This window comes from Hansschlegelia beijingensis (assembly GCF_045505405.1).
Lineage (GTDB): Bacteria > Pseudomonadota > Alphaproteobacteria > Rhizobiales > Methylopilaceae > Methylopila > Methylopila beijingensis_A.
On sequence record NZ_JBJKEX010000001.1, the window covers coordinates 1 to 56,048 of the forward strand.

At 64.2% G+C, this 56,048-nt stretch carries 46 protein-coding genes, 1 tRNA gene and 4 pseudogenes (1 of these 51 running past the window's edge); 29 read left to right on the plus strand and 22 right to left on the minus strand.

All coding sequences use genetic code 11. From position 1 onward, the window contains the following. A partial coding sequence (gene mobF / locus ACIKT0_RS00005; protein WP_407103383.1) for a MobF family relaxase occupies positions 1-811 on the minus strand: 811 nt, incomplete at its 3' end. 167 nt (positions 812-978) lie between these two features. Between mobF and ACIKT0_RS00010 the strand changes: the two genes are divergently transcribed. The 3 genes from ACIKT0_RS00010 to ACIKT0_RS00020 all read left to right on the plus strand — a co-directional run bounded on the left by ACIKT0_RS00010 (position 979) and on the right by ACIKT0_RS00020 (position 4,264). Next, complete coding sequence (locus tag ACIKT0_RS00010) at positions 979-1,848, plus strand: hypothetical protein (protein WP_407103384.1); 870 nt, start codon at positions 979-981, stop codon at positions 1,846-1,848. After that, a complete protein-coding gene (locus tag ACIKT0_RS00015; protein ID WP_407103385.1) occupies positions 1,848-2,441 on the plus strand; it encodes a hypothetical protein in 594 nt (197 codons plus the stop codon). The genes ACIKT0_RS00010 and ACIKT0_RS00015 overlap by 1 nt, the downstream gene beginning before the upstream one ends. A 74-nt stretch (positions 2,442-2,515) precedes the next feature. Further along, positions 2,516-4,264 (plus strand): type IV secretion system DNA-binding domain-containing protein, encoded by a 1,749-nt coding sequence (locus ACIKT0_RS00020; RefSeq protein ID WP_407103386.1) that lies wholly within the window; start codon positions 2,516-2,518, stop codon positions 4,262-4,264. Between the two features lie 508 nt (positions 4,265-4,772). Here ACIKT0_RS00020 and ACIKT0_RS00025 read toward each other — a convergent pair. The 6 genes from ACIKT0_RS00025 to ACIKT0_RS00050 all read right to left on the minus strand — a co-directional run bounded on the left by ACIKT0_RS00025 (position 4,773) and on the right by ACIKT0_RS00050 (position 12,578). Continuing rightward, on the minus strand, positions 4,773-5,096 hold the full coding sequence (locus ACIKT0_RS00025; protein WP_407103387.1) for a hypothetical protein: 324 nt from the start codon (positions 5,094-5,096) through the stop codon (positions 4,773-4,775). A 124-nt stretch (positions 5,097-5,220) separates the two neighbouring features. Continuing rightward, complete coding sequence (locus ACIKT0_RS00030; protein WP_407103388.1) at positions 5,221-6,675, minus strand: hypothetical protein; 1,455 nt, start codon at positions 6,673-6,675, stop codon at positions 5,221-5,223. 23 nt (positions 6,676-6,698) lie between these two features. Continuing rightward, the gene (locus ACIKT0_RS00035; RefSeq protein WP_407103389.1) at positions 6,699-7,169 is read right to left on the minus strand and encodes a hypothetical protein; all 471 of its coding nucleotides are present in this window, start codon (positions 7,167-7,169) and stop codon (positions 6,699-6,701) included. A 327-nt stretch (positions 7,170-7,496) separates the two neighbouring features. Next, positions 7,497-8,732 carry a 5'-methylthioadenosine/S-adenosylhomocysteine nucleosidase family protein gene (locus ACIKT0_RS00040; protein ID WP_407103390.1) on the minus strand — a complete coding sequence of 412 codons (1,236 nt, stop codon included), beginning with the start codon at positions 8,730-8,732 and terminating at the stop codon, positions 7,497-7,499. Further along, positions 8,729-9,196 (minus strand): response regulator, encoded by a 468-nt coding sequence (locus ACIKT0_RS00045; RefSeq protein WP_407103391.1) that lies wholly within the window; start codon positions 9,194-9,196, stop codon positions 8,729-8,731. Before ACIKT0_RS00045 ends, ACIKT0_RS00040 begins: the two co-directional genes overlap by 4 nt. After that, a complete protein-coding gene (locus tag ACIKT0_RS00050) occupies positions 9,177-12,578 on the minus strand; it encodes a hypothetical protein (RefSeq protein ID WP_407103392.1) in 3,402 nt (1,133 codons plus the stop codon). The genes ACIKT0_RS00045 and ACIKT0_RS00050 overlap by 20 nt, the downstream gene beginning before the upstream one ends. A 609-nt stretch (positions 12,579-13,187) precedes the next feature. Here ACIKT0_RS00050 and ACIKT0_RS00055 point away from each other — a divergent pair. After that, positions 13,188-13,358, plus strand: a pseudogene (locus ACIKT0_RS00055) (integrase core domain-containing protein); the annotation flags it as partial. A gap of 201 nt (positions 13,359-13,559) precedes the next feature. Next, positions 13,560-13,985, plus strand: coding sequence for a hypothetical protein (locus ACIKT0_RS00060; RefSeq protein ID WP_407103393.1), 426 nt, complete (start codon positions 13,560-13,562; stop codon positions 13,983-13,985). Positions 13,986-14,306: 321 nt separating this feature from the next. On the opposite strand, the gene ACIKT0_RS00065 is transcribed toward ACIKT0_RS00060, so the two are convergent. After that, positions 14,307-15,329, minus strand: a complete 1,023-nt coding sequence (locus ACIKT0_RS00065) for an HNH endonuclease (protein ID WP_407103394.1) — start codon at positions 15,327-15,329, stop codon at positions 14,307-14,309. A 641-nt stretch (positions 15,330-15,970) separates the two neighbouring features. Here ACIKT0_RS00065 and ACIKT0_RS00070 point away from each other — a divergent pair. Next, on the plus strand, positions 15,971-16,249 hold the full coding sequence (locus ACIKT0_RS00070) for a hypothetical protein (RefSeq protein ID WP_407103395.1): 279 nt from the start codon (positions 15,971-15,973) through the stop codon (positions 16,247-16,249). Positions 16,250-16,480: 231 nt separating this feature from the next. On the opposite strand, the gene ACIKT0_RS00075 is transcribed toward ACIKT0_RS00070, so the two are convergent. Then, a complete protein-coding gene (locus ACIKT0_RS00075; RefSeq protein WP_407103396.1) occupies positions 16,481-18,937 on the minus strand; it encodes a phospholipase D-like domain-containing protein in 2,457 nt (818 codons plus the stop codon). Continuing rightward, positions 18,934-20,502: a hypothetical protein gene (locus ACIKT0_RS00080; RefSeq protein ID WP_407103397.1), complete on the minus strand. Its 1,569-nt coding sequence runs from the start codon at positions 20,500-20,502 to the stop codon at positions 18,934-18,936. The genes ACIKT0_RS00075 and ACIKT0_RS00080 overlap by 4 nt, the downstream gene beginning before the upstream one ends. A gap of 288 nt (positions 20,503-20,790) precedes the next feature. Between ACIKT0_RS00080 and ACIKT0_RS00085 the strand changes: the two are divergent. After that, positions 20,791-21,046, plus strand: a pseudogene (locus ACIKT0_RS00085) (transposase); the annotation flags it as partial. 43 nt (positions 21,047-21,089) lie between these two features. Here the strand turns inward: ACIKT0_RS00085 and ACIKT0_RS00090 are convergent. After that, on the minus strand, positions 21,090-21,791 hold the full coding sequence (locus ACIKT0_RS00090; protein ID WP_407103398.1) for an HNH endonuclease: 702 nt from the start codon (positions 21,789-21,791) through the stop codon (positions 21,090-21,092). 460 nt (positions 21,792-22,251) lie between these two features. Between ACIKT0_RS00090 and ACIKT0_RS00095 the strand changes: the two genes are divergently transcribed. Further along, positions 22,252-22,512: a HigA family addiction module antitoxin gene (locus tag ACIKT0_RS00095; RefSeq protein ID WP_407103399.1), complete on the plus strand. Its 261-nt coding sequence runs from the start codon at positions 22,252-22,254 to the stop codon at positions 22,510-22,512. A 2,158-nt stretch (positions 22,513-24,670) separates the two neighbouring features. Here ACIKT0_RS00095 and ACIKT0_RS00100 read toward each other — a convergent pair. Then, on the minus strand, positions 24,671-25,588 hold the full coding sequence (locus tag ACIKT0_RS00100) for a LysR family transcriptional regulator (protein ID WP_407103400.1): 918 nt from the start codon (positions 25,586-25,588) through the stop codon (positions 24,671-24,673). A gap of 117 nt (positions 25,589-25,705) precedes the next feature. Here ACIKT0_RS00100 and ACIKT0_RS00105 point away from each other — a divergent pair, with 117 nt between their 5' ends. From ACIKT0_RS00105 to ACIKT0_RS00120, 4 genes are all read left to right on the plus strand, one after another. Next, positions 25,706-26,506, plus strand: coding sequence for a type 1 glutamine amidotransferase domain-containing protein (locus tag ACIKT0_RS00105; RefSeq protein WP_407103401.1), 801 nt, complete (start codon positions 25,706-25,708; stop codon positions 26,504-26,506). A gap of 8 nt (positions 26,507-26,514) precedes the next feature. Then, on the plus strand, positions 26,515-26,877 hold the full coding sequence (locus ACIKT0_RS00110) for a putative quinol monooxygenase (RefSeq protein WP_407103402.1): 363 nt from the start codon (positions 26,515-26,517) through the stop codon (positions 26,875-26,877). A gap of 61 nt (positions 26,878-26,938) precedes the next feature. Next, positions 26,939-27,661, plus strand: a complete 723-nt coding sequence (locus ACIKT0_RS00115; RefSeq protein ID WP_407103432.1) for an alpha/beta fold hydrolase — start codon at positions 26,939-26,941, stop codon at positions 27,659-27,661. 255 nt (positions 27,662-27,916) lie between these two features. Further along, positions 27,917-28,579, plus strand: coding sequence for an NAD(P)H-binding protein (locus ACIKT0_RS00120; RefSeq protein WP_407103403.1), 663 nt, complete (start codon positions 27,917-27,919; stop codon positions 28,577-28,579). 184 nt (positions 28,580-28,763) lie between these two features. Here ACIKT0_RS00120 and ACIKT0_RS00125 read toward each other — a convergent pair whose 3' ends face one another. Further along, a complete protein-coding gene (locus tag ACIKT0_RS00125; RefSeq protein ID WP_407103404.1) occupies positions 28,764-29,366 on the minus strand; it encodes a TetR/AcrR family transcriptional regulator in 603 nt (200 codons plus the stop codon). A 98-nt stretch (positions 29,367-29,464) separates the two neighbouring features. On the opposite strand from ACIKT0_RS00125, the gene ACIKT0_RS00130 reads away from it, so the two are divergent. From ACIKT0_RS00130 to ACIKT0_RS00170, 9 genes are all read left to right on the plus strand, one after another. Further along, positions 29,465-30,892: a coniferyl aldehyde dehydrogenase gene (locus tag ACIKT0_RS00130; protein ID WP_407103405.1), complete on the plus strand. Its 1,428-nt coding sequence runs from the start codon at positions 29,465-29,467 to the stop codon at positions 30,890-30,892. 427 nt (positions 30,893-31,319) lie between these two features. After that, positions 31,320-32,108, plus strand: a complete 789-nt coding sequence (locus tag ACIKT0_RS00135; RefSeq protein WP_407103406.1) for a GntR family transcriptional regulator — start codon at positions 31,320-31,322, stop codon at positions 32,106-32,108. 344 nt (positions 32,109-32,452) lie between these two features. Continuing rightward, the gene (locus ACIKT0_RS00140; RefSeq protein WP_407103407.1) at positions 32,453-33,328 is read left to right on the plus strand and encodes a transporter substrate-binding domain-containing protein; all 876 of its coding nucleotides are present in this window, start codon (positions 32,453-32,455) and stop codon (positions 33,326-33,328) included. Positions 33,329-33,410: 82 nt separating this feature from the next. Next, on the plus strand, positions 33,411-34,064 hold the full coding sequence (locus ACIKT0_RS00145; protein WP_407103408.1) for an amino acid ABC transporter permease: 654 nt from the start codon (positions 33,411-33,413) through the stop codon (positions 34,062-34,064). Between the two features lie 5 nt (positions 34,065-34,069). Then, the gene (locus ACIKT0_RS00150; RefSeq protein WP_407103409.1) at positions 34,070-34,891 is read left to right on the plus strand and encodes an amino acid ABC transporter ATP-binding protein; all 822 of its coding nucleotides are present in this window, start codon (positions 34,070-34,072) and stop codon (positions 34,889-34,891) included. Positions 34,892-34,895: 4 nt separating this feature from the next. Then, positions 34,896-36,245, plus strand: coding sequence for an amidohydrolase family protein (locus tag ACIKT0_RS00155; protein ID WP_407103410.1), 1,350 nt, complete (start codon positions 34,896-34,898; stop codon positions 36,243-36,245). Between the two features lie 3 nt (positions 36,246-36,248). Then, complete coding sequence (locus ACIKT0_RS00160) at positions 36,249-37,013, plus strand: aspartate/glutamate racemase family protein (protein WP_407103411.1); 765 nt, start codon at positions 36,249-36,251, stop codon at positions 37,011-37,013. Position 37,014: 1 nt separating this feature from the next. Continuing rightward, on the plus strand, positions 37,015-38,409 hold the full coding sequence (gene hydA / locus ACIKT0_RS00165) for a dihydropyrimidinase (RefSeq protein ID WP_407103412.1): 1,395 nt from the start codon (positions 37,015-37,017) through the stop codon (positions 38,407-38,409). Between the two features lie 43 nt (positions 38,410-38,452). Next, the gene (locus tag ACIKT0_RS00170) at positions 38,453-38,869 is read left to right on the plus strand and encodes a DUF3830 family protein (RefSeq protein ID WP_407103413.1); all 417 of its coding nucleotides are present in this window, start codon (positions 38,453-38,455) and stop codon (positions 38,867-38,869) included. A gap of 186 nt (positions 38,870-39,055) precedes the next feature. Here the strand turns inward: ACIKT0_RS00170 and ACIKT0_RS00175 are convergent, their stop codons facing one another. Beyond that, positions 39,056-39,421: a winged helix-turn-helix transcriptional regulator gene (locus ACIKT0_RS00175; RefSeq protein WP_407103414.1), complete on the minus strand. Its 366-nt coding sequence runs from the start codon at positions 39,419-39,421 to the stop codon at positions 39,056-39,058. Between the two features lie 50 nt (positions 39,422-39,471). On the opposite strand from ACIKT0_RS00175, the gene ACIKT0_RS00180 reads away from it, so the two are divergent. After that, the gene (locus tag ACIKT0_RS00180; protein WP_407103415.1) at positions 39,472-40,284 is read left to right on the plus strand and encodes an SDR family NAD(P)-dependent oxidoreductase; all 813 of its coding nucleotides are present in this window, start codon (positions 39,472-39,474) and stop codon (positions 40,282-40,284) included. 196 nt (positions 40,285-40,480) lie between these two features. Here ACIKT0_RS00180 and ACIKT0_RS00185 read toward each other — a convergent pair whose 3' ends face one another. The 3 genes from ACIKT0_RS00185 to ACIKT0_RS00195 form a co-directional block, all read right to left on the minus strand. Beyond that, positions 40,481-41,461 carry a methyltransferase gene (locus tag ACIKT0_RS00185; RefSeq protein WP_407103416.1) on the minus strand — a complete coding sequence of 327 codons (981 nt, stop codon included), beginning with the start codon at positions 41,459-41,461 and terminating at the stop codon, positions 40,481-40,483. A 466-nt stretch (positions 41,462-41,927) separates the two neighbouring features. Further along, on the minus strand, positions 41,928-42,434 hold the full coding sequence (locus ACIKT0_RS00190) for an Lrp/AsnC family transcriptional regulator (RefSeq protein WP_407103417.1): 507 nt from the start codon (positions 42,432-42,434) through the stop codon (positions 41,928-41,930). 168 nt (positions 42,435-42,602) lie between these two features. Further along, the gene (locus ACIKT0_RS00195; RefSeq protein ID WP_407103418.1) at positions 42,603-44,312 is read right to left on the minus strand and encodes a trimethylamine N-oxide permease; all 1,710 of its coding nucleotides are present in this window, start codon (positions 44,310-44,312) and stop codon (positions 42,603-42,605) included. Positions 44,313-44,581: 269 nt separating this feature from the next. Here ACIKT0_RS00195 and ACIKT0_RS00200 point away from each other — a divergent pair, with 269 nt between their 5' ends. The 3 genes from ACIKT0_RS00200 (at position 44,582) to ACIKT0_RS00210 (ending at position 47,474) form a co-directional block, all read left to right on the plus strand. Continuing rightward, positions 44,582-46,036 (plus strand): glutamine synthetase family protein, encoded by a 1,455-nt coding sequence (locus ACIKT0_RS00200; RefSeq protein ID WP_407103419.1) that lies wholly within the window; start codon positions 44,582-44,584, stop codon positions 46,034-46,036. Between the two features lie 89 nt (positions 46,037-46,125). After that, entirely contained in the window at positions 46,126-47,148 is a 1,023-nt protein-coding gene (locus ACIKT0_RS00205) for an alpha/beta fold hydrolase (protein ID WP_407103420.1), read from the plus strand. Positions 47,149-47,383: 235 nt separating this feature from the next. Beyond that, positions 47,384-47,474: transfer RNA gene (locus ACIKT0_RS00210), tRNA-Arg, on the plus strand. 168 nt (positions 47,475-47,642) lie between these two features. On the opposite strand, the pseudogene ACIKT0_RS00215 reads toward ACIKT0_RS00210, so the two are convergent. Both ACIKT0_RS00215 and ACIKT0_RS00220 read right to left on the minus strand, forming a co-directional pair. Continuing rightward, a pseudogene (locus ACIKT0_RS00215) lies at positions 47,643-48,016 on the minus strand (RidA family protein). A 63-nt stretch (positions 48,017-48,079) separates the two neighbouring features. Then, positions 48,080-48,256 (minus strand): hypothetical protein, encoded by a 177-nt coding sequence (locus tag ACIKT0_RS00220; protein ID WP_407103421.1) that lies wholly within the window; start codon positions 48,254-48,256, stop codon positions 48,080-48,082. On the opposite strand from ACIKT0_RS00220, the pseudogene ACIKT0_RS00225 reads away from it, so the two are divergent. Next, positions 48,254-48,816: pseudogene (locus ACIKT0_RS00225) on the plus strand (substrate binding domain-containing protein); the annotation flags it as partial. The gene ACIKT0_RS00220 and the pseudogene ACIKT0_RS00225 overlap by 3 nt on opposite strands. 112 nt (positions 48,817-48,928) lie before the next feature. Here ACIKT0_RS00225 and ACIKT0_RS00230 read toward each other — a convergent pair. Continuing rightward, a complete protein-coding gene (locus ACIKT0_RS00230) occupies positions 48,929-49,771 on the minus strand; it encodes an alpha/beta fold hydrolase (RefSeq protein WP_407103422.1) in 843 nt (280 codons plus the stop codon). A gap of 306 nt (positions 49,772-50,077) precedes the next feature. Between ACIKT0_RS00230 and ACIKT0_RS00235 the strand changes: the two genes are divergently transcribed. Further along, the gene (locus tag ACIKT0_RS00235) at positions 50,078-51,076 is read left to right on the plus strand and encodes a GlxA family transcriptional regulator (protein WP_407103423.1); all 999 of its coding nucleotides are present in this window, start codon (positions 50,078-50,080) and stop codon (positions 51,074-51,076) included. Positions 51,077-51,283: 207 nt separating this feature from the next. Here ACIKT0_RS00235 and ACIKT0_RS00240 read toward each other — a convergent pair whose 3' ends face one another. Beyond that, the gene (locus tag ACIKT0_RS00240) at positions 51,284-51,886 is read right to left on the minus strand and encodes a hypothetical protein (RefSeq protein ID WP_407103424.1); all 603 of its coding nucleotides are present in this window, start codon (positions 51,884-51,886) and stop codon (positions 51,284-51,286) included. A gap of 59 nt (positions 51,887-51,945) precedes the next feature. Here ACIKT0_RS00240 and ACIKT0_RS00245 point away from each other — a divergent pair, with 59 nt between their 5' ends. Continuing rightward, entirely contained in the window at positions 51,946-52,572 is a 627-nt protein-coding gene (locus ACIKT0_RS00245) for a hypothetical protein (RefSeq protein ID WP_407103425.1), read from the plus strand. A gap of 242 nt (positions 52,573-52,814) precedes the next feature. On the opposite strand, the gene ACIKT0_RS00250 is transcribed toward ACIKT0_RS00245, so the two are convergent. Next, positions 52,815-54,725 carry a sigma 54-interacting transcriptional regulator gene (locus ACIKT0_RS00250; protein WP_407103426.1) on the minus strand — a complete coding sequence of 637 codons (1,911 nt, stop codon included), beginning with the start codon at positions 54,723-54,725 and terminating at the stop codon, positions 52,815-52,817. 156 nt (positions 54,726-54,881) lie between these two features. Here ACIKT0_RS00250 and ACIKT0_RS00255 point away from each other — a divergent pair, with 156 nt between their 5' ends. Next, positions 54,882-56,048 carry the 5' portion of a CmpA/NrtA family ABC transporter substrate-binding protein gene (locus ACIKT0_RS00255; RefSeq protein WP_407103427.1) on the plus strand. Its footprint extends 192 nt past the window's final position, so only the first 1,167 of its 1,359 coding nucleotides appear in the window; its start codon is at positions 54,882-54,884; the stop codon falls past the right edge of the window.

Sequence of the window (56,048 nt, forward strand, 5' to 3'; positions counted from 1 at the left end):
CGGCCGCGAGCGCCGGCGCGTCGGCGGTCCGCTCGACGCCGAGCGCCGCGACGTCGTTCTCGATGGCGGCACGACGGGCTGAGAAGTATCCACGAAGTCCTTCGTCGACGCCTGCGACCTCAAACAACCCGTTGGAGCCGGCGGTCTCGACCGCGAACCCCAGTCCCTGAAGACCACGGGCGAGCTCGGCGTGATAGACGGCGCCGGCCGCCATTTTCCATGCGAACAGCGCACGTCCGTCCAAGGCGCCGAACGAGCCGTCCGCCCGCTGTGCGACCGCGAGAACGCAGCAATGATGATGCAGAACCGGGTCTGCGAAAATCGCGCCGTCTACGTGCTCGCAAGGTCTCGCTTCGCCATGCCGAAAACTGGCGACCGTCAGCCGCACCGTTTCGTGGATGCGGCCGCCCTTGCCACGCCGGCAAAACGCGGCGTTGCGGTCGAGCAACTCAGTGGCGGCCTTGACGGCTTGCTCTTGAGCTTTCTCGACGACCTGTCGGAGGGGCAGGTCTCCAAGGGCCCATATGAGCGAGACCGACTTGGGCGCAGAAAATGTGACGTCGTAACCGCCGACGCGTTCGATGCGCCCGCCGGTATTGGACAGCAGCGAGGAACCGTCGAGGGCGCGCGCGTCATGCAGGCGCTCGAAGCTCTCACGGTCGACGGGAGCGTCCGCCACGACGCCGAGGCCGCGCCCTGCGGTCAGCCACCTGCCGGCCGGCTCGCGCCCACCCAGATAATACTCGATCTGCGCCAGATAATACTGAGCAGTCGTTCCAGCGGCGACTGTCGCAACCACGGCTTCCTCCACACAGGAGGCATCCGTTTGGACGCAGACGGCCGCTTAGATTTGCATTGCAACGAAACGACGCGGTGAGAGCGTTCGTTTATTTGCAATGCAAATATCGAGGGTGCGTCTCGGTTCAGATCTGCTCAGCCGGAGGGATCGTCCTTTCGGCCTTGAGCAGTGAGCAGATCATGAAAACTCCTCCCTCGCGGCCGACGCGAAGCGTCGTCGACGCCGCGCCGAGCGCAACCTCCGGCCCCGAACTCGTCATTGTCGGATCGGGCAAAGGCGGCGTCGGCAAGTCGACGCTTGCGACGACCGTCGCCGATCTCTGGACGCTTGCGGGCCAGCCCTTCCGTCCGTTCCAGGTCGACGATCAGCAGCGGCTCGGAGCGATGCTGGGCTCGCGAGTGGCGACCATCCTCCCCGATCTCGAGGCGGTGATGCGCACTCCGCGCGCGCTCACTAACCCGTTCGCATCGCTCTACAATGCGTGCGCGGGGGCCGCGCAATCGAAGTCCTGCGTCTTGCTCGATGTGGGAGCCAATCGAACCGAACTCACCGCGATGTGGGCGCGGATGGCGGAACTCGACGAAGATCTCGCCGTCTGGCGTATCAGCGCGGTCGTGCTCGTCCCGGCGGTCATCGAAAGCGAGGCGCTTCGCCAGGCTGCGGACACCATCCGACTGTTCGGCGAGGCGCTGCCGGGCGCCCGGATCGCCTTCGTCGAGAACCAGCGCGACGGCCGCCTGACCGACCTTAAACCGCGCTCCGAGGCCGCCACCGTCTGGCGCGACGCGCTTCAGCCGATGCTCGAGGCGCCCGGTCGCAGCCATCTCGTCATGCAGCTGATCGGCGCGGACGCTTGGAGCAGCTACGAGAACCACTCGTTGCGGTTCATCAAGGCGATGAGCCTTCCTCCGATCGAGGCCGCGGCTCTGCTCGGCGAGGAGGTGTCCGAAGCAAAGATCATGCGCTCGGCCGTCACCGCATACATGCGCGCAATGCGCATCGAACTCGCGCGCGTCGTTCCCAGCGTGATCTCTCCGGAGTCCGTGTGATGTCGGAGGATGACGATCGAAGGAACGCGGATCGTTTGGCGGCGCGAGCTCGCGCGGAGGAAGCGATCCTGCGCGAAGGCGAAGCCGAGCGGCTCAAGCTCGCTCGAAGGTTGGCAAAAGCCGTGCTTACCGATCCGGCTGAACTGACCGCCCAACGCCTCCGCCGTATCGGTGAAGACGGCCTGAAGCTTCTGATCACCGAACTCCGGGAACCGATCTTTTTCCGTACGGACCACGACCTCGAATGGAAAGCCCCGGAACCCACGGCCGCTGCCCGTAAGGCAGTCGGCGCCAATCAGGCTAGGTCGAGGCCGGTCGCCGGCAAGGAGAAGCCGACGTCTTCGCAACTCCCGCGACCGACGCCATCAAGAAGAACCGGAACGCGGAACGAGCCTTCGCGCTCGGCGAACGCCAGCGCGGGCAAGGCTACCCGCAAGCCAGGTCCTGCGCCGACCGCCTCATTCAAGGGATGGTGGCGGGACGGGCGCGAGAACCCGCCGGCCTTCGAGAAAGAGGCTCGGCGCTGGGGTTACACGATCGGACTTTCACTGCTGATCGTCTTCCTACTCTTGCTCGGCCGCTTTCGAATCTAACCTGCTCAACAACTCGCGCTCGCGCAAAAGCAACGCGAGCCTCCGTCAACCTGATCTCATCCGGGAATTCAATCATGACCTTTCTCACCCCGATGCTTGGCTCCGCGCCGCGGCGCTCGAAATGGCCCGCGGTGTTCGCGGCGCTAGCGGCGGCGGCCGTGATCACCACCATCGCGTCGGTCCTTCTCATCTTCTGGACCTCGCCTTTTATCGAAGTCGACGGAACGCCGCGCCGTCTCCGACTAAATGAGTTTTGGTATTATGCCTTCGGTCATAGCCAAGTAGACGCGGGCCTTGCTCGCCGGTTGGGCCTGGCAGCCCTCTGCGGAGCAGCAGCCTCCCTGGTCGCCGCTATTATCGCTTGGCGTCGGACGCCGATGACCGACTGTGCGGTGACCATGCCTCACGACGGCGAACCGCGGCTGCATCACGGCGAATACGCCAGTCGTGAACTCAACAAGCGTCTTGCGACCCGGTACGGCCGCAAGAGCGAGCCCGGTCTGTGGCTTGTGCCCGGCGTCCGCCTGCCTCGCGAAGCTGAAACGAACTTCATCCTGATCGTAGGCGACAAAGGCTCCGGCAAGAGCACCATTATGCGGGCGCTCGCCAGCCAGGCGATCTCTCGCCGTGATCGCGTCCTTCTTCATTGCGTCAAAGGTGACGTGACGCAGTCGTTCGGTCCTGACGAAGCCGTCCTGATCGCGGCTCATCATGCCGAAGGTTGGGCATGGGATGCGGCCGCCGACCTCAAGGATGAGGCGGCGTTCATGGACCTCGCCGCCGCGGTGATCCCAACATCCGGATCGAGCGCCTTTTGGTCGCAAAGCGCCAGGGCCGTGTTCGTCGACATCCTGCGCGATCTCGTGAACGAATCGGGCCACTCGGGATGGACCTTCGCTGAACTGGCGGACCGGCTACTCACTGATCCTCAGATCATCCGAGAGCGCATCGACCGCCTCGATCTCAGCGCGAGCCCGTTGATCGAGGCTGGACCAGAAGGGCTTTCCACAACGACTTTCGGCGTCATGGCAACGCTTTGGTCCGCGGCTCTCAACGGCGTCAGACCACTCGCTCTCGCTTGGAAAGATACGCCGGCCGACCGCCGCTTCTCCGTCCGCCGTTGGCTGGCGGGGGGAGGCCAACGAACCGTCATCATCCAGACAGCGCCCGAGTACCAGGAACTGTCGACGCTGGTTTCGACCGCGCTGCTGACCCGGATCATCAACGGCGTGAGCGATCCGAGCCTGAAGACTGACTCAAGACGACGCGTAACCCTTGCTCTCGACGAATTTCATTCGCTCGGGCGGATCCCCCGGATCGAGGACGCCATGGCGGTCGGTCGTGAAAAAGGTCTTGTGGTGATCGCAGCGCTCCAGAATCTGGCTCAGCTTCAGGCGGTCTACGGCAACCGAAGCCAGGTCGTGCAGGATCTCTTCGGACTCCGCATCTTTCTGGCGCTGGCCGCAGGCGCCTCCGCCGATCTTGCATCCGCACTGATCGGACGCAGAACGCTGATCTGGCGGGAACGTAACCTTGATCCCAACGTCAAGTCCCCCTACAAATACGAACGCGCCGAACGCTTCGTCGTGTCACCGACGGAATTCCAACGCGATTTGGGCATCAGACAAATCGGCAAAAACGCTGCAGATCCGAGCCATAAGATCGCGCGAGCGATCATCAGCGGTCTGGGCGACGTCTACCAGCTTGATTGGCCGCTGACGATTTGGCGCAAGAAGCGTGATGGCTTCGTTCTCGCCAAGTGGATGACGCGCGCGCGAGTTCGCGCAGGACGTCCCGATCAACGCGCTTCGCCAAAAGGGTGACGGAATTCCAGTGATTGCTCTGGGCGGACTCACCTAGACTAGCGCCCAGAGCACAATCCAGAATGTGAGGCAGCAGCAGCCTGGTCGAGGCTCGATGGCAGACCGCGCGGCCTGCAACGCCGCGTCGGCCACCTCGATGGTCTTCGGCTTGGCGGACCCTTTTTGTGAATCCTTGAGCTCAAGAGTTAACTCTCGATAGCGCACGGCTATGCCGCCGGTCCAAGATCGCAGTGTAGCTCCGTTGAACATCTCAATGCGCGGAACCGGCTCCGGCGTCTTCTTCGAACGCTTTCTCAGTTCGACAAATCCTGATGCGCAACGTCAGGTTCGCGATTTCAACCGTCAACGCCGAGCCTGAGCGCGGGACAAGAGGCGCGTCATCATGACGATGGGCGCTTCCCGACTTGCAACAGAAAAAGCCGGCGGATGATCCGCCGGCCGATTCAGCTTAGATGTCCCTCGGCAGGAATGCGGTGTGAGCAAAATCAGGCGATAAGATTGCGGCCTTTCATTTTCTGCCGCGCGTATGACTGGCCAGTGTGGTCAGGACAGCTTTGATCGTTGCCACGCCGATTTTGGCCCGCTCGGCGACCGCCCGCGTTTCGTCATCGCTCAGTTTGTCCAGTCCGGCCCCGACAGGCTCAACGCCGAAAGCAGCTTTGAAAGCTGCGGTTCCGACGTCTTCCTGCGCACGGCCTGTAAGCTTGCCGAATTCACCCACGACCTCAATGAATTCAAGCCCAAGGATTTGAACCTCCTTGTGCGCGGCCAAGTCGTATTTACCAAACTGGCTGACCTGCTCGGTTCCCGTCATTTTCATCTCCGATCGCATGTTGGCCTCCGGTTGTCATCGACCGGACGTCCACGGCGGTTCTTCAGCCGAGGCGCATTGAGCTTCGGCCAAACTCACCGCGTCCACTTGCATTGCAAATCAGAAACTTTCCTGCCGTCGACAGTCAAGCCGCGTAGAGACCACGCTCAGTCAAACTGCGGGCTTGTTCGGTCCAGTAGTCGGCGACAGAAAGCGGTAGCATCAAGAATGGTCCTGTGATTTCCAATTGCCGACCCGTCGAGTTAAGTACGGAGATCGGTTCTTCGTCCGGTTCCATGTATTTATATCTGACGTTGACGCTCTCACATTTCCTGGTTCCCACGAGATAAATTGCCTCGCTCATGTCTTGCCATGCTTGTTGAGGCAACATCGCCGCGAGCAAATCGTTCACATCCATCCAGAATGGATCGTCGGCAAGATTGCCATCGACCAACGTTTGAAACGCTTGAGAAATCTCCAAGCCGATGATCGCGGCTCCGGATCGGCGTAGCAGTCCCAGCCACCGAGCAAGTTGTTCTGCGGAGTCGCAGACCGCGCTTCGGCCATTGCCGCGTGGAGGTAGTACGCCCCCAAAAAATGCCACAAGCATGCGACGTGTCAAATCCCATTTCTGTTGAGCGATTTGCGTATTTTTCGGCAGGCCGAGTTTATTCTTAAGCGCCTGGTTCGATTGAGAAATAAAGCGTACATGCTCGCCTTCTAGAAATCTTTCCTCCGACAACGATCGCCACATTTCTTCCGTCGCAATGCGCATGCCCATCACGATTTGACACAACCAAATCGTGGCGGCATGAGCATCGAATTCTTGACCGAAGTATTTGCCCGGCTCGCCAAGTTCCGCCTTCATGCGCTTATCAAGGGCCGGCCGAGAAAGTCGGAACCACGCGCTTATCCCTGAGCGGCCGCGCATGAGCGCGGTATTGGGCGTCATTGGCCACGCTGGGTAAACCATGTCGCCAGGCATGACGCTCTCGCATCCCACCAAGAGCTCGTCTTTCCGGATGAGCGGGATGATCGCTCCGGGATCGTCACAGCCGCGAATTCCAGATTGCCTTCCGCAAACCGGCGCGAGGAACTCCTGCGCCTGCATCCTCGACCATTGCGGTCTGGGTCTACCGCGACCAAGTCTCTCGGCGGCCAAGAAAGAAGCCTCTGCGACGCAAACCATCTTCTGCAGCGCATCGACGCTCTGCTCTATCGCGAGATGATATTCGCGCCTGCCTCGGGCTCGTTTAGCCGGTTTGTCCGGCCAGACACCGGGCATCAAGGTATCGAGGCCTTGGCTGTGACCAGCCATCATGTACGACTTCTCGTCTGCGCGATTACGAAAAGGAGACCAAAGCCGCAGGTCCGTTTCGGTCAATGCCTCGAACCGAATGGTGCGATATGGGGAGCGTGAGGAACTCAGCAATTCGCGAGCGATTGTCAGCGTGAGAGGATCTTCGCGCTCCGGATCGTAGTAAACGACACGTGATATGTTCGCTCGACGAGATCCGCTATTGTGCTGGTCAATATCGTCGTCGATGAAATCGGGCGCTTCATCAGCCAGGTAACGCCGTTGCAGATGAGCCAGTGACATCTTGAGACTCGAGGTTCGGGTGATTATCGCATCGACAGGCGTTTTCGAACGGCGTCGAGTTGTTCCGCAGAGAAATCTTCATCCGGTGGGTCGACGCTCCCGCTGTTGACCCCTTTTGCGAGAGGCGCATTGGGCCTGCGGCCCTCGTCGGGCGAGTTCGGCCGTACGGAGGAACCTGGAGGCTTGCCGGCGGGCTGCTTGTGGGCGCTTTCAGTGCGGGTTTCGACAACCGCGATGTTTACCGCTTCCCGTCGGCAAGAGCGCGAGTAGCTCGCCCGCAACTGGTCAGCGGAGAACACGCCTCCGTCCGGCCGGCGCGCGCCGCTTTCGGCGAGCAACCTAGATATGCTGCGCCAGCGCAAACCGGCCGCTCGCAGCTCGGTCAGAAACGACTCGTGGTCATCCACCACTCGATCGAACGAGATGGGTTCGTCAGCGATCGACAGACCGGCGACGAAGCTTGCGAAGCCGGAACGAAGGCGGTTCGGGTCCATGCGGTCTAGATACCGCCAACCGATTGAACTCGAATGAAACGGAGCGAAGCAATTTGAAGCGAAACAGAACGCTTCAGAAAGACTCAGTTTGTTTCACGCACACCTGTGCACCCTGGCGTGCGAAGTGGGGTGGCGCGACTTACTTCTCGCTTAAGCCGGGCGGCTTCCGCGGAATTTCCAAGGGCCTCTTACCCCAGACAGCCGCCCGGACAGTCAATGCGCTACGAGCCGATCTCCGCAACCTCGCCGAAGAGCTCAATCCAACCGAATGCGCAAACTGCTTCTCCGCCGCAAGGCATGATGCCCGACCGCCACACCCCGCATGGCTCAGCTACCAGCAAGGTTGCGCAGCTCCGGCATATATCGCTCGAAGAAGGCCTGCATCAGTTTCGCGCTCGTGAACGCCGCGTACCGCTGAGCGCTGTCTTCCTTCTTCGCGTCGGCGAAATCAGAGACGCTCTTCAGCGCGAACGCTGTAGGCTTAGGAGCCCCAGCGTTGTTCACCGCCGCATAAAGCCCGTATGCTTCCATCTCTACCGCGATCACCTTCCTATGCTGCTGATCTATGATCTTCGCGATTATCTCAGGATCCGCGATGACGGCTGAGCCGGTGGCCATCGGGCCCACTAGGAGTCGCAAGTCGTGGCCCGGATCATCGTCACGTGACCGCCTGATGGTCTCAAGTAGATCCTTGTCCAACGCCAGTTGCTTGAAGCGGCTTCTTACGAACTGTGAGATTGGGAGTTGATGAGGGTCCAGCTTGAACACATGAGACCCATCAGTCTCCTTGATACGCTTCCCACTTTGGTAATCCCAAGCCGGATCTGCGAGAATGGCATCGCCGAGTCGTGTCTCGGCCTCTAATCCAGCGCAGATCCCTACCATGACACAGTAACGTGGCCTAAGGTGGTTGATGGCCTTAGCTGCAAGTACGCCTGTAGACACCATGCCCATCCGCTCGGCGACCGCCGTCACGACACTGAATGTTTCCGCTCCGCTGCGGAAGCTGCCGCGCCGGATAAAGGTCGCATCGTCGAGTGGTTGCTCGGACTGCCACGCCCACGGGAGCCGATGGACGGCGGACATCTCGGGCTCTCTAAGAGCAGTCAAAACAAGAACATCGGTATGGTACGTGGGGGGACCGGCCTGTTGCGCGGCGAGATACAGGATGCTAGCGGCGATTGCCTCCATCCACCCGCTGCTGGTCTCGTCGTACTGCAAGACCGTCCATGTGTTCGCGGAAAACACCGGAGCCGCATCGGCGGCTGCCTGTGGGTCAGCAGAAAGCCCGACTACTTGTCGCGGCGCCAATAGCCCCGCTTCGCTAGTGATGCTGTCAAGCAGGTTCAGCGAGCCCTGAATGCTCGGGCCGCTCCCGGCCCGCCAGGGCAGGAGAATGTCCAAGATCAACAGGTCGTAACGATTAGTCCTCATTGCCTTACTGGCTGAATGGCCGTTCTCCTCGGCTGAGAGTTCTACGGAAGCCATGTCGGCCCGACCTGCCAGGAACGCCCTCAGCGCGGCGAATTTGCGGCCACCGTCATCAACCAGCAGAACCTTCATTTTGAAACCGCACTTTCAAGAGAGCCGACGAGAGCAAGAAGCTCGGGCTGCCATGTTCCCGTCAGCGTGTTATAATAAATAAGGCCCCGATAGTTTGAAGGTGCCTCTTTCTTAACCATGTCCTGAACGCCCGCCAGGTCGACCAGATTTCCATCTTTCGGGAAGGCGGGATGCTGCGTGACGACAATGATCGGAACACGCAAGCCATCTCGCTCCAGATAACGGACGACTTCTAGGCCACCAAAGCCCTGTGGCCGGCCACCGGGCTCGCCAGCCGCTATATCAAACGTAGGCAACGACATGTCCAGAAGCAGTAGGTCCGGCATAGGTCCAAGCCGAAACAGTTTCGTCGTACCCCTGACGGACCGCGTCTCGATAATGTCCAGCCCAGGCACGGAAGACAGCAAGAACGCCTTGATTTTATCGCGTTTGGAATCCTCGTCTTCAGCTAGAACCACGCGCATCGAGAGCCTCCTCAGAGATATGGGTGGCGGATCGAGAGCTCTTGAACGGGACGACAATCTCAACCTCGAAATCATGCGAGTCATTGAAGCCGAACCGGAGATCAGCGACGGGGAACTTCATTTTCAAGGCCCCCAGCTTCCGAAGGCCAGACCTCCTGTCCTTCCTGACCGCCGGCGTAGCAGCACTCGTGGCTATCTCCACTCGTATGCTGTCGACAAGTTTTAGATCCTGCTCGGTCCGTTTGGACTCGTGGACCGGGTTCCGAATGCTGAAACCAAGCTGGGATCCTTCGCCGCGTGTACGGACATCAATATGGACCTTCGCCCCGCCTTCGACCCCTGAATGCTCGCACGCGTTACTGAGCGTGACCAAAATAATCTCGGCTATGACGGAAAGATCTTCTGCCGGGACCCCCACGCCGTCCTCGCAGCTCAGGTCTATCTCGGGCTTATAACTCCGTAGCCGCGCACGTGCGGACTGAATTGCGATATTCACAGCTTTCTCAAGCCCGTAGATTCTCTTGGCGTGCTGGACCTCGGACCTAGCGAACCAGGTTTGAACATCCTCGAGGGCGGCCTGCAGGTCATTCTGAGCCGACGTGATCGCGCCGTTTAGCTCAGTCAGTCCTCGACGATACGGAGGGACCCCAGTCGTCGATTGGGTAGTCGACCCAGAATAAAGCTGGTTCACTCGGCCTCTAAGCTCGTCAAACGCTGACCCTAAAGAAGCACGGAGCCTCCCTGTGATCTCCTCGCGGCAGGCACCTAGATGCCTGTCGAGAAGGCCCCAAAAGGCGGCAAAGCAGTTTCCGACGTAGACAGAGAACGAGCTGCTTTCTTTAACCGCACTCCTGATGAGGTGGAACGCGTCGGCGTACAAACGCATCTCGATGAGGCCGGCCGGATGGTCTTTATCGCGTATCTGGATCAGTTCGTCCCTCAGCCTAATGAGCGCATCGTCGTACGCTTTAGCAAAATCGATGAGATAGCCGGATATTAGATCGCGTTCCTCTTGTTTCAGGTCACTAAGTTGCTCAAGCCAAAATTGGTTCGGGGCGTAGGAGGCGTCGGTTTCGTCACGAAGGCTAACTAATCTTGCAGCCTCGGCTGGCCCTCGGAGGAACCCGACGATTGAGCCGTGCCGGATCCTCCGGCTAAGATAGCTGTCGAGGCCATGCGCTGGGTCATAGAGAAATCTCTCAAGGAGCTGCTGTGTGAGTGATATCAGCAGATCGTCGGCCTCATTCACCGGGATCGCAAACAGAGTTTTCGGATTCTCCTCGCCCTTGCGCAGCTTAGCCAACACCAAGTCGAAGTCGTCGGCTACGCCTATGCCGGTATCAACAAGGGTCCTGTAGCGGCGATAGCCGTCCGATAGCTCCCTATTTGCCCACGCTTCAATTGCGTCGGTATCGACGTGAATTCGACTGCTATCTACGATTCTCATTCCTTCGGCCAACGAGAGCTGGTCGGTGATGTCAAGTATCTCGTCCTGGTAGTCGACCGCTTCGTCCGGATCTAGCGGAATCAAGAGAGATAGCACACGCCGTCTTTCCTCCTGAATATCCCTAGTGCTCTCCAGCGCGTCAGACATATCAAGGACTGAGAATACGGCGATATTTCGCAGGAAATAGGTGATGGCAATCCTCGGATATCGGTGCACGTCGAGTTCTGATGCGCGCTCAACCCCTTGCGACTTCAAGAACGCGTCGAATGCAAATCTACGGTGTGTCGCCACCTTGTCGCTAGCGGATGACTTAAGAGCAAGGTCGAGAACGATGGAGAGACCGAGCCGGCTCGACGCCTCGCGAAGGTCCGACCAGGATTTTCCGTCCACAAGCTGCACGTTCGGAAAGAGATCTGCGAGGGTCCCATCGGATGAAAGCTCAGCTTCCACTAACGACACGACGGGTTCAACCTGCTCAAGACGCACACGAGCATGCGCTTCAAACAGTATAGCCCGTCGCCGCAAGCCCATGTGGCGGCTGGACCTAGCCTCGGCAGCATTATCGGCCGCTCCGAGCCACTCTTGACTCCTCGCTGCCGCTATAGCCCTCGCATAAGCACGCGCGCTCGGATCAACTTCGTCCGGAGTCGCCCCGCCGTTATGTGAGGATGCAAAAAATAAGCTTGCGAGGCACCCCTCCGCACCCGGAACTGTCACTCCAGCTTGGGCTTCGCAGAAAGTGACACGCTCGGTGTTCAGGCCGATTATCCGTAGGTCGGAGACCGGCCTTAGCATAGCCGTGGAGGACTCGGAGGAGACTATCCCCGTGAGGGCTCTTGCTGGTTTGGTCGCTGCAAAGTTGCAGGAAATTTTCCGAAGGCGGTCGAGTGCGTCGTGATACTCAGAGCTGCGTCCGAAGACCCGAACTAGGTCCAATGTTACGTCTGCCCACAAAGGGGAGAGACCCGCGAGTTGAGCGGTCGAGGCGCGATCCAGACGGACCGACCGGGCGAATGCGGCCACGAGCGCGTGGTCGATGCTGGTGGGGTCCGACCTCAAAGCTCGGATGGCAAGCCTGTACGCTTCCGGCGTTTTACCGCGCAGAAGAGTACCCGGCGCCTTACGCTGGACATCGGCCGCCGGGAATGGTCGCACCCCTAAGTAGTGCTCGACCTTCGTGAGTCGCGGGTCTGCAACGTCCGACAAGTTGCCGAGAGCGGCTATTATCGCTTGGGTGACATCAGGCTTGCTTTGAACTGAAACAACGTGCTGCGCGAGAGAAATGAACGTTTCATACAGGTCGATGTCGGAGTGACTCTGCTCGGACCGCAATATGTCCGCAGCCTCTGTTTCTGAGTTCGGCCATTGCTTGATAAACTGCCACTTAAAGTACGTCTTCAGGGACCTACTAAGGCGGCTTTGCTCGAGTTTGCGCTTGGTGTCATCAACAAACCAAGACCACGTAACGTCGGACTCGTTCCGTATACTGACGTAGTAGGCTACGTAAGGGATGATCGTCCCGATGAACGTCTTTCTGAGGCCTGACACGTACTCCTTTTGACGCTCAATCCCGCCAACTTGTTGCTCAAGGGCTATGCGGAGGCTGAGCTGCCACATGGAGAACCCATATTGGCGCTCGATGTGCTCGATGCGGCCTAATGCGTCCTCCAGCCTCCCGCCCCAGATCTCAGCGTCGAGTTGCGAGGACGAAAGCAGAAACTCGTTTATTTCGCCGCTGTTCGATCGCAACCTCGCCGCTACCCACGCAATCTCGTCGACAAGGGAAAGTCGAGGTGCTTCGATCATCCCATAGAGATAGTCGGAGCCAACCGGTATTCGCTTAAGGTTGTTCCGCTCCACGAGCGTCGACGCCTTGAAAGCACGGAAAAATTCGTCATACGAGCCGCGGTCTACCGAGGTTCTCGCCATCATCATGGCTTTCCGAAATGCTAGCCTATAAGAGCGCGCCTGAGCTGCCGCGTCTAAGTCGAAACCTTTTCGACGAAGATGGCTGGGCATTCCTCTCATCAAACTCTTGTAGTCGGGCGTATGTTTCATGCGGGGCCGCGCCAATCTATTAGGAGGCAGTTCCTTTTGCCACGCGTTCGCGACTCCGGCATCGATGTGGGGAGTGTCGCCTGCGACGGCCGTCCTCTAACCTAGCTTAGCACGGGGCGATAGGCCCATCGAAAGCGGCTTGTCACGGGGCGAGGCGAAACCGCTTCGGCCCGGATTGAGGATATCGACTTTTGGGGACGTCGGCGACGGCGGTCCGCGACCACGCATCGAGAACGACCGCCGGATAAACGAACCTGCCGACAACTGGAACGTGGGTGATGTCCGCGACCCAGAGTTGGTTCGGCCCCGTCAGGGCGACGGCCCTGGCGGGGTCTGGGAGGATCGGGCCATCATGGCGACTGTCGGTGGTGGTGACGTAGCGGCGTCTACGCTTCGGCCGCAGCCGGCGAGGCAGCCCAAGCGGGGCCGGCTCTGGCTCATGGGTGCGGCTGCGGCCGGAGCGGCCCAATCACGTTTGGTCCTACTGAGGCGAAGGCAGTGATCGAGGGCTGGCGGCGGCACTACAACGCTGTTCGCCCGCACTCATCGCTTGGCTACAGGCCGCCCGCTCCGGAGGTCGCGCTATGGCCGGCTGCGCAATCCCGACCAGCTCCGGCGGCCACACCAACCGTCGCGTCAGCGACGCTCATGAACTAACATTCCACTCGGACGACTCGATGGGGCGCGCCACAGCCGGCGGCCGCGAGCTGGCAGCTCTTTGGCCGGGCAAACCGCATGACGCTGGCCTCCAATTTGTGTCGGTATCTTTGCATAGATCGAATTACCGAGCGGCTACCGTATTGCAGCTGTTCCCGCATTCAGAGAGAAGCGACGCAGGCTCAAACGTCTGGATTCGTCATGCGCGCCGTTCTCGCTGCCACCCTCATCGCATTCGGGTTTCCGCTCGCAGGTTGCGTGACAAGTGGGCCAGAATTCCAAGCCGCAGTTTCAGAGGTGTTCGCCAAGCAACAGCCTGCCACTCAGGCCGAACGGGCCGCAATTAGGCAGTCGGTGCAAACGACCTTCAAAGACCCTTACAGCGTCCGTGACGCTCGCATATCGAATGCGATGTTCTATACGAAGAACGGCCGTTCGTCGGATCGATATGTATGCATCAGCGCGAACGCCAAGAACAGCTACGGCGCCTATGTCGGCATTCAATTCTCAGAATATCGGCTCAGGAATGGATCGGTGGTAGAAGTTCTCGACAACAGAAAAGAGGGTGCGTGTCTGGATGCTCGGTTGCGTTACGCACCGTTCCCCGAGCTCAACGGTCGGGGCTAGATGGTCGCCGCTAAGCAGGCATCGACGCCGCCCCAGTTATTGCAGTGCTAGCTGCCGCGGCGCTGGCTCAGGGCGCCACCGCTGGTAGCGTTCGCTTATGCTTGCGCTACCACCCAGCGCTCGTAGGAAGTAGCCGCTAGCGGATACGTGAGTGACTCCGGAAAGGCCCCCTCTCCATCAGCAGGCCTTCACTCATCGGCAGATGCTACTCAGCGACGCAGGAGGTGCCGCTGGCGGCGTTTCCGGCGTCGAGAGCACCCCAGCAGCTGCCGGCGGCGGCGGCCGCCGGAGAGCGCCTGAGCGACTCCGGCGGCATCTCCTTCAGCCCGCCGACGACAAACCCGACCACTTCATGTGGGCCGCCAAAGCCTGGGAGCTCGGCGCAAGCGCCGGCGCGGTGGGCAGCCTAATCGATCTTCCGGCGAACTCCGCGTAGGAAGTGGCCTTGAGCGGCTCAGCCAGCATGACCACCAGGGAGCCCGGGTCGACCGCGATCAGGCCGAGGTCGAACAGGTTGTGTAGGTCGGCTCGAAGCAGCAGGCCGTTCCGCGGGTCGTTGGACGCTGCGCCGGAGTAGCGCGCGATGTGAGCGGCCTCGAGCGCCTCACGGGCGTCACAGCCAGTGATAGCGCACCGACCCTCGTAGGCCTCCATCAGCTTCGCCCTAAAGGCGCCTTGTCCCCGACGCTGGACAACTTCTGCCATGCGCCGCTCCCGCTGGTCGGTGAGCGCCCCGAGATCGAACTCTTCGATCGCGTCGCCCGCGAGTGCCGCCCGCATCTCGGGGGCGCTGCGCTCGGATTGGTAGCTCTCCAGCTCGAAAAGACCTGCGTCCCATCCGGCAACACGAGCAAGGCCTATAAGATCGTAAGCTACCCCGGGCTTAGGCTTGTTCTGGATCAGCACACCCACAGGCACGCCATCGGCCATGCACTGCATCAAGCCACGGTTCGTAGCCTCGCGGTCTCGCATGTCAGGGTCGGGGTTCTCCTGGAAGTAGCGGAACGTCCAGGAGCCGTTGGGATGACGCTCAAGGGGCCGGTCGTCGTAGGGGCCCCCTAGTGTCTGCCTGACGGTAAGCGCGTAGTTGGGATAGCCCAGGGGCCACGCCGGCTTGTAGATCCCCTTAGCCTTTGTCACGAGGCGGACCCCGAGATCAGGGGCCACGTCCTCCATCTCCGACCACGAGACGCTCCGGCCCGCGTTCGTCGCTAGCCAAGTCAGGGCACCGTGGTGGGCGGCACTCAGCTTCAGGTGCTCGAGCATGAGATGTGCGGCGCTGTCGACAGGTTCCGTGAAGGAGACTTGCCTCATGTTGAGGATCAGATCTTCGCTCGCGAACACGAGGACGACAAGATCTGGACATCGAGGTAATCACCGCAGATGCTGGGGCTGCCTAGGGCCCGCAGGCGTAGCGAATCGAGGGCTGCCATCTAACAGGTTAGGGGCATCGTCCGGTGACTCAGCGGGCGCGGTGCCGGAGGCGCGCCATCTGGCCCGACCTCGAGTCGTTGGGACGCGGCACGGACGACGAACGTCTGCCGCCCGAAGGGCGGAACTCTTTGACAGGCTGGAGCGCAGTAAGGACGACCAATGACGCTGTTCACCCCCGCAGTGCTTGATGCACTGACCAGCGCCGGCGTGGCGAATGATAAGGCGATGGCCGTGGCCATGGCGCTGACGCCGCAACCGCCGGGATCGGATCACCAGCCAGTTCTCGGCGACTTCGCCGTCTTTGACGCGCTACGGGCTGTTGGCGTGCCAGACGACAAGGCGAGATCCTGCGCGATAGCTCTGGGCTCTCGTCTATGTGGGGCCCCCGATCGCCGCGCTTGAGGGCAGGAACCGCGCCCACTAGCCGGCAGACGCTCGGAGCCTTCGGCGAGGTGGCGCGTCGTGAAGGATTGCCCGTGCCCGCGCTGCAAGCGGGCGCAGACGCTCGCGCGCCTGCCGGCCAGCTTCAAGTGCGCAGACATGCGACTTTTATGGCTACCTCCGCCCAGGTGAAGGCGAGAACCGCGAAGGACATCGAGGTTATCCCCGCGCAGATCCTCCGCTCCGCCTGGGGCCGCTGGCGGAGCGGATGGGCAGCCATCTACTTCCCGCTGTTCCTGGTGCTCGCGACGCGGGACCCGGACGCGCACGCCATCTACTACCCGTCCGCAGACCTTCAGACGCCGACCATGTTCAGGCCTCGGCAGCCCTCAGCGCCACGGCGCGGCGGGCAGGCTGGACAGGCTTCCTCTGTGAACTCCGCGCCCTGAAATCGGCGTTTGTGCGGCTGATCTAGGAGGCCAGCCGCAGCGCGATCCAGCGAGGCACGCGAGAAAGCTGGCGGTGCAGAATAGGAGCGTCACACGGGCGACTCTCGCGGATGACATTCGCGGCGGCGTTGCCTGAGCCGAAGGCCGCCCCGGCGGCGGATTGCCTGAGCCGTAGGTCACCCCGGCCGGATATGATGGTGGCTGCGGGCTCGCCTGCTCGCGCTCGTCGTTTCATCCAGCTGGCGGGGTATACGTCGGGTGCAGCGCCTTCAACATCCGGCCATGAACCTGATCGATCTCCGTGGAAGGAATCCTAAGTCTTTCGCAGAAGCGTTCGTTCAGCTTCGCGAAAATCATTGCAAACGTTTCGCCGCTGAATTCCTGCGCGGTCAGCCCTGCGCGCGCATAAATCTGTGCGGCAAGTGCCGTGAGCACCGAAAGCGTGTGAGGCTGCATGGCTTTCTCCTGGCGCGCCGCGCAAACGCAGGCCTGCACTGACCAGAGTGAGGTCACCCAGCATTCGAGGACGTCGTCCGGGAGCATGTCGTGGACGGCTTCGATCTGAAGACAACGAATAGCCGGACGATTTCCACCGAAGAAGGCGAACAGCAGCTGTCCCATGAGCTTCGGCCAGCCATCCGGATCGTTGCTGAGCGCCAGCACCTGAAGGCCACCCGGAATGCCCTTGGCCTTCGCCGGTTGGCCGGCAGCGGCAACGATCATCAGCATCGCCCGTAGCCGCAGGACATCGATCGAGCCGAGCGCCCCGGACTCGATCTTCGTCTTGAGCCGGCCGTTCAACGCTGTAACGGCCTGCACGATCTGCTCGCGGGTTGCCCTCGCGCGCGCAGCCTTTCGGCGTTGCTCTTCAGCGCCTGCTGCCTCTTCTGCGGCATCAGGGCTCGTCGCAAACGCGTCTCCCTGTTCGAGCGCGGCGGCGCCATCTCCGGTCTCGTCCCGGAGGTCGAGACCGCGGACGATGGCATCCTCGTCGGGCAGTCCAGTGTCCCGCCCGTCGTCCCCGATCGTCAAAACCCGGTTTAAGAAGTTCCGGACAAGCGAAAGATCGCTCCCGGCCAGAGAATTTCGCTCGGCCCCATGCTCGTCGGAGCGCAATTGGCGGCCGGCGATGAACGAGTCATAGTCGAGCTTCCGGTGCCCTTCGCTCTTCTGGTCCTTGTCATCACTTCTGCGGGGCCGCTTTCCGCTGGGCTCTTCCTGCCGGGCGAGTTCAACCGTCTCAAGCTCGTTCAGCACCTCCCAGAGCCAGAGGCCTTCCTCCGTCTCTTCGGAAAGTGCCACTGCGGCCGACTCCGCCTTCTTGCCGCGCGCATCGCGCACAATTTCGCGCAAGGAATCGACCACGCTCACGACGGCGAGCGCCGACGTGGTGCCGTCGGCAAGCCGAAGCCGCGCAAAGGCGGGCCGCGCTCTGACGCCGCTCATCCGGAAATAGCGGCGCGTTTGGCTGCCGGTCAGCGGCGTGAGCTGGACCGGCAGGAGGTTTTCGGCCGCGTCCAGGAGCTCGATTTCGGTATGGTCGGGTAAGGCTGAGGGCGGGCACCAGTACACCGTGTCGAAGGCGCATTCGAACTGCCCCGGCGCTCGCTGCGCTGCTTCCGCCAGCGGCAGCTCCTGCTCCTTGCGATATGCGGGGAGCTCATCGGGGTGAACCGCGGTGCCTTCCTCGATGATTTTTGCAAGGCCGAGACTTGCGAGCGTGGAGCCCGCCGGAAGACGGCGATACAGACATGCCTCGTGGTTCGCGCCGGCATAGTTGCCGGTGCCAAGCGCCGCAGCGGTACAGTTCGCGCTGCCAAATAGCACGTGATCGGCCCAGTCCGTTTCGGCCACAATGGCTTTCGCGTGGATGAACCGGCTTTTGCCGAATGTGTTGAGGTCATAGATTTCTACGTCGGGCAGTGCTTTCGCCGCTTGGGCGGGAAACAACTCAGTGTTTCGGTCAATAAGTATTGCGAGCTTCTTCGGCGCAAGGCTGCTGACCAGAGCGGCGAGTGCGGCGAGGTCATCATCCCAATAGGGGCTGAGCACGACAAGACGCTCGACGCGCTCTCCGTCGATCAGGTTCGTGAACCGCGTTCCTATCCCGGCTGCCGAGCCATTTCCGCTGGAACGTAGCAACGCGGCGCCGGAGCCGTCCGCGAGGCTGACGACATCGGCGGCCGGCTCGGTATCGAAGAGCCAGGGCGTGCGCGCGCGAAGCCATTCGAGCTGGTGGTTCAGTGCCTGCCCTTCCCCGGAAAGTAGGCTGCTCAGGTATTCCCATGTGGCGGCAACGAGCCGGGCTTCGCCTTCAGCTTCCTGTGTGCACGAGACCAGACCCGCGAGTTCCAGGTTCCCGGCGAGACCGGAGGCGGTCATGTTCGCGGAAGAGATGATCGCCCTGCCGCCGCGGCGCCCGAGTTGCAGCACGACCTTCGGGTGAAACACGGTCTTTGGCTGAATGCCGGTCACCGTGTAGTAGCGGCCCGCATGTTCCGGGAGCAGAGATGCTCCGTCGAGCGCATAGGTGAGCATGCGCTCGTCGACCAGCAGCATGTTGTTCGAGCACCCCGCGCCGCGCAGCCTTGGCAGTGCGATGTTCTCATACGCATCGAAATCGATGCCGAACGACGTGGTGATGCAGCTGTGGAACCCACTATCCCCAAAGCGCTCATACAATCTCATGCGGCGCTCTCGATGCAACGGGCGCCCGCTGCTGTGAGGCCATCGACGTTAAGAAGACCGATGTCGCGCAGGAAAGTGATCGAAGGTCCGAGCCGGGGATTCGTGAAGACCGGACCGTCGAGATCGCGCAGGCGGACCCTTCCGTTATCCGCTTCCAGCAGGAAGGTATAGTCACTCTGGTAGCGCAGCTTGCGCAAGGCGATCCAGAGATGGCGCCGGATTACACGCTCTTCGAGCAGCCGGCCGACGGTCCGGTCGAGCGGCGCGGTGAGCTGTTCGTCGAGATACCTCGTTTCGGTCAGGATCGAGCGGAATATTGCCGAGTCGTAGCCACTGAAGCTCTCGGCGATTTGCTTTTGCCCTTCCCGGGCGCGGTTATGAAGCATGGCGAGAAGCCGTAGCGCGGCCCAGGCGTGTTCGGCGTTGCAGGCCGCTTCCTGACGGGCCGCTCTCATCAGCGCGTTCGCCACCACGAGATCGGCGCACTGATCATCCTGTGCCCATACGTTCGCAACTGGTGGGCTTTGTACCAGAAGTCCGGCCCAGTCCGCCGGAAATGCGTTTCCCGCGGCGGACCGAATTTCGGAGACAGCATGTCCGATCAGGTTGCCGAGAGGCAGCCCGTCCGGGTAGCCCGCCAGCAGGTCGAGAACGAATTTGAGAAGCGTCTCGAAGCAGATATGCGATAAATCGTTGGCTTGGTATGCCCACCAGCGGCGGCGCTGCGCGTCGAGCTCTTGCGCCAGCTCTAACGCCGTCCCCTCGGGCAGGCAACCCGCATAGAGCGCCCAGCGAACGTCGTTGATCTCGGGTAGGCGCCCCAGCTGCTGCGCAAGAGTGAGAATGAGCAAAAGGGTTTGTCGCCGGCTTTGGTCCGCCGGCTTGGCGGCGTCTCCCGGGCTAAAAAGCAGTTCCTCGTAGAGCTTCCGCTCGTCACTATCTGGCGGGATCTCGGAGGGGCTAAGTGGGGCGAAGGCATCCAGCTCATCGAGCGATACTGTGCCGCGCTGGAGAGCTGCGACGTAGCGCCCGCAGATCTCGCCCAACTCGCTCTCGAAGCAATTGGCAAGGGCCTCTCCTAACTGCGGGCTCGGCACGGGAATAACGTGGTCGCGCGCCTGCGCCAGAATGCCTATCTCGAAAAGCTGGCTGCCATACGCGGCCCCGTAGGCGCCCCACGGCTGTTTGAGGTAATGGGTTGGGCTGCCGGGCTCCGCGTCTTCGGCAAACACCACCTCCCCGTCGGGCGCTGCCAGCTTCGCCGTTGCCCAAAGTATGCCCGCGACGCCCGTCTCTCTGCCGCGCCGCTGGGCGGTCAGCGCGTATAGCGCCTCCGCCCGCCTCAGAAAGCGTTGCCAGGTCTTAGGGTTGGTATCGCCGATCTGGCGTGCATACACGGCCGAGAGCCAGGCGTAGAGACCGTAGTAACGGATACGCAGGGTAACATTGCTGACACCGGGCAAGAGCGTCTGGTAAAGACCGACGCTGGTATTCTGCATGCCGAGCGGATCGAGACCGTTTTTCTTCCGGTACTCCGTCCATTCGGGCGCGGCGATCACGTTCATGATTGCCGCCATCCGCTCGCGCCAGGTGAACGGGGGCGTTCCTGGGCAATAGGAAGCTCAACGGCGCGAGCACATGCGCCGCGACCTGCCTGGACGGCTGGTTCGTCAGGCTCTTTGTCCGCTATTGTGTTCGCTATCGAATCCCCCATTCCCTCATTGAGTAGCAGGGCCTTAGGAAGTGCAAGAGGGTAAGAAGACGGCTGTAGTGTCGGGCCGATGGTGTAGTCTGCCCCCTGAGAAGTGGTCCTACCTGAGGTAATGGCTTATGGCCATGTGGAGGACTGTTTGATGCCGAGGAAGTGGCATGCACCCGAGAGATCGTCGCCAAGCTGCGGCAGGTTGAAGTGCTGACCGCGCAGGGCCGGCCCGCCGCGGAAGCGATCCGCTCGATGGGCGTGACGGAGGTCGCGTTCTATCGCTGGCGCACCGAGTATGGTGCCCTGAAGCGCGGCCAGGGAAGCGCCTGAAAGAGCTTGAGGCTGAGAACGCCCGGCTTCAACGAGCGGTGTCGGACCTGACGCTCGACAAGGTGATCCTCGCGGAACTACTCCAGGAAGAGGCCGTGACAGCTATTGGTCATCCGCGCGTCACAGCCACAGCTCCTGCCGCTTCCGTAGCGCAGCCGCCAGCCTCGCTGCACCACTGGTCGCGCTAATCTTCAAACCCAGGTCTTGGTCGTGTAACCTGCCGTATTCCTTCCGTCCGATTTCCAAGACGTACAGCCGCCAAGTGGTTGGATCCAGTACGATGATGTTTGCGTCAAACAGCCTGTGTATGTCGGCTCGTAGCGGAATACCATTCCAGCCCTCGTCACAGCCACCGCAAGACACAGGAAGAACGTGCGCGGCCTCCAAAGCTATCAGCGTCTCGCACCCCGTCACCAAACATCGAGCGCCGAACATGTCGAATACTGCACGGCGAAACTTCGCTTGTTCCGGTCGCGCCAAGACTTTAGCTAATTTGCGCACGCGCTCCGAAGCATCTTCGGCTTCGGCTTCGGCCGCGGCCTCGGGGCTATCTACGAGCTGGAATCCCAGATTCTGGAAGTATCTTCTGAAGTCGTTAGTTATCGGGTTGTCGGACATTGGCTTTCCCGCAAGCTCATTTGCCAGGCGCCCGAGCGGCTTCACCGGGTAGGATAAGCCTCCGCTCATCAAAAACCCTGTACTTGATCTCCGCATCTTCCCATTCGGCTTGGGGTAACTCTTGTAAAGCCATTCCCGTCCATTGATTTTAACGAGCCGGATCGCCTCTAAGGCGTGGTCCCGTCCAAAAATGAGCTCAGTCATTAGTTGTCACGTATCCGTTGTAGGGCGACATCGAGGAAGCTTAAAAGAGGAACGGGTTATATGCCAGAAGCGGACCAGGCGGTTTTTCGTGGTCCCGGCTTGGTAGCTAACAAACAGGTTGGATCTAGACGCTTGTGTGGTCAACGTTCGGCTTTCTTGGAGCCGGCGGCGCCGAGCCGAGGGAACCATGTTATATGTTGTAGCATCCAAGCGATGCGCTGAGATCGGAAGGCGCTTGAATGGCCGCCGACGCGGGCAGGCAGACACCCTACCGTTATATGGAAATTTCAATGACATAGGTGTTCGCAGTTTTATCCTGACTGGCGCGCCAACAAAATCACGACTTAGCTTATCGCCCTTAACGTCAGGGACCACCCGCGGAAGCGCGCGGAAGCAGCTTGCTTCAACCTGAGCAACGGGAATCAAAGCCGATGCCCGCGCAGAGGCACCGGGAGCACCCATGAGCACACGCATTCGGCGCGGCCCGGCTTTCCGGCCAAGTCATCCCGGCGAACTCATCGCGACCGCACTCGAAGGGCTCGACCTTCCGCTCTCGTCCGCAGCGAAGGATCTCGGGATCACCCGACAGACACTTGACGGCATCATCGCCGGGAGGTCGCCCGTAACGCCCGACATCGCCGCACGGCTCGGGAAGCTGTTCGGCAACGGCGCTGGGCTTTGGCTCCGCATGCAAACCATCCACGACCGGTGGCAGGGTTAGAGGTGATGGCCCCTGCCTTGATCCCACCCCTTCCGCCGAGTTCAATTATTCTTTCTTAGATTCTCTTTGGTTCGATCTGCGAGAGTCTTTAGCGTCCCCAGCATCTTCCACAGCAGCGACCTTCTGCCTCTGCAGTCGATCGCGGCAACCTAGAACGGCGTCGGGAGGCGCCTTCGATGCAGAAGAGAACGCGGGCCATGGAAACGTCCGTCTGGGACCCTGCGGCGTCTCTCGATAGCCGGAGATCTGGCGCTCTTTATCTTGAGGCGGCGCTCGAGGATGGCGATTCGGCTGTGATCAAGGCCGCGTTGGAGAGCGCTGCTCGTTCGCCGTGCCTCCCGCTTGGTGAGCGATCGTTGCTCGCTGCGGTTCTCGAAGATGGCGCCGACATCCGCCAACTCCGTGGAGCCAGCGACCGGACCTCTGCCTACTGGGCGCGTCCGATTTGGAGACGAAGGTGGCCGACGCCCTACGAAGGGCCTGCATGGATGATGGCGACGAGATCGGTTTGTCTGCTCGGGACGGGGACGAATGGCGGCGCTGAAACTCAAAACCTGGAGCGGTGTCGTTCTTGGCTCTTCTGACCATCACCAAGGTCCGCCGCTGCGTCGCGCTCACCGCCAATCGTGATAAGCCGACCTGCACTTGGAAACCGAACGGGCCGCGGCCTTGTCGCTGATCAGGTAGCTCATGCGAGCTGAACCCGAGTTCGAGATCTCGGTGCCGGCTTGGCGGGTTCGGCGGCTCCGTGGTCATCTGGCGGCGCAGAGTGCCGCGGGGCGCGCGGCAAAGGCGGCCGGTGAGGCCAGGATCGTCCCATCTGAACTGGAGCATCGAGCCGAGGCCCGGTGCTGGCTCTCCGGTTGGGATCAGGCCGGCTCCGACAGCGGCGAGGTCAAGCCCGCGCCGACGGCCAGGCAGCTCTTGAAGCTAGATCGCTGGGAGCGTGGCGCCGGTCGGCTGTCGCAGACGCAGGGCCAGCTTCGGCGAGAGATCCTGGAAAATGTCACCGATGAGTTGCTCGCCATCAGCCCATTGAGGTCTGGCGACATTGCAAAGGCACACAGGGAAGCGGTGCGCCGCTGTCGTGATGCGGGACTGCCAGCGCCAAAGGCGTCTCGGTATCGTAAATGGCTGAAGCTTGACCCATAACCGACATTGAGCCTGCCCGCTCTCGGGCCGCTAACAACTCGAAGCACTGCAGGTGGCCATCCCGCCGGGAATGCTGAGGGTCTGATCGACCGCTGTTGCGGAGTTCGCCGAGGCCGTGGTTGCTGTCATCGTTGCACTGCGAAGAGCCGACGGCCAGAGCGTCGCAGCATCAGTTCCGCGGCTCGGCGGCGAGCCGCTCAGCTTGGCGTTCTCCTCCTCAAGCTGCTTGAGCCGCCGGATCTCGCTGCTCTGATTAGTGGGGATTCCCGAAATCTGCGGCCGCGCCGCTTCCGGCGCGCGAGCGCTACGAGGTAGACGGTAGCGTGGAGGCCGCCCCAGTGAAGGAACGCCAAGCGTCGCCGGCGCCATCCGAGATCCTGTCTGACGACCTCGGCGCGTAAACGCCGCCTTCCAGCAGCGCAGACCATCCGAGTGCCGTCAGGCGCCAACCGGTGATCGTAAGCTCGATCAGCTTGTGCCGATGGAGCTTGGTCAGCACCGCTCCGTCGAACGGACTGCACAAGTTCCTTTGCGTTATGCGCGACAACGCTTCACGCTCAGCCAACCCTAATCGCATGCTACGCCCCCAAGGACCGCTAAAACGGCCTCGGGCTAGCTTCGTTCCCGACCCAGGGAGCGACACGGGTTCGGCGGCACGCTGCTGGCCGACAGGAAGCTGACCTTCTGGACGATGACGCACCGGCGCGCACAGGGCGGCATGCGGCGCTTCATGACGAGCGCGCTCATCTCAAGGCGATGCCGAAGCTCCTCGACTGGTGCGACGAAGCAAGCGTCGTCCACTGGCTGCAGGACTGCGGGTCGCGCAGGACTGGCTTGAGGCCGTTCGCCGACGGCGGGCGAGCGGACGCGCCCCCAAGGTGGCGCAATCCTGGCCCGGACCATCGCGAACTCACCGCCGCGAACCACAAGAGTCCGTTCGATCGATCCCATCGCGCCGGCCGGAGACGTTGTCGCCTCGAGGCGCTGCCGAGGCTACTCGCCCCCCTCAGCCCGGCGGAGCGCCAGACTGGATGGCCGCCGCCACCTCGGCGATCAGCGATCTCAGCCAGCGATGAGCCGCATCGTGCCGATAGCGCACGTGCCAGGCCATCTCGACAGGGAAGGTCCCAAGGTCGACCGGTGCGGACAGGACCTTCAGCCTCCGGTCATGCGCCACCCTGCGGCAGATCAGCTTGGGCAGCGTCGCGCAGTAGTCGGTGACGGCGATCATCTCGACGACGGCGAAGAAGTTCGTGACCGAGATCGCAACGTCGCGCCTCAGCTGTTGCTGCGACAGCGCCTGGAACAGGCCGGCGCGCATACGGCCGGGCGGCACGACGTTGATGTGCTTGAGCCGCTCGAACTGTTCGCGGCTGATTCTGTCGCCGATCTCGGGATGATCCGCCCTGACGACGCAGGCCAGACCGTCGTCCAGCAGGTGCGTCACGACCAGATTGTCGGGGGGATCGACGATGCGGCCGAGCGCAAGCGCGGTCGCGCCGGAGCTGACGCCGGTCTCCACCAGGTCGTTTCCATAGGGGATCAGGCGCAGCTTGACGCCGGGAGCGTCACGCCCGAGCCGAGCGATGATCGCGGGCACGATCGCAAACTCGACATAGCCGTTCGGCGCGATGGCGAACAAGCGTTCGGCCTTCGCCGGGTCGAAGTCCTGCTGGCCGAGGACCGCGTCATCAAGCCGGGCCAGGGCCTCCGCGATGACCGGCGCAAGCTCGAGCGCGATCGGCGTCGGCTGAACGCCGTAGCGCTCACGGATGAAGAGCTGGTCCTGCATCATCACGCGCAGGCGCGAGAGGGCGTTCGAAAGCGCCGGCTGGGTCATGCCGAGCCGGTCGGCCGCGCGGGTGACGCTGCGCTCCTCCATCAGGGCGACGAAGATCGGCAGCAGGTTCAGGTCGTAGCGCATAAGTTATAATGCAAACCACATAACTAAGATTAACGAAATAAATTTCTGTAATATGTGGTGCTGAGCCACATTCCGTCTGCCCGCAGTGACCGCGGCCAGACTCAGAAGGAGGCTCAGATGACAACCGCCACAGTTCTCGTGATCGGCTCCAACGCCACCCGGATCGAACTCCAGGGCGGCGGCTCGGCGGAGATCGGCCAGTACCTCAACGAGACGGTCGTGCCGGCGATGGCGCTGCTCGAGGCCGGCTACGACATCGTGCTCGCGACCCCGGACGGAACCAAGCCGCACATCGACGAGGCGTCGGATACCGCGGATCATTTCGGCGGCGACGCGGCATCCTATCAGCGCGCCAGGAGCTTTTACGCCGACCACCCGTCGATGAATGAGGTCCGCACGCTGGCGTCCCTGCTGCGCGACGGCCTGGACGGTTACGCCGGCGTATTCGTTCCCGGCGGACACGCGCCGGCGGTCGATCTGATGCAGGACGCGGACGTCGGCGAAATCCTCCGCCGCTTCCACGAGGCCGGCAAGCCGACCGCCCTGCTCTGCCACGGCCCGATCGCGCTCCTGGCGGCGCTGCCCAAGGCGCGCTCGTTCCGCGCCGCGCTGATCCGTGGAGACCGTGCCGCCGCGACCGAGGCGGCGCGCGACTGGCCCTACGCCGGCTACGCCATGACCGTGTTCTCGGCGAGCGAGGAGCGGGTCGCCGAGGAGCATCTCCTCAAGGGCAGGCTGCACTTCAACATGCCCGAAGCCCTGGAGCTCGCCGGCGGCAAGGTGAACGTCGTCGCGACGGACTTCGCGCCGAGCGTGGTCGTCGATCGCGAGCTGATCACCGGCCAGAACCCGGCCTCGGACCACCAGATCGCCGCGCAGCTGATCGAAGCGCTCGGCGGCCGCCGCGCGGCCGCATGAGCACGCGCATGACTGGCGGGACGCTCCGTCTGCGCCCCGCCTTCACCCCCACGCACCGCAAGAGGAACGTCACCATGTCCCGTCACGTGAAGATCACCGCGATTCTCGTCGCCCGCCCGGGCAAGGCCGCGGAGCTCAGGACCCTCCTCGGGGGCATGACCGCTCCGAGCCGGGCGGAGGCCGGAAACCTTCGCTACGACCTCTGGCAGGATCAGGCCGATCCCGACCGCTTCGTGATCGACGAACTCTACGTCGACGACGACGCCGTGGCGGCCCATCGCGCCACCCCGCATTTCCAGAACTACGCCGCCGCCGTCGGCGGCCTGGCGGAGCGCACCGCCCTCGTTCTCAACCCCGTTTCAGTCGCCTGAAGAAGGCCAGAAGGAGAAACTCGTCATGTTCGGCAAGATTTCAGGCCTCCTCGCTTTGGCGATGGCCGCAGCGCCCGTTCTTCCTGCGAAGGCCGCGGAGAAGCCGGTCTCCATCGTTCTGGTCCACGGCGCTTTTGTGGACGCTTCCGGGTGGCGCGCGGTCTACGACCGGCTGACCCGAGACGGCTACGAGGTGCTGGTGGTCCAGAACCCGACGATCACGCTCAAGGACGACGCGGCCGTCACGAGCCGCGCGATCGCGAAGGCGAAGCACCCGGTGGTTCTGGTCGGCCATTCCTACGGCGGCGCCGTCATCACCGAGGCCGGCGACGATCCCAAGGTCCGCAGCCTCGTCTATGTCGCGGCCTTCGCGCCGGACGTCGGAGAGTCCGTCGCGACGCTGGCCGAGAAGCCGGTCCCCGGCGAACCGCAGGCGCCGCTGCTGCCGCCCGCAGACGGCTTCCTGATCGTGGACCCGACCAAGTTCGCAGCCGCCTTCGCGGCGGATGTGGACGCCGGAACGACGGCGTTCATGGCGAACGCGCAGATTCCCTGGGGCATCGGCGCGGTGGGCGGCGCGGTCACCACGGCGGCCTGGAAGTCGAAGCCGAGCCACTACCTGGTGGCGACGGAGGATCTGATGGTGCCCCCGACCGCCCAGCGCACGATGGCGAAGCGCATCGGCGCGACGATCAAGGAGCTGAAGGCCAGCCACGCCGTGATGATGTCCCAGCCCGACGAGGTCGTGGCCTTCATCGAAAGCGCGGACGCAACGCCCAGGTGAGCGAAAGACGGAGCGCCTCTCTCTAAGGAGCGGGGGGCTCCAACGCTCAAGGGCTCTCTCGGAGCTTTTTGCGACGAGAGGGGCGCGGTCTGAGAGTCCCGGGGCGCCTGCCGAGGCGTCGAGCCGCCCTGCGGATTCCGTCGCCCGAGCGCCGCGACGCCCAGCGCAAGTCGCGTCTGCAACCCCGTCCCGAACCGTCCGGTCGCCGCCGAACAGCGCGCCAGCGACCGCGACACTCTGAAAAGGAGAGCAGACATGAAAGTCTTCCTCATCGGCGTCGCCGGCGGCGTGGGACGCCGGGTCGCGGAGCAACTGGCCAAGGCGGGCGACGAACCCACCGGTCTCGTGCGCCGGCCTGAGCAGGCGGCGGCGCTGGCCGCTAGCGGCGTGCAAACCGCGGCAGGCGATCTGGTCTCCATGTCGGTCGACGAGTTGGCGGAGGCCATGCGTGGCTCCGATGCCGTCGTGTTCAGCGCCGGAGCCGGCGGCAGGGACAGCGACGACGCGACCACCCGGGTCGACGGCGACGGACCAGGAAAACTGGCCGCTGCGGCGAAGCTCGCCGGCGTTCGACGCTTCGTCCTCGTCTCGGTCTTCCCCGAGGCGTGGCGCGAGCGGCGCATGGACGCCGCGTTCGAGCGCTACATGGTCCAGAAGAAGAAGGCGGAGACCCACCTAGTCCTGACCGGCCTAGACTGGCTGATCGTGCGGCCCTCCGCCCTGACGAACGAGCCCGGGACCGGCCGCGTCGACCTGGGCCTTGCGAAGACCCACACCGAGATCGCGCGTGACGACGTCGCGGCCACGATCGTCGCGCTTCTGAGGGCGCCCCACCTCAAGCGGCTGATCCTGGAGGTCACGGGCGGACCGACGCCGATCGCCGACGCGGTCGAAGCGATGGATGGCGCGCTGCGGTGAAAAGGGGTCATCCGTTGGCTATGGGTTCATCGATTCCAGCACGCCCCCGGCGATCGTCGCCAGTTGACCCGTTACCGAACTTGAGAAGGTCCGCTTGGCGGCCATTCAGCTGTTTTGTCTAAGGCTGGCGATGCGGTCTCGCTCTTATGCGGACAGCAGCAAATTCCAATGGGCGCGTCCCAGGTCAGTCTTGGGCTAGGCCCTCGAACAAGGTCACTAAAGCGGCCTCGACCGCGCCCACTCCGACCTTTTCGGGCAGCAGCAGATGCTCGATGGCGAGCGTGGTGATGCCGTGGCAGAGAGCCCAGCACGCCGCCGCCTGACCCTGGACGGGACGCTCGCGGAAAACCCCGGCCGCCTGCCCGCGCGCGAGGAGCGCCGTCAAAACCTCGAACGCTCCAAGCGCCCGCTCGCTCAGATGCAGGCTCGAGGCCTTGTCGTCTGTGCTGAACATCAGGCGATAGAGCGCCGGGTTGGCGGTGCCAAAGCGGATATAGGCCTGTGCCGCCACGACCAACTCGTCCTTCACGGAAGCGGGGTGCGGCGGCTTTGCCGCGTCGAAAGCCTCCCGGAGCCGGTCGAAGCCTACAAGGGCCAGTTCCGTCAGCAGCGCGGCCTTGTCGGGGAAGTGCTTATAGGGCGCCGCATGGCTCACGCCCGCCCGGCGCGCGACTTCCCTCAGCGTGAACTGCCAGCCCTTGCCTTCCTGAAGCATGGCCATGGCGGTCTCGATCAGGGCGCGCCGCAGATCGCCGTGGTGATAGGGCCGTTCGATCGTGTCCTGCATAGCGCCTCAAGTTGACATCAGAAACTTATGTTGACAGCGCCAACATAGCGGCGCATCACTCGGGTCGCAAGTGACCAGTGTCTACATAGGAGCGAGCCATGAACCCCGTCAGCGCCATCCATCCCGACACGCCACTCCGAGATACTCTGGATCGCCAGCGTTCCGCCTTCCTGCGCGACGGCGCGCCATCGTTCAGCCGGCGGCGCGATGATCTCAAAAAGCTCCGCGCCGCCGTCGTGTCGCAGCAGAGCGAGGTCGAGGCGGCGCTCGACAAGGACTTCGGCCATCGCTCGCGGCATGAAACTGCGATCATGGAATGTCTCTCCGTCGTTCAGCAGATCGACTACCTTGTGCGCAACCTGCGCCGGCTCATGCGTCCGACGCGCCGTCACGTGGCGGCGGCGTTCCGTTTCGGAAGCGCGCGCATCGAATACCAGCCGCTCGGCGTCGTCGGCATCATGGCGCCCTGGAATTATCCGTTCGCATTGGCCCTCACCCCGCTCGCGACGGCTCTCGCCGCAGGCAATAGGGCCATGATCAAGCCGTCCGAGTTCACGCCCGCGACGAGCGGCCTGCTGGTCGGGATGCTAGCGGATCTTTTCCGAGAGGATCAGGTTGCGGTCGTTACGGGCGACGCCGCCGTCGGGGCGGCGTTCTCGGCGCTGGCGTTCGATCACCTCATCTTCACGGGCAGCACTCAGGTCGGCCGCGCGGTCATGAGGGCCGCCAGCGACAATCTCGTGCCCGTCACCCTTGAGCTCGGCGGCAAGTCACCGGTCATCGTCGCCAAGGGACATGCGCTCGGTCACGCCGCGGCTGGCATCGCCTTCGGCAAACTGGGGAATGGCGGCCAGATCTGCGTCGCGCCGGACTACGCGCTCGTGCATGAGGACGATCTCGAGGCTTTCGTCGGCGCATACGACAAGGCGGTCGCGACGCTCTATCCCGACGGGCCGACCAGCGACGACTACACGTCGATCATCAACGACCGCCACTTCGCCCGCCTGAACACCATGGTGAACGACGCCCGTGCGAAGGGCGCCCGTGTCCGTGAGGTGGGAGCGGCGCCCGAGAACGCGGCCAAGCGTCCCCATACGCTGGCTCCCACGATCGTGCTCGGCGCCAGCGATGACATGGCGATCATGCAGGAGGAGATCTTCGGTCCGGTCCTGCCGATCCTGCCGTATCGCGACCTCGACGGCGCCATCGCCTACGTCAACGCGCGTCCCCGGCCACTGGCGCTCTACTATTTCGGCGGCGACGACGCGGACCGCGCCAAGGTCTTGAGCCGGACGACGTCCGGCAACGTCACGATCAACGGCACCATCATGCACTACGCTCAGGACGATCTGCCGTTCGGCGGCGTCGGGCCGAGCGGCATGGGCGCCTATCACGGCGTCGAAGGCTTCCGCAGTCTGTCGCACGCCAAGGGCGTCTACACGCAGGGCAGGTGGAACCTGAGCACCTTTCTGCGGGCTCCTTTCGGTAAATTCGTCGACACGACCCTGAAGATGATGCTCCGCTGAACGCCATGCTCCGTTCCAAGCTCGCAGCCCCTCAGGAGGGTCGCTTCCGCGATCCCCGCCGTCCTGATCGGTCGCGGTGAACCGCCGCCGACAGCGTTTTGGCCGTCGGCGGCGGTTCGCGTCGATCATCGATCCGGGTCCGACGGGGCGTCGGGGCCGTGCGGCCGCCGATATCGCTTGTCAGCCGCGATTTGGCGTTGGGCGCACTCCATCGCGCCGGGGATTATTTGAGCCGTCCGCAACGTCGGCTTTTCGGCGGACCGCTTAAATCGGCTCCTGGCGCGATGCCGAACGATTGCGGGTGTATTGGCTGGGAACATTCTGCCGGCTCGCTGTCGAGAGGTGGCGCAGCGTCGTCGGCGCGGGCCTAAGGAACGTTAGCCCGCGTCACCTTACGTGCGATGACGGTTGGAGTTAGGTTGACTAGATGCCGCAAGGCTACGCATGTCGGCTGACGCGGGTGATTGACATTGGTGCTGCAGCAAAAGGCCGAGACGCGTCAGACCGGGAGGTCTCCCGGACAGCCTCGCTGTCGCGACGCGAGCCGTTCGCGCATCAGATCGCCACGACGCTGCGCGATAGAATCATTCGCGGGGACCTGCCGCCCGGCGAGCGCATCGTCGAGCGCAGCCTGTGCGAGACGCTGTCTGTCTCCCGGACGCCGCTGCGCGAAGCCCTAAAACTGCTGGAGCTCGAGGGGCTGGTCGAGATCTCCCAGAACCGGGGAGCCCGGATCATGTCTTTCACAGCGCAGGAGGCGTCTAACCTGTTCGAGGTGATCGCGGGCCTCGAGAGCCTCGCGGCCGAGATCGCCGCCGCCAGGATAGAAGCGCACGAGCTCGGTGAGCTCGACGCCATGCATGACCGCATGACCGAGCACTATCGCGCGCTGGACAAAGATCCGTATTTCGAACTCAACAGCGATATCCATGACAGGATCGTCCGGCTGTCGTGCAATCCGGTCCTGATCGCGACACACGCCAACCTGATGCTGCGGGCGCGGCGCGGCCGCTACCTGGCGATCGTCGATCCTCATCGCTGGCAAGAGTCCATGGGCGAGCACGACGCCCTGATGGCGGCCTTGCACGCCCGTGATCCGGAGGCTGCGCGCCGCATCTGGAAGCACCATCTGCTGCGCACCGGCGAGACGGTCTGCGCGGTCCTCGAAGCTACGAGCCAAAAGGCGTCGCCGCCCCTCGATCTGGCTATCGGGTGAAAAAACTGAGCAGACGACGCGCTCGTCGCTTTTCGATGCTCAAATAGTAGGCAGCGAGTCGACCCGGGCCCTCGCGCTCGGGTCGGCGGCGATCGCGTCCAGTCGCGACCTAACCCTCCACGCAGAAAAAAGGAAAGCGTCGCCGCCGGGCGGGCCGGCCGAGGTCGCATGCGCGCGTCAAATTGGGGAAGGCGCAATAACAGGCGGCGGTTTGCACAATCGCTAATCGCGCCCGGACTCGCCAAACCCATTTAAGCAGCTGTATTTGCTCATAGAAACACGATGGAATGCAATCCAGCCGCCGCCTTGGTCCACGTGACGCCTTGAGCTAGAGAGAGAACGCCATGGCACTCCGCCTTTCCCCGGCCGGCTCCAGCCGCCGCGGCTTCCTGAAATTCTCGGGCCTGTTCATGGCCGCCACGGCCGTAATGTCGCTGCTCGGCGGCGCGCCCGCTGCTGCCGAACCACTGACGGTCGAGGCGATCAAGAAGGCTGGCGTCATCAAGGTCGGCGTCGAGGCCGCCTATCGCCCGTTCACGTTCCGGGACAAGGGCGAGATCGTCGGCTACGACGTGGATCTCGCGAAACAGATCTTCGCCCCGCTAGGCGTGAAGGTCGAGTTCGTCGACACCGCCTGGGCGGGCGTGATCCCGGCGCTCTACGCCGGCAATTTCGATGTGATCATGACGTCGCTGACCTACACCAAGGAGCGGGTGTCGAAGGTCGCCTATTCCATCCCCTACGCCGAGGCCACGCAGGAGATGCTGGTTCGCGCGTCGGACGCGGGATCGATCAAAAAACTCGATGATATGGCCGACAAGGTCCTCGGCGTGAAGCTCGGCTCGGCCGGCGACACCATGAAGGCCAAGCTGCTTGAGAAGCTGAAGGCCGACACGGGCAAGTCGTTCGAGGTGAAGGCCTACGACGACCATCCGGCCGCCTATCTCGCGCTTGCGCAGGGCTCCGTCGACGGGGTGATCAACTCGCTTGCGACCCTGACCCAAGTGACCAAGGACGCGCCCGGCAGATACGCGATCGTTCGCGACATTGGTCCTCGCAACTGGGCCGGCATCGCCACGCGCAAGGAAGAAGCGCCTCTGGTCGAGTTTCTAAACGAGCAGATCAATGCGCTGAAGGCCAACGGCGAGATCTTCAAGCTGCAGGAAAAGTGGTTCGGCACGCGGATGGTCCTCTCCGACAAGATCCCCGACTTCTCGTGACCACCGTCACGGAGCCGGCCGTGGCCCGCTCCGTCCACCTTTTCGGCGACCACGCCGAAGCCCTCCTCGTGGATCAAACGCGATGACGATTGACTGGGCCATCGTCGAGATGGCCATGCCGCTGCTTGCCGCAGGCTCCGTCATGACGCTCAAGATCGCGTCGCTGGCGGCGCTTCTCGGGCTCAGCGGAGGCGTCGCCCTTGGGCTGATTTCGCTCGGCGGCTGGACCTGGTCGCGGTGGATGGTGCGCGGCTATGTCGACTTCATCCGCGGCACGCCGCTTCTGATCCAGATTTTCATCGTGTTCTTCGGCCTGCCGCTGATGGGTTTCAGGCTCGGAGAGTTCTGGTCCGGGGTGATCGCGCTGTCGCTCAACTGCGCGGCCTATGTCGCGGAGATCGTGCGCGGCACGGTCGGCGCGGTGGAGAAGGGTCAGGCAGAGGCGGCCAGGTCGATCGGTATGACGCAGGGCAAGATTCTGCTCCATGTCCTGCTTCCGCAATCGATCCGCCCGATGGTCCCGGCGCTGACGAATGACGTCATCACCCTGCTCAAGAACACGTCGCTGCTGTCGGTCATCTCCGTCTACGAGCTGACGCGCTCGGGCCAGGCGATCATCGCCTCGCATTTCGCCCCGCTCGAGATCTTCGGGCTTCTGGCCATCTACTACTACGCCATCATCTCGGTTCTCTCGTGGATCTCGCGGGTGATCGAGCGGCGGCTTCCGGCCTGGTGAGCGCCATGACATCCGCAATCGCGGCCCCGATCCGTCCTGTGACGCTGGCGAACGACAAGCCCCTGCTGTCCGTCCGGGAACTGCGCAAGAGCTATGGCGAGCGCGAGATCCTGAAGGGGATCTCGTTCGACGTCATGGCCGGCCAGACGCTGGTGCTGATCGGCCCCTCGGGCTCGGGAAAGACGACGGTGCTCCGGTGCCTCAACTTTTTGGAGACCCCCGACGGAGGAGAGATCGAGCTGATGGGTGAGCCGATCGGCGGCGCCCATGTCGGCGAACCCCCGCGCTGGACGCCGCTGCCGGAGTCCCGGCTCGCCCTGCAGCGCCGCAAGTTCGGCTTCGTGTTCCAGCGCTTCAATCTCTTCCCGCACCTCACCGCGCTCGAGAATGTCGCGATCGGTCCGCGCAAGGTGCTCGGCGTGTCGCGAGAGGTCGCGAGCGCGCGCGCCGCCGAACAGCTCGCCCGGGTCAGCCTCGCCGATCACATGCACAAGCGACCCTCGCAGCTTTCGGGCGGCCAGCAGCAGCGCGTCGCCATCGCCCGCGCGCTCGCCATGGATCCGAAGCTCATCCTGTTCGACGAGCCGACCTCTGCGCTTGACCCGGAGCTCGTCCACGAGGTGCTCGACGTGATGGGCGCCCTCGCCCGCGAGGGCATGACCATGGTCGTGGTGACCCATGAGATGGGCTTTGCGCGGCGTGTCGCCGATAAGCTGATCTTCATGGCGGACGGCTTCATCGTCGAGGAGGGCGCGCCCGAGGCCGTCTTCACTGACCCGCGCGAGGAAAAGACCCGGCGCTTCCTCCGTCACGTCCTCAATCGGTGAGATCATGATCGAGACGCTTTACGACCTGGTGATCACCGACGTCACGGCGCTGACCGGCGCTCCCGCCTCGCATGTGATCGAAGACGCCGTCATCGCGATTTCGGACGGGCGTTTCGCGCGGGTGGAGAAGGCCGACAGGAGCGCCCCGCCGCTTAGCTCCCGCCGCACGGCGAGCCTGCCGGGCCGCGTCGTCACGCCGGGCCTCGTCAACGTCCACACCCACGCCAATCTCAGCATGGTCCGCGGCGTCGCCGAGGACCTCGGCTTCGCGCCCGCCTATACGCCGGGCATCCCGCAGGGCCACATGGTGACGCCCGAGGAGGCCTACGCCATCGCGCGCCTCGGCGCGCTGGAGGCGATGCTGTTCGGCTCCACGCTGATCAACGACACCTTCGTGCACGCCGATATCGTGACCCCTGCGATGGCCGAGGTGGGGCTGCGCGTCTGGTCTTGCGGGCGCATCCACGACGTCGACTTCTCCGGCGTCTCGCTGGGGCGCTGGGAGCATGTCGACGCCATCGGCGACCGGACGCTCGGCGAGGCTGTCGCGCTCGCGGAGCGCTATGACGGCAAGAGCCGCGGCCGCATCGGCGTCCAGCTCGCAGCGCACGCGCCCGACACCTGCTCGACGCCCTTCCTGCGGCGCATCGCGGAAGCCGCGGAGGCGAAGGGCCTGCGCGTCACCACCCATCTCTCACAGAGCAAGGTCGAGGTCGCCCGGATCCGCGAGCGCGACGGCAAGAGCCCGCCGGAGCTGCTCGACGAGGTCGGGATGCTCAACGACCGACTCACCGCCGCGCATTGCATCCATGTCGGCGAGGACGACATCGCCCGCATCGGCCGCGCCGGCATCCACGTGGCGCACATCGCCAAGGGCAACGCGACCGGCGCCACCATCGCGCCGACCCAGAAACTGCGCGCGGCAGGCGCGAAGCTCGCGCTCGGCACCGACAACATGCACGCCGACATGGTCGAGGTGATGCGCTGGGCGCTCGCGGTCGGCCGGATCCAGCTCGGCTCCGTCACCGACGAGTGGCAGCCCGAGACCGTGTTCGAGATGGCGACGATGGCCGGGGCGCGGGCCATGGGGCTCGAGGATGAGATCGGCAGCATCGAGGTCGGCAAGCGCGCAGATCTCGTGGCCTTCGACTTCCGCCGTCCGCATCTCACCCCCGCCACCCATGCGCTCGGCAACCTCGTCCATGTCGCGCAAGGCCGCGACGTCGATCTCGTCGTGGTGGACGGCGATGTGGTGGTCGAGGACGGACGGCCGACCCTCGTCGACGCCGACGCGATCCGCCGCGACGCGGCGGCCGCAATCGACGCCCTGTGGAAGCGCGCGCGCGGGACCTGAGAGATGCGTATCCTCCTCATCAATCCCAACACGTCCGGCTCCATGACGGAGCGCATGGTGGCGAGCGCCTCCCGGTCGCTTGCGCCCGACGTCGAGCTCGTCGCGCTCACCGCGCCGCGCGGCATGCCCTACATCGCAAGCCGCGCGGAGTCCGTGATTGCCGGGGCGACGACGCTCGAGCTTATCGCCGAGCATCAGGACAGCTTCGACGCGGTGGTGATCGGGGCCTTCGGCGATCCCGGTCTGATCGCGGCCCGGGAGCTGTTCGACCTGCCCGTGACCGCGATGGCGGAAGCCGCCATGCTGACCGCCTGCATGGTGGCGCAGCGGTTCTCGATCGTCACCTTCTCCCGGACGCTGACCGCCTGGTACGAGGACGCGGTGGCGCTGAGCGGTCTCCAGGCTCGCTTCGCCGGCATCCGCGTGCCCAACGTTCCGTTCGTCTCGATCGACGACGTGCAGGGCGAGCTGGAGAGCGAGCTCGTCGAGCTCTGCCTGCGGGCGGTCGAGGCGGACGGATCGGACGCCGTGATCCTCGCCGGGGCGCCTCTCACGGGACTTGCCGCCAAAGTCGCGGATCGCGTTCCGGTGCCGCTGATCGACCCGCTCGACGCCGCCATCGGCCAGGCCGCGCTGCTGGCGCGGCTACGGACGAGCCCGGCGCGCGCAGGACGCTTCGCACGCCCGCCGTCCAAGGTCGCGACCGGCTTGTCGCCGGCGCTCGGCTCCTGGATCGAGCGGCAGGAGAGCGCCGCGGGGATCGGCTGAGATGTTCGACACGGTGATCAAGGGCGGACGGGTCTCCACGGCCTCCGACACCTTCGGCTGCGATATCGGGATCCGGGACGGCGTCATCGTGGCGCTCGGCGCGGAGATTGGAGAGGCGCGCGAGGTCATCGACGCAACCGGCCGCTGGGTGCTGCCCGGCGGCATCGACAGCCATGTCCACATCGCCCAGCCCTCGGGCGAGGGCCTCGTCATGGCGGACGATTTCGAGAGCGCCACCCGTTCGGCCGTGATGGGAGGCAACACGACGGTCCTGCCGTTCTGCCTGCAGGAAAGCGGCGTGCCGCTGCGCGAGAGCGTGCGGGCCTATCACGCCAAGGCGGACGGCCGGTGCTACACCGACGTCTCGTTCCACCTCATCATCTCCGATCCGACCCCGCAGGTGCTCGGACAGGAGCTGCCGGCGCTGGTGCGCGACGGCTACACATCCTTCAAGGTGTTCATGACCTATGAAGGGCTCGCGCTCAGCGACCGCCAGATCCTCGAGGTCATGGCCATGGCGCGCGAGACCCGTGCGCTCGTCATGGTCCACGCGGAAAACTACGACATCATCCGCTTCCTGACCGACAGCCTCGAGGCGCAGGGCAAGACAGCGCCGAGACATCACGCCGACTCCCGCCCGATGATCGCCGAGCGTGAAGCGACCCACCGCGCCATTTCACTCGCCGAGCTGTCGGAAGTGCCGCTGATGGTCGTGCACGTGTCGAACCGCGAGGCAATGGAGGAGATCCGTCGCGCGCGCCAGCGCGGCCTGAAAATCATCGGCGAGACCTGCCCGCAATATCTGGTGCTGACCGCTCAGGATCTCGACGGCCTCAACATGGAAGGGGCCAAATATGTCTGCTCGCCGCCCCCGCGCGATCGCGACAGCCAGGAGGCGTGCTGGCAGGGACTGCAGCAGGACGTGTTCTCGGTGTTCTCCTCCGACCACTGCCCGTTCCGCTACGACGATCCGCAAGGCAAGCTTACGCCGAAGGGGCGCACCAGCTTCCGCTGGGTGCCGAACGGCATTCCGGGCATCGGCGCGAGGCTGCCGATCCTGTTCTCCGAAGGCGTCGTGAAGGGCCGGATCGACATCAACCGCTTCGTCGCGCTGACCTCGACCAACCACGCCAAGACCTACGGGCTCTATCCGCGAAAAGGCGCGATCGCGATCGGCGCGGACGCCGATCTCGCGATCTGGGATCCCGAGCGCCGGCAGACCCTGACGCACGCCATGCTTCGGGATGGGTCCGACTACACGCCCTATGAGGGCCTCGAGATCGTCGGCTGGCCGATGACGACCCTGGTGCGGGGCCGCGTTGTGGTGCGCGAGGGCGTGCTCGAGGGCGCGAGGGACGGCGTCCATCTCCCGCGCGGCGTCAGCGCCCACGCCTAGCCCCGGCGCCGTCACGCCGCGCTCTCCGACACATGGACGATGTATGAGCGACATTCTGATCTTTGCCGGACCGTTCGAGTTCAAGGCGCGCCTGGAAACCGGTCTGGCTCCTCGAACGGCCGAGACCTTCAAGTCGCTGCTGCCCTATGAGCAGAAGGCGATCCACGTCCGCTGGAGTGGCGAAGCGGTCTGGATCCCTCTCGGCGACACCGACCTCGGCGTCCCGCTGGAAAACCAGACCTGCTATCCGGCGCCTGGACAGGTCCTGCTCTACCCTGGCGGAAAAAGCGAGACTGAGATTCTGCTCGCCTATGGCGGGGTCAGCTTCGCAAGCAGGATGGGACAACTCGCCGGCAATCACTTCCTTACTGTCACCTCGCCCCTCGAAGACCTGGTCAAGCTCGGCGAGCTGGTCTTGTGGGAGGGGGCACAAACGATCCGGTTCGCACTCGCGCGTTAGACCTCGTCAGGTCATCCCTGACATTTCAGGTAAAGTGGTGCGGCCCTCGCCGCAACGTGAATGTCTGCTGCTTGCGCTGGCCTTGCGTCCGGATTTGGCGCCGAGCGGCTGTGGACTACCAGCCGGAGGTGACCGTTGCGGACTCTGAGCGTCTGTCTGGACCGGGGGGAGTGAGCCCGCGGAAGGCTAGCCGTGATCTAGGGAAAAGCTACGCGCCGCAATCAGCACCGGCAGTAGCTGCTTGCCCCTGTCGGACAACCGGTATTCGACGCGCAGAGGCTTTTCTCCGAAGTCTGTGCGCTCAATCAGGCGATCTGCCTCAAGCTCGCGGAGGTGCTGGGTGAGCATCTTCTGCGATATGCCAGCCATGTCCCGCCGCAACTGCGACGTGCGTAGGGACGGGTCCGCGTAAAGCCGGAACAAGATCGGCAACTTCCATCGGCCCTGGATCATCCGCACGACGCGGGTGACGTGCGCGACCGATCCTTCGGGCCCAAGACAGGCCTCCCGCTCGCCTGCGGGCACTTTTAAGTGCGTACTTGTCACGCCCATGCGCTCGAACGACCTAGCCGCCATCAGCCGCAGAGAGTGGGTTTCGAGCGATGGATTTGCAATTGGGCGGCAGGACCGCGCTTGTCACAGGAAGCAGCAAGGGCATTGGCGAGGCCATCGCGCGCACGCTCGCGCGTGAAGGCGCGGTTGTCGTCGTCCACGGTCGCGATGCGGCGCAAACGCGGCGGGCCGCAGAGAACATTGTCGAAGGCGGCGGGCGCGCTCACGCGGTCCTAGGCGACCTTACCGAGGAGATGGCTGTCGAGAGCGTGGTGCGAGAGGCCGAAAACCTCGCTGGCCCCATCGGCATTCTGGTCAATAACGCCGGTGGCTCCAGCCCTGGGCGGGAGGACTGGAGCAACACGCGGTCTGACTCGTGGGCGTCCACCTTCGATCGCAATGTGCTGGCGGCGCTCAGGGTCACCACCCGGCTGCTGCCTCGGATGCGGCAAGCGCATTGGGGCCGGGTGATCAACATCTCCAGTCTCGCGGCGACGATCGCCCCGCCCAACGCCCCGGACTATTCGGCCAGCAAGGCCGCGATCAACGCCATGACTGCATCAATGGCAAAGGCGGTGGCCGCTGACGGTGTCACGGTCAATGCGGTCTCCCCGGGCCCAATACACAGCACCACCCTAGACGTCCGTTTCCGTGAGGCAGCGGAAGGCCTCGGCGTGGATAGTGACGCCCCCTGGGAGGAGGTCGAGCGCACGGTCCTGCCTCTGTTCGCTCAGGTTCCCATCGGCCGGGTGGGTCGCCTGGACGAGATCGCCGATGTCGTCGCTTTTCTCGCCAGCCCACTTGCCGCCTATATCACGGGCGCGAACCTGCGAGTGGATGGCGGTCTCTCGCCCACCCTTTAATCCGGCGAGCGTGCGACACACGCGTTCACAACGCCTCGGAAGGGCCGGACCGGGCGCATGCAGCGTAGGGCCGAAACGCCTCCTTCTGGCGCAGATCAGGGCTGGCCTGTATCTCCACGCCGATGGCGACATGCGCAACTCAAGGTCGCTTCATCTCGATCTGGAACGGCGTCCTGGCGCTCGAAAGTTCCGCTCGTTAGGCTAACGGCCTGGCGGTGATGATCGCTATTGGAGACTCGGTGTGTGTGATCGCCACATCGCCGAACCCCGCTTTCACCAGAAGTTCGCGATATTCAGCCAGAGAACGCTCGCGGCCGGTCAACATGACCAGCATGTTCAGGTCCATGAGCGAGGCGAGACTCCCCTCCCCGGCTTCGCCCAACACAAGCTCCAGGATCGCCACGCGGCCGCCCGGCGCAATCGCGTTCCGGCAGTTGTGCAGAATGGCGATGCATTCCTCGTCGTCCCAATCGTGGAGGATCCACTTCAGAAGGTAGAGGTCCGCCGAAGGGACGCTTTTGAAGAAATCCCCTGCGACCTTGTCTATCCGGCCGCGAATTTGATCCGGCACGTTAGAGAAGGCGTGACCGTCGATAACGTTCGGCAGATCGAACAACGTCGCTTTCAAGGAAGGATTGGCTTCCAGGAGCGGCGCCAACAGAGCGCCGCTTGCGCCTCCGAGGTCCACGACGCGCTCCACCCCCGTTGTGTCAAGAACGCGTGCGGCCTCGCTGGACACGAGTGCTGTCAAGCCCTCCATCGATTCTGTGAATGCCTCCGCCTCGGCCGGCGTTCGTCCGTAATACTCGAAGATACCTGAGCCCAATGCAGGAACCGTCTGCGGACGCCCTGAGCGGAGCGCCTCGGCAAAGCGCCCCCACGGCAGCCAATGGCCCGCCGCTGGCTGTGACAGTGCAAATCCGCGCATCGACTGAGGATGATCCCGTCGCAACGTGTCGAGTAGTGGAGTTGTCGCGAACCTTTCGCCGTTGGAGCCGACAAGCCCGAGGCTCGCGCAGGCCCGCAGATGTCGGAACACCGCCGACGGGTCCATGCCGGCAAGCGTGGCGAGCTCCTCCGCAGTCGCCGGGCGCTTCTGCAGGTGTTCGGCGTATTCGGCTACCGCAGCCCCATGAACAATCTGCGTCACCCAATAACCGGTGATCATCTGGAGCATGCGTGTTGCAGGCTCCGGAGCCTCTTTGATAGTCATGATCCCTCTATTGCGTTCTGTAGCTGGCTGGACGCAGTGGCGGGAGCGCCGCGTCGGCGAGCGTCATTCGGATTTCCGGTGGGATTGACGTGGTTCGGCCCGCAGCCGGCGCCGTTCGCCTGGACCACCGCCGCTGCTTTGGTCCCAAGCGGGGCCGGCAGCTGCGCAGGTCTGCCGGCGGTGTTATCGACTACAGATCCATCAGCCGCAGAGTTATGTGCAACGCGCCCCGATCGGGCGGGCGCATTATGAGCGTCGCGGGCCCGGCCGAAACGGCAATCCGCACGTGAATCCTTGGGCAATTCTCCTCGCCGATACCGCACCGGCTTCGCTTCACAGACGGCTCGCCGTCAGCCTTGATGATCGAAGCGCCGAGCCGAGAGGCAGAGGGCGCGGGAGCCGCGGCTTCCCAGGTTGAGGCCGGTCGGACTCAGACTTCGATCTTCAGAAGGAACTGGTTCTTGTACATCGCGAGGCTCGTCATGACCTCGATCGAGGCGATGTCCGGCTCGCTATGGCAATGCGCCGCCAGGAACTTGGTCAGAGCCTCGTGGGAGTCGAACACAACCTCCACCAGAAGGTCGTACCGGCCGCTTACCCAGAGAGCATAGACGACGGAATCATGCTTTCCGAGCCGTTCGGCGACCTCCGCAGGCGACCTGCCAGGGGCGACCTTGATGCCGAGCATGGCGTCGGACTGGTAGCGGATCGCCGTCGGGTCGACGACCGCGACGATGTTGAGGACGCCAGCCTCCTTCATCCACGCGACGCGATTGCGCACGGTGCCTTCCGAAACCTCCAGCAGCTCCGCGATCGCGCGGAAGCTCATCCGGCCGTCCTTCTGCAGGCATCTGACGATCTGCTGGTTCAGCGCGTCGTAGGGGGACGAGAGCGGAAGGCCCCGGTCGTCCGGATCAGTGACAAGGGTATCGGCCATCGATGCGGTCTCAAGGAGATCAAATGGATCAGTAGCCTAAACGAGAACCCAGACAATGCGTAACGCCCGGCTCCGGGCGAAGGGTGGAGGGCCCGAACAATGATGCCGGACGTCAAGGAGGGCGGCCTTGGGAGCCGCCCTCCTGCTTCGAGCATGCGCGCATTCAGGTCAGAGCACGAAGAACCAGTTTGCGACGATCACCGTCAGCAAGCCTCCGGCGAGAGCGAGGTAGGGCAATATCCCTGCCTTTCGCGTCGCGAGACCGGACTGGCCGATGCCGATGTCGTCGAGCATGTGGTCCGGAAACCGTCCCTTGTCCTGGATGTAGTGCCGGAAGAAGAACACCGGGACGATCAGAGCGGTCACGGCGAAGCCGGCCCAGAGCGCCCACGGGTGCCACACCTTGGCGCCCGCCCCCAGGAACAGCGCGTTGACGAAGGAGAGCATCGTGCCCGCCGCGAGCAGCACGGTGGGCGCCTTCCACGGCCGCTTGATGTGGCCGTTGTCGATGCGGTGGATCCAGCCCGCGTTCAGGTTCAGGAAGTTGAAGATGAAGTAGCAGCAGTTCGAGACTGCCATCACGAAGAAGAAGCTGGTGGCGTCGGCCGCCGCGATCGTCAGAAGGAAAAGGTTGAACGCGAGGTCGGTCCACATCGCCGCGGTCGGCGCTCCGTGCTGGTTCACCCGCGTCAGATATTTCGGCAGCCAGCCGTCCACGGCGCCCTGGTAGAGGGTCCGCGAGGAGCCCGCCATCGCGGTCAGGATCAGCAACATGACCGCCATGATCATCAGCATCACCATGACGTTGGTGATCAGGGTCGTGCCCTTGATCATTCCCGCCATGGCCTCGGCCACGCCCGAGCCGTCGCCGATAGATGGAGCTAGCATGCCGTCGATGCCCAGCACGCCCTGGAAGGTGAACGGCACCAGCGTGTACAGCAGAATGCAAAGCAGGCCGGAGTAAAGGATCGCGCGCACTGCGTCCCGAGCCGGATTCTTGAACTCGCTTGTATAGCAAATCGAGGTTTCGAAGGCGTAGGCGGCGTAGCCGGCGAGGAACAGGCCGCCGAACACCAGGGTCCATCCCTTTACGTCCCAGGCGCCGGTTTCTGGCGCGTAAGGCGCAGCGAGCGGCGTAAGGGGCGAGAAGTTCGCCCAGTCGATCTCACCCGTGAAAATTGGCACCAGACCGACGATCAGCATCGGGATGATGACCAGCAGGCCGAGATACTTCTGCATGTTCGCGGCGCGCATGACGCCTCGGTGCTGGACCGCGAAGGAGATCATGGTCAGCGCGACGCCGATCCAGAACACGGCGTTGAGCGACATGCTGATCGGCCCGAGCGTCGCGTGGAAGAGCGTCCAGGTCCGGATCGCAGGCGTCGCCGCAGCCGTCGCGGCCATGATCGCGTCCTGCGCGGAGACGCCGGCGTTGGCGGCCAGGTAGCTCGCCACTTCGGGAGAGGTCTCGGTGAACACCGGTACCGGCGCCAGCGCGTTGAGGATGTAGGCCGCGGCGATGGTGCAGCCGAGCGAAAGGCCCGGGGTCCAGGCCAGCCAGTTGCACCATACCGAAAGGGGGGCGATCGGCTTCGCATACCGCAGCCACGCTACGGAACCGTAGACCGACGCGCCGCCCGACTTGCTCGGAAACAGCCCGGCGATCTCGGCATAGGTGAAGGACTGGATCACGCCGAACACCACCGACACGGCGAACACCGCAAACGTCAGGTGTCCTGAGACCCCGGCGACTCCGCCGATGGTGAAGAGCACGAGCGCCGGAACGCCGCTCGCAAGCCAGAATGCACCCCGCCAGTCGATTGCGCGGTGGAGTTTCCCCGAGTCCTCCCGAAGGTCGGCCGGCGTCGTCGCGTCCATGAGGCACCCTTTCGTCTCGCTGCGGTTCCTGCCCAGCGCGTCCGGCGTGTTGGCATCGCCGTCACGGACCTGAGTTGACTTTTACGCATTGCGTATGTCAACCGTAATAACAGTACGCAAAACGTAACATGTGCCTATGTTTTCTTCGCAAGTGCACATTTTTGCTGCAGCCCAGTTGCGTACGCTTCGAGGGGCTTCCTCCCTGCGGAGGGGGCTCGATGTTCGTCGGAACGCAGTGCCTCAAGATCAGGCGCCCAAGGAGAAAGACGATGCTGGACAAGGTGAGCCGCAAGGATGTCGCTGCGCCGACATATGCGGAGACATTCAAGGACGCTCTACCGAGCAAGGAAAAGGTCGCCGAGGTCCGGAAGCGACTGGAGGAGCAGGGCGTAAAATACGTCATGTCGGCTTGGATCGACTTGCACGGGATCCCGAAGACCAAGCCCGTGCCGATGAGCGATTTCGAGGCCCTCTGCGCGGGCAAGGGTCCTCAGTTCGCCGTGCACTCGATCTCTTTCGTGCCCGAGTTGACGCCGGCGGACTCCGACCAGGTCATGGTTCCGGATCTGGACGCCGTCTACGTCTGCCCTTGGGACAAGACGGTGGCGATCATCTTCGCCGACCTGTTCTGGGAGGATAAGCCCTACAACGTGTGCCCGCGTCAGGCGCTGAAGCGCGCGATCCGGGATGCGGCTGAGGTCGGCTACGTCGGCTATGCCGGCATCGAGCCCGAGTTCATCGTCATGCGCTACGATGAGAACGGCCAGCCCGTGAAGGCGTTCGACGACGACCCCCGCAACGTAGGCGGGCTGCGCCCTCGCAGGCAGGCGTTCGGTTACGATGTCGAGTACTCGCTCGACTCGATGCCGTTCCTACGCGAGCTGATGGACATCCTCGAGGGCCTCGGCTGGAACCTGCACGACGTGGTGGCCGAGGGCGCCTATTCGCAGTTCGAGCTCGACTTCCACTACACGCACCTCCTCGAGATGGCGGATCGCCTTGCCTTCCTGCGCATCCTCCTGAAGGAGGTCGCAAAGAAGCACGGCCTGTTCGTCACCTTCATGCCGAAGCCGACCACCGGAGACTGGCGCTCCGGCGCTCACATCAACTTCTCCCTCCGCTCAATCGACGCGCTGGACAAGAACCTCTTCGAGACCGACGAGGGCGGCTGGTCGGAGGAGTCCCGTCATGCGGTCGGCGGCCTGCTCGCGCACGCCGAGGCGATCACCGCCATCACCTGCCCGACCGTGAACTCCTACAACGGACTGGTGCCGCGGGTCGGCGGCTTCGAAGGAGGCACGGTCACCTGGGCCCCCACCAACATCACCTACGGCTTCAACAATCGCTCCGCCCAGTTCCGGCTTCCACAAAGCCGTCACTGCCTGGAGAACCGCGCCGCCGACATGTGCATGAACGTGTACCTCGCGCTTGCGGTGACGCTCGGCGCAGCGGTCGAGGGCATCGTCCAGAGGACGGACCCCGGCAAGCCGACCGATCGCGACCTCTACTCGATGTCGCGTGAGGAGCTCGATGAGGCCGGCATCCGCCGCCTGCCGCGGAATCTGCTGGAAGCCATCGGCCATCTCTCCGAGGACCCGCTCATGAAGAAGGTTCTCGGGCCGGTGATGCTGAAGTCCTACCTCGCCTACAAGAACGACGAGTGGGAGAGGTATCACCAGGCGGTCACCGACTGGGAGGTCAAGGAGTATCTCCGCCTCTACTGAGGGTCCGGTCGCCGCGGCGCGGCGTCAAACCCGCGCCGCGCACCGCCATCTCAATACGGCCCTTCGGGCCCCGCGGCGAAGGAGCCACGATGACGTCGTCGGATTATGAGGTGTTCGACCTTGGCCGGGTCGAGTTGCAGTCAGGCGAGGAGCTTCTGGAAGCGAAGCTTGCCTACAAGACCTACGGAACGCTCAACGCGGACGCGAGCAATGTCGTCGTTCTGCCGACGTTCTACACGGGGACCCACATCCGCAACGAGGGCTTCTTTGGACCGGGGCGAGCCATCGACCCCGCCCACCACTTCGTGGTCTCGATCAACATGTTCGGCAACGGCGTTTCCTCTTCGCCGAGCAACGCGACGGCCCTCCAGGCTGGGCCCCGGTTCCCGGCCGTCACGCTGTCTGACAACGTGCGCTGCCAGCGGCTGCTGCTAACCGAGCGGCTCGGAGTGACGCGCATCGCCCTCGTCGCTGGGTGGTCCATGGCCGGTTGCCAGGCCTACCAGTGGGCGTCGCAGTATCCCGACATGGTGGAGGCGATCGTTCCCTTCTGCGCTTCGGCGCGCGTCTCCCCCCACAACTTCGTTTTCCTTGAAGGCGTGAAGGCGGCGCTTCAGGCGGATCAGGACTGGGCCGGCGGCGACTACGTGCATCCGCCCACGCGCGGGCTCAGGGCGTTCGCGCGGGTCTACGCTGGCTGGGCATATTCGCAGACATTCTACCGTGAGGGGCTGTATCGCCGGATCGGGTACGCGACGATCGAGGACCTTCTCTGCGACTGGGAAGATGATCACGTCCGGAACTGGGATGCGAACGATCTTCTCGCGATGCTCCGCACGTGGCAGGCGGCGGACATCAGCGCCACTTCCGCCTATAGAGGCGACTTCGCGAAAGCGCTGCAGAGCATCACCGCGCGCGCCGTGCTGATCCCGTGCGTTCAGGATCTCTACTTCCCGCCCGCCGACAATGAGATCGAGGCGCGCCACATGAACCGAGCGTCCTTCCGCCCGTTCGACTCGCCGTTCGGCCACTGCGCGCCGAGCCCCGGAAACGATCCGGCGTTCACCCGCTTTCTCGACCAGCAGATCGCCGAGGTTCTCAGGCCCCATTAGGCGGCCAAAAGGTGCTTTTCCTGGCGCGGCGAGCTGCGCTGAGCGCCATGTCGTCAGGCGGCGCTCCCTGAATTCGGCTTTGCGGCTGCGAGGTGGAGTCTCCTCTTAGCGCCGAGCGGGCGCCCTGCGGCGCGGGCGCTCAGCACCTAGCAATACCAGCCCCATTTTTGGGACACTTTTGGGACAAACAGAGCAGCAAAGAGAACAAAAGCGGGGTAGAGAAAAACAAGGAATTGCAGTAGCTTGACCCTCATCGACAACCGCGACGAAGGCCCTTTCCGGCCCTCCGAAGGCAGAGGTCAGAGGTTCGAATCCTCTCGGGTGCGTCACTTCCTGACCCTTGATCGGCATGCGACAGCGCCAGCCTTGATCTGGCCGCGGCGGCTGGGCGCTCTGTCGAGGAGGGCGGTCGGAATGCTATTCTTGAGCGTCGCCGCCTCGCCGATCGCCGTGGCCACGCGAACCCGGGCGGAGCGGCTGTGGCCGAGCGGGGCTCAGCTTCGCCTTGCGATGAAGTCGATCTCCACCAGAGCGTCGCGGGCGAGGCCCGTGACGCCGACGCAGGTGCGGGCGGGTCGCCGGTCGGGCGGGAAGTAGGAGGCGTAGACGGCGTTCATCGCCGCGTAGTCCTCCTTGAAGCGCGTGATGACACGCGGGCCTGCACCACGTGCTCAAGGCCGAGCCCCATCCCGTTCAGCACGAGGATCAGGTTCTCCATCACACGCGCTGTCTGGGCCTCGACGCCCTCCGGCAGCGGCTTTGCGTCGTCGTCCGGCCAGGTCGGCATCTGGCCGGTGACGAACACCCAGCCGTCCACCTCGACCGCGTGAGAGAACGGCGCGACCGGGGTCGGGGCGTCGGGGATCATGAAGAACAGGGGTTCGGACATCGGGCCTCTCCAAAGCGTCGCACGCTGCGCCCAAGGCAAGCGTCAGGCCAGCGGCCGGCGCGCCTCGCCATCGCGCTCCGCAAGCCCGAGCGCCACGAGGTTGTCCCGCAGCGTCCGGTAAGCGTCCTCGATGTGCCGGCGGAGAACCGCCGAGGCTCCCGCGGCGTCACCCGCGATCGCGGCCTCTGCGATCTCGGCATGGTCGTCGGCGATCCCCATACCTCCTACACCGATCGCTTCGTGGATCTGATCGGCGAGGGTTTCGATTGCGCGATCCGGGTCGGCTATCTGCCCGACTCCAACCTGATCGCCCGGCGCGTCGGCCCGATGTTCGCAAGGTTCGTCGCGAGCCCGGGCTACATCAAGGCGCACGGCTCGCCGGAGACCCCCGAGGAGCTCGTCGCCCATCAGGCCCTTCTGCAGGGCACGGAGGCCTGGCGGCTGATGGATGGCGATGCGACCATCACCGTGCAGCCGGGGGGCGGTTCAAAGCCGATAATGGCGCAGCCCTCGTGGCCGCCGCGGTGGCGGGGCTCGGCGTCGCGGCCCTCCCCGACTGCCTCATCCACGAACATGTGGCCTCGGGCGCGCTCGTTCCGGTCATGCGGCGCCATCCGCCGCCTCCCGCGGGACTTTATGCCGTCCGCCCTCCTGGACCGCATCCTGCGCGGAAAATCCGGGTGCTGACCGAACTCCTGCTCGAGCAGTTCGGAAATCCGCCGCATCTTGCGAACGTCGGCGCTGAAGCGCCGGCGGCGCGCGTCTGGGAGGCGGTCTGAGGTCGGCGTCGGCCTGGCGTCGTCACGAAGCCGCGCTCGGCGGCCCGAACCCCCGCGTTCAATAGGACGCCCGCGGACGCGCCGTCTCGGCGACGTCCGCGGGCGGCGCGGTTCAGCTCTTCACGAAAGCCAGCAGATCCGCGTTCAGCACGTCCGCGTTCACCGTCAGCATGCCGTGTCCGTAGCCCGGGTAAGTCTTGAGCTGGCCGTTCCTCAACAGCGGGGCCGAAAGCCGGGCGCTGTCGTCGATCGGGACGATCTGGTCGTCCTCGCCATGCAGAACCAGCGTCGGGACCGAAATGGCCTTCAGGTCCTCAGTCTGGTCGGTCTCGGAGAAGGCCTTGATGCCGTCATAGTGGGCCTTCGCGCCACCCATCATGCCCTGACGCCACCAGTTCTGGATCACGCCCTGGTCGACCTTCGCGCCGGGCCGATTGAAGCCGTAGAAGGGGCCCGACGGCACGTCGAGGAAGAACTGGGCGCGGTTGGCAGCGAGCGCCGACCGGAACCCGTCAAACACCTCGATCGGCAGGCCGCCGGGGTTGTTCGCGGTCTTCACCATCAACGGCGGGACGGCGCTGACGAGCACCGCCTTCGCCACGCGGCCCTTCGGCTCGCCATGCCTCGCCACGTAGCGAGCGACTTCGCCGCCGCCGGTCGAATGGCCGATATGGACGGCGTTGCGGAGGTCGAGATGATCCGCGACCGCCGCGGCGTCGGCCGCATAATGATCCATGTCGTGGCCGTCGCCGACCTGGGCGGATCGCCCATGGCCGCGCCGGTCATGCGCCACGACGCGGTAGCCCTTCAGCAGGAAGAACAGGACCTGCGCGTCCCAGTCGTCGGAAGACAGAGGCCAGCCGTGGTGAAACACGATCGGCTGCGCGTCCCGGGGGCCGAGATCCTTGTAGAAGATCTGGACGCCGTCCTTGGTGGTCACGAAATTGCCAGTCATGGTCTTTGCTCCTTGCTTGCTCGGGCGCGATCCGCCCTCGGTTTCAGACGCGGTCGCCGCAGACGTCATCACGATCGCAGCGCCAGCGGCGGCCACGATCACCGAGCGTCTGGTCAGCCCAGTTGCTTCACCCGTTGCTGCCGTCCTCACGGCGCTCTCCCTTCGTGACGCGACGTCCGCAACGGTGGCCCGGAAGAGCTCCCGTCCGCCTCGGCGAGGCGCGTCGCCTTGTCGTGAGGGAATATGGACGGGAGCATCCGCCGGCAGGATTGGCGAGATCGACAGAGTTCGGGGCATAACTGACAAATGACGACGCGAGGGCCGATCGCCGAAATCGGCGTCCTGATCTATCCCGGCGCGCAGCTTGGCGCGGCCCACGGGCTGACCGACCTGTTCTCGGTCGCGAACCTGATGGCGCAGCGGCGTTACGGCGAGAAGGCGGCGGCGCTGCGCTTCAGCCAATGGAAGCCGGGCGACGACGTCCAGCCTATCGAACGCGTCCTCGACAGCCATCCGGGTCTTGCCGGCGACCCGGACTTCATCGTTCTTCCCCCGGCGGTCGTCGCGCCCATCACGGCGGAAGATGCGGCGCCGCTCGCATTGTGGCTGCGCCGCAAGCACGACGCCGGCGCCACGCTCGCGTCGGTCTGCGCCGGCGCCTTCCTGCTCGGCGAAACCGGTCTTCTGGAGAACCGCTCCGCCACGACCCACTGGTTCTACGCCAACGACTTCGCAGAGCGCTTTCCAAGCGCTCGGATGGAGATCGACAGGCTGGTGATCGACGACGGAGACTTGATCACCGCCGGCGGGATCATGGCCTGGACGGATCTCGGCCTGAAGCTCGTCGACCGCCTGATGGGCCCGACCACGATGCTCGACACCGCGCGCTTCCTGCTGGTCGACCCGCCCGGCCGCGAGCAGCGCCACTACAGCGTCTTTTCACCGAAGCTGCGCCACGGCGACGAGGCTGTCCTGCGGGTCCAGCACTGGCTGCAGGCGACCGGCGCGCGCGAGGCCACTCTCGCCGCCATGGCCAAGAAGGCCGGTCTGGAGCCGCGCACCTTCCTGCGCCGCAAGGCCACCGGGCTGAAGCCGACTGAGTACTGCCAGCACCTTCGGGTCGGAAAGGCGCGCGAGACGCTCGAGGCGACGACCCGCACCGTCGAGCAGATCGCCTGGGACGTCGGCTATGAGGATCCCGGCGCCTTCCGCAAGATCTTCATCAAGGTGACGGGCCTGAGCCCCAGAGACTATCGCCAGCGCTTCGGCTTGGCGCGCCTTCACGGCGCCGCCGAGCCGCCGTAGGCCCAGCGCGGATGCCGGGCACGACGATGGCGGCTTCGCGGTCGTCGGACGACAGACGGCGCGAGCGACTGCGTTGGATGCGTTGCGGTGACGATCATGCCGAGCACACCCCGGATCCCCGCTATGCGCCTTCGCGCAAAGGCCTCGAGGTTGCTCTGAGACGACAATCGACGTCGGAGAGTGGGCCATGCTCCGGCGCCCGCTGGTTCATGCCTTGCGACTTGGAGCCAGCCCGAGTCTGGCCAAAGCCGCCGCGACTTCCGACTTCATGGTGAAGGTGCTGGAAGCGTCGTCGAAATCGGCGAGGATTCCCGAGTAGAAGGCGCCGTCGCGCCGTTCGGAGGCTGGCGCAGGCCAGAGGTAGATCGACCTGTTGAAGCACATCGTGCCGAAGTGCAGGTGCCAGCTCTGGCCGTCCCAGCCCATCGCCCTGCTCAAGGCGGTTGAGGTCGAGCCGGGGTTATCAAGCAGAGCCTGGATGAGCCTTGCCTCTGCCTCGGTCATCGGACGCGCAGTGAAGGCGCGCGCGACCCTTTCCGCCGCATCGAGACCGCGAAGCTCGCTGAGCAGGGCGTCTCGCTCCTGCGTCGCCTGATCGTCCAATGCGCTGACCAGCGCCTGCGCGGCCGCTTTCTGAGCGGCGCTTCCAGTCTGAAGCCACGTCTCCGCATTCGCGCGCATCTGGCCGCGCTTTTCGGGGCCCGCGGACGGGATCGAGGCGAGGATCTTGTCGATGTTCAGGCTCATGAAAATCAACCTGTGGATGAGATAGGATCGCCTACCCGGCCGTCGCGCGCGCCGCGCCTGCATGAATAGACTGGCGCTTGATTCATGCGCCGGCTTAGCATCTGGCGGCAAGGAGCGTTGGCATGCGGAAGCCGCAATCAGTTCAGAGCCTGACCGAGTTCGGCCGCACGCGGCTCTCCAACACCTTCTTCATGCGGGACTTTCTGTTCTCCGAGATCGCCGCGATCCATGGCTTCGCAAACATCCCGGATGATCCGGATCTGGCGATCACCGTTGGCAAGCGTCTCTGCGAGGAACTGCTGGAGCCCATCCAGGACGCCTTCGGCCGGATCGCGGTCCGCTCCGCCTATCGCTCGCCCGAGGTGAACGGCTTCGGCGCCCAGCAGATGCTGGCTGGAAAGACCGGCTACAATTGCGCCTCCAACCAGAAGAACTTCGCGGGCCACATCTGGGACGTCCGAGACGAGGACGACTGCATGGGCGCCACGGCCTGCGTGGTGGTTCCGGCGTTCTGGGACCGGTTTCAGCAGCCCGGCGACTGGCGGAAGCTCGCCTGGTGGATACATGACACGCTGCCCTATTCCGACCTCGAGTTCTATCCAAAGTACTTCGCGTTCAACATCACCTGGCATGAACGTCCGACGCGGCGGATCTCGAGTTTCGTCGAGCCCAAGGGCGTCCTCACCAAGCCGGGCATGGACAATCACGGCGGCAGCCATCAAGAGGAATGGGCGGCGATCTTCGATTGACGCGTTTGCCGCGCCCGCGGCGAGAGCGCCGAGTAGCGGCGCTCATACGCGGGCTCCACCAGACTGCAGCGCCACCACCAGAACCTGCGTCTTCGCAGACAACATTGTCGTCCGCTCTGGCGTCCAACCCCTCCGCCACGTCCCAGACTGCCTGGCATCGAAGGCGGGGTCACCTCCCCGCGTCCGGGCTGAGGAAGCATGAACGCTGCAGCGCCCGCGAAAAGTGCACGTGCCCGACAATATCAAGGAGGCCGAGGGGCCCGAAAGCTTCGCGCGTCTATGCCCGCGACCTTCATGCGTGAGGCGAGCGTCGTGGGCTTGACGCCGAGGCGCTCGGCCGCGCCTCCCGGTCCGGACACGCGGCCGCCGCTCGCCTCGAGCGCGGCCAGCATGGCGTCACGGTCGCGCGCCCGCCGATCGAGTTCGGAGAGGATGCTTCCCGTCGCGCGGGCGCCGCGCTCGACCGGAGCAGACGCACGGACCTCGACGGGCAGATCGATCTTCAGCCGCCCGTCGCGGGCGAGGATGATCGCCCGCTCGATGACGTTCTCGAGCTCGCGCACATTGCCGGGCCATGAGTAGGCGCAGAGCCGGCGCATGTCCCCTTCGCTGAGCGCGGACGTCGATCCGCCTCTCCGATCCAGCCGGTTGAGGATGTGAAGCGCGAGCAAGGGTATGTCCTCCGGCCTCTCCCGAAGCGGCGCGGAGTGGATCGGAAAGACGTTGAGCCGGAAAAACAGGTCGCGGCGGAAGGTTCCGCGGCGCACCTCCGCCTCGAGGTCTCTGTTGGTCGCCGCGATGATGCGCACGTCGACCGCACGCGTCCTTTCCTCGCCGATGCGCTCGATCTGGCCCTCCTGCAGCACCCTGAGGAGCTTGCCCTGCTGCTCCAGCGGGATCTCGCCGACCTCGTCGAGGAAAAGCGTGCCGCCGGAGGCGAGTTCGAAGCGGCCGACCCGGTCGCGCAGCGCGCCCGTGAACGCTCCCTTGGCGTGGCCGAAGAACTCGCTTTCGAACAGTTCGCGCGGGATCGCGGCGCAGTTGACGCGGATCATCGGACGGTCGCGGCGGTCGCTCGCGTCGTGGATCGCGCGCGCGATCAGCTCCTTGCCGGTGCCGGATTCGCCGGTGATCAGAACGGTGGCGTCGGTCGGCGCGACGAGCTCGACCTGCCGCAAGGTGGTCTCGATCGCGGCGCTCTTGCCGATGATCCCGCGATGCCGGCCCTCCAGCCTGATCTCCTCCTGGAGATAGGCGTTCTCGAGCTCGAGTCTTTCCCGAAGAGCGTCGACCTCCGCCAGCGCCGCCTTCAGCTTGGCGTCGGCCTCGCGGCGCTGGCCGATGTCGCGGAACACCACGACGGCTCCGACCACGACGCCCCGGTCGCGGATCGGCGTCGAGGTGTATTCGACCCACAGCGGGGTTCCGTCCTTCCGCCAGAACACCTCGTCGGTGACGTTGTGGACGGCGCCGTCGCGGAAGGCCGCGTAGATCGGGCAGTCGTCGTTGGCGTAATGCGCGCCGTCCGCGTGATGGTGATGAACGGTCGCATGCATGTTGCGGCCGACCAGCTCCTCCGCTGTCCAGCCCAGCATGCGTTCCGCGGCCGGGTTGAGGAAGGTGGTCGCGCCCTCGGCGTTCACGCCATAGACGCCCTCGCCAGCGGCCTTCAGGATGAGCTGGTTCTCGCGCTCCACCTCCTGAAAGAAGCGCTCGACCCTGCGCCACTCCGCGATGCCGTCGCGGATGTACAGATCGGCCTCCGCGCCGGTCTCGCGCCGGCGGCGCTCGTCGAGATCCGCGAGCGTCAGCAGGATGAGCTCGCGCCCCTCTTCGACGATCCGCACGCCTTCGTATTCGAGGCGAAGCGCGCGATCGTCCGCAGCCTTCGGAGTGAGCGCGCGGGTCCAATGGCGGCCGAGCGTCAGCACCGCGTCGGAGAACACGACAAGCGCCGGCCGCTGACCGGGATGGAGCGCCGCGAAGGAGGCGTCGATCAACGCGCCGCGGTCGATGCCCAGCAGGCGCGACGCGGCGAGATTGGCGTCGAGCACCCGGTCCGCAAGAGCGTCGACGAGCAGCGTCGGGTTGGCCGCCGCCTGAAAGGCGCGCTCGGCGAGCCGCCCCGTCTCGCCGCTGCCGGCCAACGACATTTCGTTACTTCCCCCGGAAATTTCGTGAGTCACGATATTTCGTCATCGCGGCTGGAGGCAAGCACCACGAGATTCTCTGAAACCCAACGCCCCTCCCGCGGCTGGCACGGCTCCTGCAAGGGTTGGGGCCGAAGCCGCTCTCGGGGGAGCCATACGATGACGCTGTTCACCGATCCGTTCGACGCCCGTCACCGTCTCACGAGCGGCTGCGCCTGCGGCCGTCATGCAAGTCAGGCCGACCATGAGGCCGACCCGGCCGCGTCGAGCGAGGCGCACGCCCGCGGAGCCGTCGAAGGCGCGGTGATGCGCGCGCTGTTCCCCCACGACGCCACCCGGCGGGCCTTCCTGACGGCGGTCGGCGCCGGAACCGCCTTCGCCGCGATCAACGCGCTGTTCCCGCTCGCGACCGCGACCGAGGTCTTCGCGCAAGGCCTGAAGCCCGAGAAGACCGACCTCAAGGTCGGCTTCATCCCGATCACCTGCGCCACCCCGATCATCATGGCCAAGCCGATGGGCTTCTATGAGAAGCAGGGCCTGAACGTCGAGGTGGTGAAGACCGCGGGCTGGGCGGTGATCCGCGACAAGGCGATCAACAAGGAATACGACGCCGCCCACATGCTTTCGCCGATGCCGCTGGCGATCTCGGTGGGGGCAGGCTCCAACCCGATCCCCTGGACGATGCCGGCGGTCGAGAACATCAACGGCCAGGCGATCACGCTCGCCATGAAGCACAAGGACAAGCGGGATCCGAAGGACTGGAAGGGCATGAAGTTCGCCGTGCCCTTCGACTACTCCATGCACAACTACCTGCTGCGCTACTACCTCGCGGAGCACGGCGTCGACCCCGACAAGGACGTGCAGATCCGCGCCGTGCCGCCGCCCGAGATGGTCGCGAACCTGCGCGCCGACAACATCGACGGCTTCCTCGCGCCGGACCCGGTCAACCAGCGCGCGGTCTATGACGGCGTCGGCTTCATCCACCTGCTTTCGAAGGAGATCTGGGACGGCCACCCGTGCTGCGCGTTCTCGGCGTCGAAGCAGTTCGTCACCGAGATGCCCGGGACCTATCAGGCGCTGCTGAAGGCGATCATCGAGGCCACCGCCTTCGCGCAAAAGCCCGAGAACCGCAAGCAGATCGCGGAGGCGATCGCTCCCACCAACTACCTGAACCAGCCGCAGACGGTCGTCGAGCAGGTGCTGACCGGCACCTTCGCGGACGGGCTCGGGAAGGTCGTGAAGGACCCGGACCGGATCGCCTTCGATCCGTTCCCCTATGAGAGCTTCGCGGTCTGGATTCTCACCCAGATGAAGCGCTGGGGGCAG

What these genes read in the sequence shown, in the direction of transcription:
- ACIKT0_RS00010 (WP_407103384.1), top strand. Translation starts at nt 979, where the DNA reads ATGAAAACTCCTCCCTCGCGGCCGACGCGAAGCGTCGTCGACGCCGCG.
- ACIKT0_RS00015 (WP_407103385.1), top strand. Translation starts at nt 1,848, where the DNA reads ATGTCGGAGGATGACGATCGAAGGAACGCGGATCGTTTGGCGGCGCGA.
- ACIKT0_RS00020 (WP_407103386.1), top strand. Translation starts at nt 2,516, where the DNA reads ATGACCTTTCTCACCCCGATGCTTGGCTCCGCGCCGCGGCGCTCGAAA.
- ACIKT0_RS00025 (WP_407103387.1), bottom strand. Translation starts at nt 5,096, where the DNA reads ATGCGATCGGAGATGAAAATGACGGGAACCGAGCAGGTCAGCCAGTTT.
- ACIKT0_RS00030 (WP_407103388.1), bottom strand. Translation starts at nt 6,675, where the DNA reads ATGTCACTGGCTCATCTGCAACGGCGTTACCTGGCTGATGAAGCGCCC.
- ACIKT0_RS00035 (WP_407103389.1), bottom strand. Translation starts at nt 7,169, where the DNA reads ATGGACCCGAACCGCCTTCGTTCCGGCTTCGCAAGCTTCGTCGCCGGT.
- ACIKT0_RS00040 (WP_407103390.1), bottom strand. Translation starts at nt 8,732, where the DNA reads ATGAAGGTTCTGCTGGTTGATGACGGTGGCCGCAAATTCGCCGCGCTG.
- ACIKT0_RS00045 (WP_407103391.1), bottom strand. Translation starts at nt 9,196, where the DNA reads ATGCGCGTGGTTCTAGCTGAAGACGAGGATTCCAAACGCGATAAAATC.
- ACIKT0_RS00050 (WP_407103392.1), bottom strand. Translation starts at nt 12,578, where the DNA reads ATGATGATGGCGAGAACCTCGGTAGACCGCGGCTCGTATGACGAATTT.
- ACIKT0_RS00060 (WP_407103393.1), top strand. Translation starts at nt 13,560, where the DNA reads ATGCGCGCCGTTCTCGCTGCCACCCTCATCGCATTCGGGTTTCCGCTC.
- ACIKT0_RS00070 (WP_407103395.1), top strand. Translation starts at nt 15,971, where the DNA reads ATGGCTACCTCCGCCCAGGTGAAGGCGAGAACCGCGAAGGACATCGAG.
- ACIKT0_RS00075 (WP_407103396.1), bottom strand. Translation starts at nt 18,937, where the DNA reads ATGAGATTGTATGAGCGCTTTGGGGATAGTGGGTTCCACAGCTGCATC.
- ACIKT0_RS00080 (WP_407103397.1), bottom strand. Translation starts at nt 20,502, where the DNA reads ATGAACGTGATCGCCGCGCCCGAATGGACGGAGTACCGGAAGAAAAAC.
- ACIKT0_RS00090 (WP_407103398.1), bottom strand. Translation starts at nt 21,791, where the DNA reads ATGACTGAGCTCATTTTTGGACGGGACCACGCCTTAGAGGCGATCCGG.
- ACIKT0_RS00095 (WP_407103399.1), top strand. Translation starts at nt 22,252, where the DNA reads ATGAGCACACGCATTCGGCGCGGCCCGGCTTTCCGGCCAAGTCATCCC.
- ACIKT0_RS00100 (WP_407103400.1), bottom strand. Translation starts at nt 25,588, where the DNA reads ATGCGCTACGACCTGAACCTGCTGCCGATCTTCGTCGCCCTGATGGAG.
- ACIKT0_RS00105 (WP_407103401.1), top strand. Translation starts at nt 25,706, where the DNA reads ATGACAACCGCCACAGTTCTCGTGATCGGCTCCAACGCCACCCGGATC.
- ACIKT0_RS00110 (WP_407103402.1), top strand. Translation starts at nt 26,515, where the DNA reads ATGACTGGCGGGACGCTCCGTCTGCGCCCCGCCTTCACCCCCACGCAC.
- ACIKT0_RS00115 (WP_407103432.1), top strand. Translation starts at nt 26,939, where the DNA reads ATGGCCGCAGCGCCCGTTCTTCCTGCGAAGGCCGCGGAGAAGCCGGTC.
- ACIKT0_RS00120 (WP_407103403.1), top strand. Translation starts at nt 27,917, where the DNA reads ATGAAAGTCTTCCTCATCGGCGTCGCCGGCGGCGTGGGACGCCGGGTC.
- ACIKT0_RS00125 (WP_407103404.1), bottom strand. Translation starts at nt 29,366, where the DNA reads ATGCAGGACACGATCGAACGGCCCTATCACCACGGCGATCTGCGGCGC.
- ACIKT0_RS00130 (WP_407103405.1), top strand. Translation starts at nt 29,465, where the DNA reads ATGAACCCCGTCAGCGCCATCCATCCCGACACGCCACTCCGAGATACT.
- ACIKT0_RS00135 (WP_407103406.1), top strand. Translation starts at nt 31,320, where the DNA reads ATGCCGCAAGGCTACGCATGTCGGCTGACGCGGGTGATTGACATTGGT.
- ACIKT0_RS00140 (WP_407103407.1), top strand. Translation starts at nt 32,453, where the DNA reads ATGGCACTCCGCCTTTCCCCGGCCGGCTCCAGCCGCCGCGGCTTCCTG.
- ACIKT0_RS00145 (WP_407103408.1), top strand. Translation starts at nt 33,411, where the DNA reads ATGACGATTGACTGGGCCATCGTCGAGATGGCCATGCCGCTGCTTGCC.
- ACIKT0_RS00150 (WP_407103409.1), top strand. Translation starts at nt 34,070, where the DNA reads ATGACATCCGCAATCGCGGCCCCGATCCGTCCTGTGACGCTGGCGAAC.
- ACIKT0_RS00155 (WP_407103410.1), top strand. Translation starts at nt 34,896, where the DNA reads ATGATCGAGACGCTTTACGACCTGGTGATCACCGACGTCACGGCGCTG.
- ACIKT0_RS00160 (WP_407103411.1), top strand. Translation starts at nt 36,249, where the DNA reads ATGCGTATCCTCCTCATCAATCCCAACACGTCCGGCTCCATGACGGAG.
- hydA (WP_407103412.1), top strand. Translation starts at nt 37,015, where the DNA reads ATGTTCGACACGGTGATCAAGGGCGGACGGGTCTCCACGGCCTCCGAC.
- ACIKT0_RS00170 (WP_407103413.1), top strand. Translation starts at nt 38,453, where the DNA reads ATGAGCGACATTCTGATCTTTGCCGGACCGTTCGAGTTCAAGGCGCGC.
- ACIKT0_RS00175 (WP_407103414.1), bottom strand. Translation starts at nt 39,421, where the DNA reads ATGGGCGTGACAAGTACGCACTTAAAAGTGCCCGCAGGCGAGCGGGAG.
- ACIKT0_RS00180 (WP_407103415.1), top strand. Translation starts at nt 39,472, where the DNA reads ATGGATTTGCAATTGGGCGGCAGGACCGCGCTTGTCACAGGAAGCAGC.
- ACIKT0_RS00185 (WP_407103416.1), bottom strand. Translation starts at nt 41,461, where the DNA reads ATGCTCCAGATGATCACCGGTTATTGGGTGACGCAGATTGTTCATGGG.
- ACIKT0_RS00190 (WP_407103417.1), bottom strand. Translation starts at nt 42,434, where the DNA reads ATGGCCGATACCCTTGTCACTGATCCGGACGACCGGGGCCTTCCGCTC.
- ACIKT0_RS00195 (WP_407103418.1), bottom strand. Translation starts at nt 44,312, where the DNA reads ATGGACGCGACGACGCCGGCCGACCTTCGGGAGGACTCGGGGAAACTC.
- ACIKT0_RS00200 (WP_407103419.1), top strand. Translation starts at nt 44,582, where the DNA reads ATGCTGGACAAGGTGAGCCGCAAGGATGTCGCTGCGCCGACATATGCG.
- ACIKT0_RS00205 (WP_407103420.1), top strand. Translation starts at nt 46,126, where the DNA reads ATGACGTCGTCGGATTATGAGGTGTTCGACCTTGGCCGGGTCGAGTTG.
- ACIKT0_RS00220 (WP_407103421.1), bottom strand. Translation starts at nt 48,256, where the DNA reads ATGGGGATCGCCGACGACCATGCCGAGATCGCAGAGGCCGCGATCGCG.
- ACIKT0_RS00230 (WP_407103422.1), bottom strand. Translation starts at nt 49,771, where the DNA reads ATGACTGGCAATTTCGTGACCACCAAGGACGGCGTCCAGATCTTCTAC.
- ACIKT0_RS00235 (WP_407103423.1), top strand. Translation starts at nt 50,078, where the DNA reads ATGACGACGCGAGGGCCGATCGCCGAAATCGGCGTCCTGATCTATCCC.
- ACIKT0_RS00240 (WP_407103424.1), bottom strand. Translation starts at nt 51,886, where the DNA reads ATGCAGGCGCGGCGCGCGCGACGGCCGGGTAGGCGATCCTATCTCATC.
- ACIKT0_RS00245 (WP_407103425.1), top strand. Translation starts at nt 51,946, where the DNA reads ATGCGGAAGCCGCAATCAGTTCAGAGCCTGACCGAGTTCGGCCGCACG.
- ACIKT0_RS00250 (WP_407103426.1), bottom strand. Translation starts at nt 54,725, where the DNA reads ATGTCGTTGGCCGGCAGCGGCGAGACGGGGCGGCTCGCCGAGCGCGCC.